49 protein-coding genes, 3 tRNA genes and 1 riboswitch (1 of these 53 running past the window's edge) are annotated in these 57,671 nt (G+C 65.4%); of the genes, 22 read left to right on the forward strand and 30 right to left on the reverse strand.

What is annotated here, in order from left to right; translation table 11 throughout:
* Positions 1-1,165: 1,165 nt before the first annotated feature.
* From NET02_RS12705 to NET02_RS12750, 10 genes are all read right to left on the reverse strand, one after another.
* Positions 1,166-1,249, reverse strand: a tRNA-Leu gene (locus tag NET02_RS12705).
* A gap of 189 nt (positions 1,250-1,438) precedes the next feature.
* Positions 1,439-1,512 (reverse strand) — tRNA-Gly (locus NET02_RS12710).
* Positions 1,513-1,884: 372 nt separating this feature from the next.
* Positions 1,885-2,358 carry a carboxymuconolactone decarboxylase family protein gene (locus NET02_RS12715; RefSeq protein ID WP_284057798.1) on the reverse strand — a complete coding sequence of 158 codons (474 nt, stop codon included), beginning with the start codon at positions 2,356-2,358 and terminating at the stop codon, positions 1,885-1,887.
* Between the two features lie 148 nt (positions 2,359-2,506).
* On the reverse strand, positions 2,507-3,520 hold the full coding sequence (locus tag NET02_RS12720; protein WP_284057799.1) for a TolB family protein: 1,014 nt from the start codon (positions 3,518-3,520) through the stop codon (positions 2,507-2,509).
* Positions 3,517-5,043, reverse strand: coding sequence for a UDP-N-acetylmuramoyl-L-alanyl-D-glutamate--2,6-diaminopimelate ligase (locus NET02_RS12725; RefSeq protein WP_284057800.1), 1,527 nt, complete (start codon positions 5,041-5,043; stop codon positions 3,517-3,519). The genes NET02_RS12720 and NET02_RS12725 overlap by 4 nt, the downstream gene beginning before the upstream one ends.
* A 3-nt stretch (positions 5,044-5,046) precedes the next feature.
* The gene (locus tag NET02_RS12730; RefSeq protein ID WP_284057801.1) at positions 5,047-6,081 is read right to left on the reverse strand and encodes a lipid II:glycine glycyltransferase FemX; all 1,035 of its coding nucleotides are present in this window, start codon (positions 6,079-6,081) and stop codon (positions 5,047-5,049) included.
* A gap of 2 nt (positions 6,082-6,083) precedes the next feature.
* The gene (locus NET02_RS12735) at positions 6,084-7,073 is read right to left on the reverse strand and encodes a HEAT repeat domain-containing protein (RefSeq protein ID WP_284057802.1); all 990 of its coding nucleotides are present in this window, start codon (positions 7,071-7,073) and stop codon (positions 6,084-6,086) included.
* Complete coding sequence (locus NET02_RS12740) at positions 7,057-8,703, reverse strand: hypothetical protein (RefSeq protein WP_284057803.1); 1,647 nt, start codon at positions 8,701-8,703, stop codon at positions 7,057-7,059. Before NET02_RS12740 ends, NET02_RS12735 begins: the two co-directional genes overlap by 17 nt.
* A 77-nt stretch (positions 8,704-8,780) precedes the next feature.
* Positions 8,781-8,915, reverse strand: coding sequence for a hypothetical protein (locus NET02_RS12745; RefSeq protein ID WP_284057804.1), 135 nt, complete (start codon positions 8,913-8,915; stop codon positions 8,781-8,783).
* A 160-nt stretch (positions 8,916-9,075) separates the two neighbouring features.
* Positions 9,076-10,086 (reverse strand): ROK family protein, encoded by a 1,011-nt coding sequence (locus tag NET02_RS12750; protein ID WP_284057805.1) that lies wholly within the window; start codon positions 10,084-10,086, stop codon positions 9,076-9,078.
* 113 nt (positions 10,087-10,199) lie between these two features.
* On the opposite strand from NET02_RS12750, the gene NET02_RS12755 reads away from it, so the two are divergent.
* Positions 10,200-11,171 carry a DMT family transporter gene (locus NET02_RS12755; protein ID WP_284057806.1) on the forward strand — a complete coding sequence of 324 codons (972 nt, stop codon included), beginning with the start codon at positions 10,200-10,202 and terminating at the stop codon, positions 11,169-11,171.
* A gap of 12 nt (positions 11,172-11,183) precedes the next feature.
* On the opposite strand, the gene NET02_RS12760 is transcribed toward NET02_RS12755, so the two are convergent.
* Together NET02_RS12760 and mdh are read right to left on the reverse strand one after the other, a co-directional pair.
* Positions 11,184-12,503, reverse strand: a complete 1,320-nt coding sequence (locus tag NET02_RS12760) for a molybdopterin molybdotransferase MoeA (RefSeq protein WP_284057807.1) — start codon at positions 12,501-12,503, stop codon at positions 11,184-11,186.
* Positions 12,504-12,515: 12 nt separating this feature from the next.
* Positions 12,516-13,442 carry a malate dehydrogenase gene (gene mdh, locus NET02_RS12765; RefSeq protein ID WP_284057808.1) on the reverse strand — a complete coding sequence of 309 codons (927 nt, stop codon included), beginning with the start codon at positions 13,440-13,442 and terminating at the stop codon, positions 12,516-12,518.
* Positions 13,443-13,605: 163 nt separating this feature from the next.
* Between mdh and aroB the strand changes: the two genes are divergently transcribed.
* From aroB to NET02_RS12790, 5 genes are all read left to right on the forward strand, one after another.
* Positions 13,606-15,270 carry a 3-dehydroquinate synthase gene (gene aroB / locus NET02_RS12770; protein WP_284057809.1) on the forward strand — a complete coding sequence of 555 codons (1,665 nt, stop codon included), beginning with the start codon at positions 13,606-13,608 and terminating at the stop codon, positions 15,268-15,270.
* A 51-nt stretch (positions 15,271-15,321) separates the two neighbouring features.
* Positions 15,322-15,417: riboswitch (SAM riboswitch) on the forward strand.
* 122 nt (positions 15,418-15,539) lie between these two features.
* Positions 15,540-16,637, forward strand: a complete 1,098-nt coding sequence (mtnA, locus tag NET02_RS12775) for an S-methyl-5-thioribose-1-phosphate isomerase (RefSeq protein ID WP_284057810.1) — start codon at positions 15,540-15,542, stop codon at positions 16,635-16,637.
* 38 nt (positions 16,638-16,675) lie between these two features.
* On the forward strand, positions 16,676-17,950 hold the full coding sequence (gene ahcY, locus NET02_RS12780; protein WP_284057811.1) for an adenosylhomocysteinase: 1,275 nt from the start codon (positions 16,676-16,678) through the stop codon (positions 17,948-17,950).
* 104 nt (positions 17,951-18,054) lie between these two features.
* On the forward strand, positions 18,055-19,263 hold the full coding sequence (gene metK / locus NET02_RS12785) for a methionine adenosyltransferase (protein WP_347711041.1): 1,209 nt from the start codon (positions 18,055-18,057) through the stop codon (positions 19,261-19,263).
* A gap of 35 nt (positions 19,264-19,298) precedes the next feature.
* A complete protein-coding gene (locus tag NET02_RS12790; protein ID WP_284057813.1) occupies positions 19,299-20,270 on the forward strand; it encodes a GDP-mannose 4,6-dehydratase in 972 nt (323 codons plus the stop codon).
* Positions 20,271-20,320: 50 nt separating this feature from the next.
* Here NET02_RS12790 and NET02_RS12795 read toward each other — a convergent pair whose 3' ends face one another.
* Positions 20,321-21,262: a methionyl-tRNA formyltransferase gene (locus tag NET02_RS12795; protein WP_284057814.1), complete on the reverse strand. Its 942-nt coding sequence runs from the start codon at positions 21,260-21,262 to the stop codon at positions 20,321-20,323.
* A 62-nt stretch (positions 21,263-21,324) separates the two neighbouring features.
* On the opposite strand from NET02_RS12795, the gene NET02_RS12800 reads away from it, so the two are divergent.
* Positions 21,325-21,639 (forward strand): oxidative damage protection protein, encoded by a 315-nt coding sequence (locus NET02_RS12800; protein WP_284057815.1) that lies wholly within the window; start codon positions 21,325-21,327, stop codon positions 21,637-21,639.
* Positions 21,640-21,653: 14 nt separating this feature from the next.
* Here NET02_RS12800 and NET02_RS12805 read toward each other — a convergent pair whose 3' ends face one another.
* Together NET02_RS12805 and NET02_RS12810 are read right to left on the reverse strand one after the other, a co-directional pair.
* Entirely contained in the window at positions 21,654-22,916 is a 1,263-nt protein-coding gene (locus NET02_RS12805) for an ATP-grasp domain-containing protein (protein ID WP_284057816.1), read from the reverse strand.
* 184 nt (positions 22,917-23,100) lie between these two features.
* Positions 23,101-23,964 (reverse strand): SMP-30/gluconolactonase/LRE family protein, encoded by an 864-nt coding sequence (locus tag NET02_RS12810; RefSeq protein ID WP_284057817.1) that lies wholly within the window; start codon positions 23,962-23,964, stop codon positions 23,101-23,103.
* A gap of 129 nt (positions 23,965-24,093) precedes the next feature.
* On the opposite strand from NET02_RS12810, the gene NET02_RS12815 reads away from it, so the two are divergent.
* Both NET02_RS12815 and NET02_RS12820 read left to right on the forward strand, forming a co-directional pair.
* Entirely contained in the window at positions 24,094-24,339 is a 246-nt protein-coding gene (locus tag NET02_RS12815) for a hypothetical protein (protein WP_284057818.1), read from the forward strand.
* Complete coding sequence (locus tag NET02_RS12820) at positions 24,318-25,070, forward strand: NAD-dependent epimerase/dehydratase family protein (protein WP_284057819.1); 753 nt, start codon at positions 24,318-24,320, stop codon at positions 25,068-25,070. Before NET02_RS12815 ends, NET02_RS12820 begins: the two co-directional genes overlap by 22 nt.
* Before the next feature lie 166 nt (positions 25,071-25,236).
* Here the strand turns inward: NET02_RS12820 and NET02_RS12825 are convergent, their stop codons facing one another.
* The 5 genes from NET02_RS12825 to NET02_RS12845 all read right to left on the reverse strand — a co-directional run bounded on the left by NET02_RS12825 (position 25,237) and on the right by NET02_RS12845 (position 31,439).
* Entirely contained in the window at positions 25,237-26,289 is a 1,053-nt protein-coding gene (locus tag NET02_RS12825) for a mannonate dehydratase (protein ID WP_284057820.1), read from the reverse strand.
* A 22-nt stretch (positions 26,290-26,311) separates the two neighbouring features.
* On the reverse strand, positions 26,312-27,487 hold the full coding sequence (locus NET02_RS12830) for a mandelate racemase/muconate lactonizing enzyme family protein (protein ID WP_284057821.1): 1,176 nt from the start codon (positions 27,485-27,487) through the stop codon (positions 26,312-26,314).
* Between the two features lie 226 nt (positions 27,488-27,713).
* A complete protein-coding gene (locus NET02_RS12835) occupies positions 27,714-28,553 on the reverse strand; it encodes an ABC transporter permease (protein WP_284057822.1) in 840 nt (279 codons plus the stop codon).
* Positions 28,554-28,568: 15 nt separating this feature from the next.
* On the reverse strand, positions 28,569-29,573 hold the full coding sequence (locus tag NET02_RS12840; protein WP_284057823.1) for an ABC transporter permease: 1,005 nt from the start codon (positions 29,571-29,573) through the stop codon (positions 28,569-28,571).
* A 162-nt stretch (positions 29,574-29,735) separates the two neighbouring features.
* The gene (locus tag NET02_RS12845) at positions 29,736-31,439 is read right to left on the reverse strand and encodes an ABC transporter substrate-binding protein (protein WP_284057824.1); all 1,704 of its coding nucleotides are present in this window, start codon (positions 31,437-31,439) and stop codon (positions 29,736-29,738) included.
* Positions 31,440-31,819: 380 nt separating this feature from the next.
* Here NET02_RS12845 and NET02_RS12850 point away from each other — a divergent pair, with 380 nt between their 5' ends.
* From NET02_RS12850 to NET02_RS12870, 5 genes are all read left to right on the forward strand, one after another.
* Complete coding sequence (locus tag NET02_RS12850) at positions 31,820-32,773, forward strand: ABC transporter ATP-binding protein (protein ID WP_284057825.1); 954 nt, start codon at positions 31,820-31,822, stop codon at positions 32,771-32,773.
* A 9-nt stretch (positions 32,774-32,782) separates the two neighbouring features.
* Complete coding sequence (locus tag NET02_RS12855; RefSeq protein WP_284057826.1) at positions 32,783-33,871, forward strand: ABC transporter ATP-binding protein; 1,089 nt, start codon at positions 32,783-32,785, stop codon at positions 33,869-33,871.
* A gap of 229 nt (positions 33,872-34,100) precedes the next feature.
* The gene (locus NET02_RS12860) at positions 34,101-35,303 is read left to right on the forward strand and encodes an enolase C-terminal domain-like protein (RefSeq protein ID WP_284057827.1); all 1,203 of its coding nucleotides are present in this window, start codon (positions 34,101-34,103) and stop codon (positions 35,301-35,303) included.
* A gap of 349 nt (positions 35,304-35,652) precedes the next feature.
* Positions 35,653-35,961 (forward strand): phenylacetate--CoA ligase family protein, encoded by a 309-nt coding sequence (locus NET02_RS12865; protein ID WP_284057828.1) that lies wholly within the window; start codon positions 35,653-35,655, stop codon positions 35,959-35,961.
* Between the two features lie 51 nt (positions 35,962-36,012).
* On the forward strand, positions 36,013-36,858 hold the full coding sequence (locus NET02_RS12870; protein ID WP_284057829.1) for an amidohydrolase family protein: 846 nt from the start codon (positions 36,013-36,015) through the stop codon (positions 36,856-36,858).
* A gap of 92 nt (positions 36,859-36,950) precedes the next feature.
* Here NET02_RS12870 and NET02_RS12875 read toward each other — a convergent pair whose 3' ends face one another.
* The 10 genes from NET02_RS12875 to glmS all read right to left on the reverse strand — a co-directional run bounded on the left by NET02_RS12875 (position 36,951) and on the right by glmS (position 47,680).
* Positions 36,951-38,111 carry a mandelate racemase/muconate lactonizing enzyme family protein gene (locus tag NET02_RS12875; RefSeq protein WP_284057830.1) on the reverse strand — a complete coding sequence of 387 codons (1,161 nt, stop codon included), beginning with the start codon at positions 38,109-38,111 and terminating at the stop codon, positions 36,951-36,953.
* Between the two features lie 326 nt (positions 38,112-38,437).
* Positions 38,438-38,875 (reverse strand): SRA domain-containing endonuclease, encoded by a 438-nt coding sequence (locus NET02_RS12880; protein WP_284057831.1) that lies wholly within the window; start codon positions 38,873-38,875, stop codon positions 38,438-38,440.
* 76 nt (positions 38,876-38,951) lie between these two features.
* On the reverse strand, positions 38,952-40,640 hold the full coding sequence (locus tag NET02_RS12885) for an NERD domain-containing protein (protein WP_284057832.1): 1,689 nt from the start codon (positions 40,638-40,640) through the stop codon (positions 38,952-38,954).
* A gap of 280 nt (positions 40,641-40,920) precedes the next feature.
* Positions 40,921-41,643 (reverse strand): hypothetical protein, encoded by a 723-nt coding sequence (locus tag NET02_RS12890; RefSeq protein ID WP_284057833.1) that lies wholly within the window; start codon positions 41,641-41,643, stop codon positions 40,921-40,923.
* 356 nt (positions 41,644-41,999) lie between these two features.
* Positions 42,000-42,073 (reverse strand) — tRNA-Asp (locus NET02_RS12895).
* Positions 42,074-42,347: 274 nt separating this feature from the next.
* Entirely contained in the window at positions 42,348-43,016 is a 669-nt protein-coding gene (locus tag NET02_RS12900; RefSeq protein ID WP_284057834.1) for a haloacid dehalogenase type II, read from the reverse strand.
* A 74-nt stretch (positions 43,017-43,090) separates the two neighbouring features.
* Positions 43,091-44,311, reverse strand: a complete 1,221-nt coding sequence (locus NET02_RS12905) for a glutamate ligase domain-containing protein (RefSeq protein WP_284057835.1) — start codon at positions 44,309-44,311, stop codon at positions 43,091-43,093.
* A gap of 78 nt (positions 44,312-44,389) precedes the next feature.
* Positions 44,390-45,061, reverse strand: coding sequence for an RdgB/HAM1 family non-canonical purine NTP pyrophosphatase (gene rdgB, locus NET02_RS12910; RefSeq protein ID WP_284057836.1), 672 nt, complete (start codon positions 45,059-45,061; stop codon positions 44,390-44,392).
* On the reverse strand, positions 45,058-45,897 hold the full coding sequence (locus tag NET02_RS12915; protein WP_284057837.1) for a TatD family hydrolase: 840 nt from the start codon (positions 45,895-45,897) through the stop codon (positions 45,058-45,060). The genes rdgB and NET02_RS12915 overlap by 4 nt, the downstream gene beginning before the upstream one ends.
* Before the next feature lies 1 nt (position 45,898).
* Positions 45,899-47,680 (reverse strand): glutamine--fructose-6-phosphate transaminase (isomerizing), encoded by a 1,782-nt coding sequence (gene glmS / locus NET02_RS12920; protein ID WP_284057838.1) that lies wholly within the window; start codon positions 47,678-47,680, stop codon positions 45,899-45,901.
* 692 nt (positions 47,681-48,372) lie between these two features.
* Between glmS and purB the strand changes: the two genes are divergently transcribed.
* From purB to gcvT, 8 genes are all read left to right on the forward strand, one after another.
* The gene (gene purB, locus NET02_RS12925; RefSeq protein ID WP_284057839.1) at positions 48,373-49,692 is read left to right on the forward strand and encodes an adenylosuccinate lyase; all 1,320 of its coding nucleotides are present in this window, start codon (positions 48,373-48,375) and stop codon (positions 49,690-49,692) included.
* Positions 49,689-50,597 carry a phosphoribosylaminoimidazolesuccinocarboxamide synthase gene (locus NET02_RS12930; RefSeq protein WP_284057840.1) on the forward strand — a complete coding sequence of 303 codons (909 nt, stop codon included), beginning with the start codon at positions 49,689-49,691 and terminating at the stop codon, positions 50,595-50,597. The genes purB and NET02_RS12930 overlap by 4 nt, the downstream gene beginning before the upstream one ends.
* Positions 50,598-50,606: 9 nt before the next feature.
* Positions 50,607-50,870 carry a phosphoribosylformylglycinamidine synthase subunit PurS gene (gene purS, locus NET02_RS12935; protein ID WP_284057841.1) on the forward strand — a complete coding sequence of 88 codons (264 nt, stop codon included), beginning with the start codon at positions 50,607-50,609 and terminating at the stop codon, positions 50,868-50,870.
* Positions 50,871-50,906: 36 nt separating this feature from the next.
* The gene (gene purQ / locus NET02_RS12940) at positions 50,907-51,614 is read left to right on the forward strand and encodes a phosphoribosylformylglycinamidine synthase subunit PurQ (protein WP_284057842.1); all 708 of its coding nucleotides are present in this window, start codon (positions 50,907-50,909) and stop codon (positions 51,612-51,614) included.
* Positions 51,615-51,689: 75 nt separating this feature from the next.
* Entirely contained in the window at positions 51,690-53,897 is a 2,208-nt protein-coding gene (purL, locus tag NET02_RS12945) for a phosphoribosylformylglycinamidine synthase subunit PurL (protein ID WP_284057843.1), read from the forward strand.
* An 85-nt stretch (positions 53,898-53,982) separates the two neighbouring features.
* Entirely contained in the window at positions 53,983-55,380 is a 1,398-nt protein-coding gene (gene purF, locus NET02_RS12950; RefSeq protein WP_284057844.1) for an amidophosphoribosyltransferase, read from the forward strand.
* A 109-nt stretch (positions 55,381-55,489) separates the two neighbouring features.
* Complete coding sequence (locus NET02_RS12955; RefSeq protein WP_284057845.1) at positions 55,490-56,932, forward strand: MptA/MptB family glycosyltransferase; 1,443 nt, start codon at positions 55,490-55,492, stop codon at positions 56,930-56,932.
* A gap of 117 nt (positions 56,933-57,049) precedes the next feature.
* Positions 57,050-57,671 carry the 5' portion of a glycine cleavage system aminomethyltransferase GcvT gene (gene gcvT, locus NET02_RS12960; RefSeq protein ID WP_284057846.1) on the forward strand. The gene runs 491 nt beyond the window's last position, so the window shows 622 of its 1,113 coding nt (coding positions 1-622); the start codon lies at positions 57,050-57,052; its stop codon lies beyond the right edge, outside the window.

Raw genomic sequence — 57,671 nt, forward strand, 5'->3', positions numbered from 1 at the left:
TCCACCAACATCATGGAAAAGCGGGAGCGCGCCGCTTGAGCCGGCGATATCACCCGGGTCTTACTCGCTTCTTGGCGACGCGAGAAGAATACTGCGCTGTATGGCCTGAAGTGTTGATAGGTTAGCGCCTTTGGGCAGCGCAGCCATAGAGGACTACGAGGGGAAGCAAACGAGCTGGCGACGTTTCCCCTGCCAGCCCGCCAAGCACGATTGCCCATGGTACCGCGGGGACCGCATTGCGGTGATCGAGGAGGTCCCGGGCGGTTCGTGGTACACGTTCTGGTATTCTTGCCTTTTGAGCAGTGAGCGACCCCAGGCTCGCTCGTATGGCTCGAGGGTTAGCGCAGCGGATTTGGCACGGTAATCGGCAGGGTGGTGTGGCCCAACTTCCGAGCGTAATACCTCACCCGTATTGTCGGACACTTTCCACGGCGGTCCGGGACGAGACTGAGACGGGGTGTCAAGTGGGCGGGTGGTAGTTCCGGATGGATCCTCAGCCACGGGCGACAAACTGATGCATTCGCAGTCTTTTCAGCCGCATCTCGTTCCAGTTCCCCAGGTGTGTGCCAGAAGTCCGGCGAGCGCCGGTATCGCTAGGCTGGCGCCCTGCGCGATTAGAAGGACGATCAATCCGCCGTGACACGCTGGTTCACTGGATGTAGATCCGGGAGTGTCCCTGCCGAGGTCCTTCGGCTGGATATTTAGTCCTCGCGACACTGGTGCTTTTATCTCGTCTGCGCATACTTATTCATCGACGAGCGGGGCAAGGTGTCCTCAACTCGCTGTCGAGCTCCACGCCGTGGGGAGCTTTACCGTGCTATGGCCGAAGTCGCCTCCTGCGCCTGTATTGCCGGAGTGCGCACTCGACTGGTGGAGCTCACGCCGCTTCATTTCCAGGAGTGGTGCGCGGAAATCCTTGGACGAAGCCGAGTCCGTGGACGGTGGAATTCTATTATGGCGTATTGCCACGAGCGCTTGACCAGGCGGTGAAATGGGGGCCAGCCGGGCTGTCAACCTGGGTTGGCGCCACCTAGAACCCGTCCTTGCGGCGGTAGATCGAGCCCACAAACCCCCTCCCAGCACTGTACCGGTCTTGTACCGGCGCTATTGAGGCGTCTCGGGGGCTCTTGAAGAGACCGAGGGGCAGGTTTTGGCTTTTCGACGGTGCGGAAAGTGGGACTCGAACCCACACGGGGGTTACCCCCAGCGGTTTTTAAGACCGCCGCGTCTGCCGTTCCGCCATTTCCGCTCAGAATCGCGCTCGCGCAACGTTGGCTGGCTCCTGCTTCGCCGGCCGTGTGAGCGACCATCTACCAGAGCGGGGTGCCAGCAGGGCGAAACGGTGCCAGCCTGGCTATCTCGCGTCTATTCTACCGCGGATGCGCACCAGAACAAAGAAAAACGGCCTCGGGTGAGGCCGCTCGTCAGACTCTCGCGGAGCGGAAGACGGGACTCGAACCCGCGACCTTCTCCTTGGCAAGGAGATGCTCTACCAATCTGAGCTACTTCCGCCTGCCCGGCGGTCTTCCTTCCGCCGCACAGAGAAGTGTACTCACCATCGCATCGGCTGTCAAGCATGTCTCGCCAGGTCACCCGCTCGGCTGGTCGTCTGCCTAGTCGCACCTGGCCCGCAGACAGGCCAGACTGGCCAGTACCTCTCCGGCTCTGTGGCATACCTCGAAGACTGACCGGTTCCACCTGTGGCCGATTGGAGGTACACGGTTCCGGCCATCGGAGCGGGCATGGCCGCGTTGAGATCTCAGCCCCACCTCGGTGTCCCGCCCCGGAAGCACTCCCACCTGACCAAACGCACCCCAAGCAAATACGGCAACAGGGCTCGTGGCGTTGCGACAGTAGGTCTAGATGGCCGTTCTTCCAGTGTAGTTATGGTCCGTGAGCTTCTGCTGTGCGTCGAAATAAACCGTCTGAGCCAATTCTCAGGGATCGAGCCTGCATGTTGAAATAGTTCTCTACGGCAACTAACCAGATAAGTTCCACAACCTCCTCGTCAGAGAAGTGCTGACGGCATAGTTCGAAGGTCGATTCGCTCAAATCATGATTTCTGGTAACCTCGTCCGCCAGCGCTAGCGCCGCTCGTTCTCGTTCGTTGAACGCTTCGCTCTCTGGCCAGCGATCGAGACCCAGGAACCGCGCATACCCAATCTGTTCCTGAACAGCTCGTGCCAGGTTCAGATCGTGGCAAAATGCGCAGCCGTTGAGCTGGCTCACCCTCGTGGTCACGAGCATGCGCACCGCAGGACCCACCGCGAGCTTCTTTTCTCGCATCCAATCAATGTAGGCCGTCAGTGGGATCAATTCTGTCTTTCTGGCATAGATAACCTTGAGGGGAGAAATCACGCGTCCGAAGCGCCTACGCGAGAGCCAGTAGGCCAACCGTAGCGCGAGGGATCGCGGCCTTTCGATGGGTGCCAGTCTCGCTACTTCCGTTAGAGGCCTCTGACCAGCTTGATCCATTGGTCCGCACTCTCTAGCCGAGCGCGGGGAGTTACGGCGCCCACGAGAGTCCCGACGGCGCGTCGATCGCCTCGGCTTCGAATAGCCGCTTGGGCTCCCCAGCGCGCGGCCTGCCGCCAGGCTCCACGGTGAACTCGACGTACTGAGCCTCGAACGTGCCTCCATCGAGCTGCAAGAAGGCTATCATCGTCCCATCCGGTGACCAGGTCGGCGAGGCTACGGCGCCGCTGGTGGTAAGCTGCACTGGCTCTCCGCCGCCGGCCGGCACCACGTAAAGGTTGTTCGCTTCACCCTGTCGTCCAACGTAGGCGATCCAGTTTCCATCGGGTGACCAGGCCGGCGCGTAGCTGCCATCTCCTCCCTGCACGAGCGGCACCACTTCGCCGGTTGTCAGGTTCAGTATCCACAGGTCCGTGCGGCGGCGCAGTCCGTCGTCAGACGTCGCGCGGTGCGCGAAGGCGATGCGCGTTCCATCCGGCGAGACGGTCGGTGATTCCACGTTGTCGCCCGGAACCGTTGAAGCCGGTATCTGTTGTGGCGCCCCACCAGTACTCGGAATGAGCCAGAGGTAGTTCTTGACCGAGTTAAGGTCGCTCGCGTAGACGATCCGCTGGCCGTCCGGCATCCATGCCGGATCGAGCGCCCAGACGCTGTTCGCGACGTACGCTTGCGTCCCCGGTTGCAGGGGCGGCTCGTTCTGGGTGAGCTGCTGCATGCCCTGGCCGTCGGCTCCGGCGACGTAGAGGTCCGAGAAGGCATCTCCGAAGCGCACGAACGCGAACCGGCTGCCATCGGGTGACCAGCTCGGCGAGGCTGCGTTCCCAAGCTCGAGTAGGCGCCGAATCTTGCCGTCTTGCCAGAGATAGATATCGCCATGCTGGACGAAGAGGATCCGACCCTTCGGCGCTGCACCAGCGACCCACTCCGGATTGGCGATCGGATCCGGCTCTCCGCAGGCGGCCGCCAGCAACGCGGTTGCCATCAAAACGCTCAGGAGTAGCCTGGCTACCGCCCCTCGTTGTCTACGGTTCGGCTCTCGCTTCATTCACCCTCGTTTCGGTAGCCGAGTTCAGCTAGCGCCGAGAGCGCCTCGGCCGACTCGTCCCAGGGACGACGCTCTGAGCCGTAGATAATACATCGCTCGTGGCCCTTGCCGAGTAGCAGGACGGCGTCGCCCGGCGTGGCCCGCCGCAGCGCCTCGCGGATCGCCTGCGAACGGTCTTCGATGCAGAGAAAGTCGCGGCCCTCTATGGCACCTGCGCCTCGCGCGCCCTCGGCGATCTCGTCGATGATCCGCTCCGGATCCTCGAAACGAGGATCCTCCGACGTGAAGACGGAGAAGTCTGCGAGGCGGGCCGCGATAGCGCCTTGCAGAGGCCGCTTGGCACGGTCACGCTCGCCCGCGCTGCCGAACACGGTGATCAGGCGGCCCGGAACTAGTTCCCGGACAAGCTCGAGGACACGTTGCAGCGCCTCAGGCGTGTGCGCGTAGTCGACGATCACCGTGAAGGGCTGGCCGGCATCGATCCGGCGCAGACGACCGGGTACATGGTCCAAGCTTTCCAGGCCGCCCGCGATCTGCTCCGCCGTCAGGCCGAGCAGATACCCGGCGGCTGCCGCCGCCAACGCGTTCTCCACGTTGAACCGTCCGAGCAACTTCAGCCTGACCAGTGCCGAACCGGTTGGGGTGACTAGCTCGAAGTCGGTCCCAGCGTTATGAGGGTGGATGTTCCGCGCCGTGATCTCGGCCTCGGTCGCGTCCACCCCGAACCAGATCACCGGCGCTGATCCGGCATAGGCAGCGATCGAGCGCGCGCCCTCGTCGCCGGCATTGAGGACGACACCGCGGGGATAGGGCCGAAGGTCATCGCGCTGGGCGACGAACTCGAGCAAGCGCGCCTTCGCTCTCCGGTAGGCTTCGATCGTGCCGTGGAAATCGAGGTGCTCGTGCGTGATGTTGGTCACCACGGCGAGGTCGAACGCGCAACAGTCTAGCCGGTGCATCGCGAGCCCGTGAGAGGTCGCCTCGAGTACGGCCCACTGCACACCCTCGCGTCGCATGTTCGCCAGCAGCCGCTGAAGATCCAGGGATTCAGGGGTGGTCTGGCGCGTATCGTGCTCGACCACGCGATCACCGACCCTGACAGCTACGGTGCCCACTAGCCCGGTGTGATAGCCCGCCGCGCGCAGCAGGGCGTCGATCAGGAACGTTGTGGTGCTCTTGCCATCGGTTCCGGTCACACCGATCACGCCGAGGTCGTTCGATGGATTTTGGAAGAACGCGGCAGCGACACGAGCGAGGGCCGCGCGGGTATCGACCACCTGGACCGCCGCCGGGTAGTCATCGAGCGCGTTGCTCCACTCTTCAACCAGGGCGGCGACCGCGCCCCGGCGACGGGCATCCTCGAGGTAGCGATGACCATCGGTATAGCTTCCGCGCAGGGCAACGAACAGCGCTCCCGGCAGTGCCTGGCGTGAGTCGTAGCACACCTCGGTGATCGGTATATCGAGGTCGCCGGCCGCGCGTTCGATCGCCAGTGCATGCAGGAGCGACCTCAGGGGGAGCATCAGTCAGCCCTCCATCGGACGCAGCCGGCGCCAGAGCCACACCAGTGGCCGGGAATAGACGCGCTCGTAGACACCGGGGTACGAGTACACCTCACCGCCGAAACCAGCTTTGAAGCGGTAGACACCCCACAGGCCCTGGCGTACGTTGAGCTGATCATCGGGAACATCGTCGGGCGGCTCATCGGTTGGCGGAATCCCCCACAGGTCATAGAACCGGCAGCCACGGTCCCTAGCCCAGCGCATGGCTGCGAACTGCACCAGATAGGATGCCATGTGACGCTGGTGACGTGCCGCAGAGGCGCCGTACAGGTACACAGCCTCGGCACCGAAGCGAACGACCAGAGCTCCGGCTGCCGGCTCTCTGTCCTTCTCGGCCAGGATCAGCGCTGCATCTTCTCCGAAGGTATCCAGAATATCGCGGAAGTATTCTATCCGGTGAATCCCGAACCCATCTCGCTCACTGGTCTCGCGCAGCAGGTCGTAGAACACCGCCAGGTCAGCGCGGCTGCCCAAGCGAACTTCAACTCCCCTCCGCTCTGCGAGCCGAATGTTGTACCGGGTCTTCGGCTTCATCCGCGCGAGAAGCGTCTCGTCGTCGACATCGATCGCCACGCGGACTGTGCGCTGGGGCTGGATCACCGTGTGGCTGCGCCGCCAGCCGCTCGCGCGCGTAAGTACCACGCACGCGCCTTCGTTCTCGGGCTCGGCGAGGACGCAGATCGCCCGCTCACGACGGGCAACCCAATCGATGACGTGAGTGTAGGCCCGGTCGTCGGCACTGGACGCGGTTCCCACGGCGACGAGTGGGCCCCGGGGAACGTACCCCAGGCTCAGAGGGCCGACCCGGCGAAAGAGAAGCTGCGCGGCGATGACCGGATGCCCTTCCGGGTCGAACCAGGCGATCCGGACCGGCTTCCACCCGTGCCGACTCTTCAGTTCTCCCCAGCGCCAGCCCTGCAGCAGCCGTCCGCCTAGCTGCTCGATCAACGCGTCCCAAACGCGCGCGTCGTCGATACGGTGACAAGTGGGTGAGCTCACGTCTACGGCCAGAGTCCGGAATGAAGCGGGTCCTCCTCGTAAACCGCCTGCGTTAATGCCTCCTCAGCGGCCTCGCGCACAACCGGGTCAGCCGACCGAGCGAGCCGCCGCAGGACGTTGATCGCGACCGGGCCACCGATCTGACCCAGCGCGCCGATTGCCGCGGCCTGCACCTCTCGATCAGGGTCGTCAACCAGTGCGATCAGGGGGTCGACCGCTTCCGGCACGCCGAACTCGCCGCATGCCCGCGCGGCCTCGTAGCGGAGCTCCGGCTCTTCGCTCTCGAGTTCAGCCAGCACGTGCGGTAGCCAGCGACGGTCTAGGCTCTTCCCCATCGCGTAGATGGCGCTGACCCTCAGCTCGTGCTCCGGAGCGTCGTACGCCTCTGTGATCAGCTCGACGATGTCTGGGTCGTCTCCGAAATAGCCGATGGCTTCAAGAGCGCGGCGGCGCACCGCGATTGCCGCGTCGTCGCGCGCCAGCGCGAGGAGGGCCTGGCGCAGGCGACGCGTGCGAGGCTCGTCGAGCTGTCCGACCGAGGCGAGATAGCTGAAGCGGCCGAGCAGAACGGCGATCGCCTCGCGGACGGGTTCTTCCTCCTCAGCGGGCAGGAGGTCGAGCAGCCGATCGAGAAGCTGCGGATCGTCTTCCTCCCAGAGACCAGACACCGCCCGGGCCCGGACTTCGGGATCGGGGTCGCGGAGTGCGATCTCGAGCACGCGGCGGAAGTTCAACTCGACATTGGTCTCCGCCATCTCCTCCATCAGTGTCACCAGATACCGCCGGGTCGAGACCGGGGAAGAGGCCCAGAGATCTTGAAGCGCTGGCACCAGCGCGCGGCTGAGGTCAGAGAGCTGCGCCACGTCGCTCGCCGCGGGCCGCGGCGAGCTGTTGAAGCGCTGGAAGAGCTCGCCGAGCGCTCGCTGCTCTTCCGGTGAAGCCGGCCTGTCTAGGCTGGTGTTGAGCCAGTTGTGCTCACGGCGATGGGGCATAGTACAGCACATCCTCGGCGTCTGGGTCGATGCTGAACTGCGGGTAGTCGGGCGATTCGGCGATCTGCCGGATCAGCTCTGGCGTCATCGGTCGCTCGACGTTCGCTGCAGCGACCAGATCGTCGAGGAGCGCCATGTATCGCGGCGCGTCCGATGTGCCGATCTGCTCGCCGACGCGCTCGAACGTGGCGGCGAGGACCAGGTCCGGGTAGCGACGGGTCCGGTCGTCGAGCGGCTCCTGCCCGGCGAAGCGGGGGAAGCGATTCTCAGTGAGGAGCATATTCTCCTGTACCGCGCAGTAGTAGGTCGTCGGGCGGAAGATGTACCGGCGGTTCTTCTCGTCCAGATCGAGCAGCCGGCGCTCCTGGCCCGACACGCGCAGATAGTCGATAGTGTAGTGACCAGGCGTGTCTGTCCGCTCGATCGTAATTAGCGCGCCCGGCACCAGGCTATCGCGGAAGAAGGCGTCGAAACCGGCGAGATAGCCGCCCCGGTTGCCGGACGGGTAGCGCAGCTCGACGAGGAACGTCTCGTACGTTTGTGGCGACTCGAACGTCAGCACCGCGACACGCTGATCGGCCAGCACCTGAGGCGGAAGCACGCTCGCCAGAATCGCGTTGTACGGCAAGACGCCGAGGTAGTGCTCGTAGAAGGTCAAGACGTGATCTGCGACCTGCTCGCTCAAGGGGATCGCCGCCAGGGCTTCCTCGATGAGGAAGCGGTAGTCCTGGCCGATATCGGCCGCACGGCGCTTCGTGGTACCGATCGCTGGCAGTCCCTTGGTGGACCAGAGATAGTTGCCTGGAACGCCGACGAATTCGAAGTCCTCCTCCTGTGAGAGGCGGACATTGAGCGCGAATCGCTGGACCTCGTAGTCAGGAGCCGAGCGTCGGACTCCGAGCACGACCTCGACCAGCTCCGTGTCCGGCAAAGGTTGCCCGCGCTCCAGGATGTACTCGCGCAGACGCCGGAGGTTTCCTCGGCTCAGCCGCGGGACGTCTTCATCCAGCATCCAGCGGTCGGCGAAGCCGGCAACCTCCGGCATGGTCGCGAGTTCAGCAGCGACCAGTGCCTGCAGCACGTCGTCACCGATCTGGGACAGATCGACGACCTGGATCTCCGACGGAGCTGGGATGATCTCAACTGGTGCTGCGGCAGCTTCCGCTGGCTCAGGCGCTGCCGAGGCAACCGCCTCGGCAGCGAGTTCCTCATCGGCAGCGGGACGAGCGACTGCTACCGGCCGCCGGCGCGCAACAGGCGGTGCGACAGTCGGTGGCTCCTGGAAACGCCGGGGCAACATGTGCGCCGCGTCGACCTCTTCGACTGGCCGCGGTGGCCTCCCCTCGCGGGTGGTGGCGACATACAGGACCCCATCGCGCTCTTCCAGGCTGAAGACCGCGTCGTTCGCCTCGACAGCCAGCTTCAGCGCGGCGGCCCAGCCTTCTGCATCCCGCTGCTGGTCGAGTCGGGCCAGGTGTTCGGCCAGAGCCTGTAGCGGCATGCGGATCGGAGCCGTCAGCGCGAAGAAGCGTCCGGCCGTCCGCATGATCGCGAAGACCCGGGCCGCGAGCTCGCGCTCTTCTGGGCTGCCGTTGAATTCGATCTCCAGCCTGGGCTCGATGGTCTGCATGCTCTCTCGTCTCCTTCGCGATCTTCACGGCGCGTATCGTCATCGCGACACCGCGCGTGCTGGTACTGGAGAGCCGTCTATCCGGCTCGCTGCTGAGCTGCCTCCCTCAGGGCCGCCGCCAGTTCCTCTGTCGTCAGCGGACGCTTCGCTTCACGCAGCAGAGCAAGGAGCACGGCACGGTGTTGCTCGCTCAAACGCAGTTCGGTGCTCATCCAGACCCTCCTCCCGCAATGCCGGGGAGTAAGTCTACCGTTTTTGCCATCCCGACGGCAATCGAAACGATCACGCTCTGTTCTCGTCCGCCTCACGTGGGGAGAGATCGCAGGCTGCACGTGAAGTGACGGTGGGCTGGGACGAACCGCAACGCCGCGCTCAGACGCGACCGCTGTAGGCGAGCGCTAGCGCGACCGCTCCCAGGATGATGGCATCGCCGCCGAGCTCCGCTGTGGTGAGCCGGACGCTTCGGAGCGAGGCCGGGTAGGCATATTGCCGCACGCGAGCCTGCAACGGCTCCATGAGCAGTGGGCCGACCTCGGCTACCGGGCCGCCTAAAATGACCGCCTCGGGGTTCAGCACGGTGATCAGGTTCGCGATCGCCAGGCCGAGTGTCTGCACTGTCTCCCGAACGATCTGGTCAGCGACTGAGCTGAACGCGGCCGCCTGGAAGATCTGTCTCAGGGTCGGCTGTCGGCGGCCGAGCGGCACCCGAGCCGGATCATCGGGGGACTCGGCGAGCCGCTCACGCAGGCGGGCCTGAATTGCCGGAGCGGCGGCGAAGGCCTCGAGGTGCCCGGGCTTGCCACAGGAACAAAGCGGGCCGCCGGTCGAGACGACCATGTGCCCGATCTCTCCCGCGGTGCTACTGGCGCCGTAGAGGAGCCGGCCGTCGACGATGATGCCCCCGCCCACCCCCGTAGCGAGATGCACATACACCAGGTTCTGGCAGCCGCGGCCGGCCCCGAACGCCGCTTCGCCGAGCGCCGCTGTCCTTGCATCGTTATCGAGCACCGCAGACAGCCCGAGCCGCTCTTCGATGAGGGCGACGAGCGGGAACTGTTCAAAGCCAGGTGCCCGGTGAGAGAGCAGCGTCAAACCACGATGGGGATCGACCGGTCCACCGAAGGCGATCCCCGCTGTTTCGATTCGACCGAGCGGCACGCCGGCCTGTTCACATGCCTGTTCGGCGAGGTGGTGCACCGTGAGGACGACGGTGAGCGCATCGGCCTTGCCGTCGAACGCCTGGGCCTGCCCGCGGATGCGCCCGCTGCCATCGGCCACGACGACACGCTGGCCATGCCCGCCGATCTCGATGCCGATCACGAGATGATCGACCGCTGGCGGCCGTCGCCAGAAGCTGCTGACGTTGACATCTACCACAGCCACCCCATCCAGCGATCCATGCCACGGCCCGCTACCAGGTCAGACCCGAACGAGCTACGCATTGTAGCACGACGTCTCGGGCGCCTCGCCTGTTTGCGGTACGGAGACGCGATGGGATGGTAGTCTACGTGATGGAGTCGAGCGCGAGGGGGACAGGCGCCACGATGACGGATGGCGGGACCGCATCGGTGATCCGGCCAGTTGCGCCAGAGCGCATCAGCCTGGCCGGAGTGGTGCTCGCGCTGGTGGCCGTACTGAGCGTGTCGACCAGCGCGGTCTTCATTCGATTGGCTGGACAGGTCAGCCCCTACGAGATCGCGTTCTGGCGACTGGTCGTGGCGTCGGCGGTGCTGGCTCCAGCCGTGTGGCTGACGGGAGCCTGGCCGGCTGTCCGCGCTGTCGGCCTGCGGCGCTTCGCGCTCTACGGAGCTATCCTCTCGGCCCACTTCATCACCTATAACCTGGGACTCCGCTACGCGCCGGTCGCCCACGTTCTGCCGCTGATCTACATGTCGACCATCTTCATCGCGATTCTCTCGGCCGTCGTCCTTCGAGAGCCGTTACGCCGGGCACAGCTCGCCGGGATCGGAGTCGTGATCGCTGGCGCGGGGATCCTGGCCGGGTTCGAGCCGCGGTTCGACCCGCGGGTTCTGCTCGGCGATGGGTTTGCCGTGCTCTCGGCCATCACGTTCGCGCTGTATTCGATGGTGGGCCGGCAACAGCGGCAGCGCGTGCCGCTCTTCGGTTATGCCGTGGGCGTCTACGCGATGGCCGCGCTGTGGACGGCGCCACTCGCGGCTCTGGCGGCCTGGTCTGCCAGCGACGCGGGAGCCGCGAGCTCTCGCTACTCCCTGCAGGTCGTGCTCTCCCTGCTGGCGCTCGGCCTGGTCCCGAACGCGATCGGCCACACGCTGTACAACGCTAGCGTGCGCCGGTTGAACGCGGCGGTCGCCAACGTCCTGTTCACCCAGGAGGTCACCGGTGCCATCGTGCTCGCCTGGCTCATCCTCGGTGAGACACCGACGACCAACGCGCTCGTGGGTGCGGCAGTGATGCTCGCCGGCATCCTGGTGGTGCTGTTGCGCTGAGGGGCAGTGTCTTCACGGTACGCACCAGGGATCGAGAAGCTGGACGTCGACGATGGCGCCTGCTGGTGCCTCGTTCCACTGCTCCGGGATAACGGCTAGCCCGTTGGCCTGGGCTACGGAGCTGAGGATGCCGGAGCCCTGCTCGCCGACCGGCCGCGCAACGTACTCGTCCCCTTGGCGCTCCAAGCGTACCCGGACAAAGTGGCGTCGTTGCCCGCGGTTCTCGCACGGTGCCAGTAGCCTCGCGCGCACGGTGGGGAGCGCCCAGTCCTCGTAGCCGAGCATTTTCAGGATCGCTGGCCGGCCGAACTGCAGGAAGGCCACGTAGGCCGCTACCGGGTTCCCCGGTAGTCCGAGCATCGGGACTCCGCCGATCCACCCGAAGGCCATAGGTTTGCCTGGCTTGATGCGAACCTGCCACAGCTCGACCCGTCCCTCGGCCTGCAGGACATGCTTGACGAGGTCATAGTCCCCGATCGAGACCCCGCCTGACGTCAGGATCAGATCGGCGCCGCGCGCGCTCCGGAGCCTCGATCGGATCTCATCCGGGTCGTCGCGCACGACGCCGAGCAAGATCGGCTCGCCGCCGCACTGTTTCACCAGGGCCGCCAGCGTGTAGTTGTTACTGTTGCGGATCTGGCCGGGCAGGAGCTCCGGTCCCAGGTCGATGACCTCGTTGCCAGTGGCAAGAATGGCAACCCGCGGTCTCCGGTGAACCGTCACCCACCGCTGGTTGAGCGATGCGAGCACGCCGATGCAGGCCGGTCGCAGCACGGTTCCGGCCGGCAGGACCTCCTGCCCGGCTGCGACGTCCTCACCGGCGAGCCGAACGTTCTCCCCGGGCTTGGCTGGGCGGAAGACCCGGATCTCAGCCCGCCCGCGTCTGTGCCCGGAAACGGTGCCAGGTTCCCACTCATCCGTCTCTTCGAAACGGACGACCGCGTCTGCGCCCTCGGGCAGCACAGCCCCGGTCATGATGCGCGCCGCCTGCCGAGGGCCGATTGAGACGGCACAGCGCGAGCCTGCGGGTACCTCGCACACGACCGTTAGGGCCACTGGGTGATCGTAGCTCGCGCCGGCCGTGTCGGACGCTCGCACCGCATAGCCGTCCATGGCGGAGTTGGTGAAGGGTGGGACATCATGCCCCGCGACGACCGGCTGTGCCAGCACCAGTCCCAGCGCATCGAGTAACGGCACGCGGACTGCCGGCAACGGGCCCACTGCCGCTAGGACTCGCTCGCGTGCCTCGTCGACGCTCAAGAGCGACTCGACGTCTTCCCAGAGGCGATCGGTTCGAACTCGCGCGGATGACGGGCCTCGGGAGGTCGTCATGTCGATCTCCGGCTAAAGCTGTCTCATCGCCTCCACGAGCTCGCGCACCGCGCCCGCCGAGCGGTGCAAGGCGGCTCGCTCCTCGTCGGTGAGCTCGATCTCGATGACCTGCTTAATGCCACCGGCACCGAGCTTGACCGGCACTCCGACATACAGGCCGTCGATGCCGTACTGGCCTTGCAGGTAGGCGCTGCAGGGCAAGATCCGGTTCTGGTCGAGCAAAATCGCCTCGACCATCTCCGCAACCGAGGCGGCCGGCGCGTAGTAAGCGCTCGTCCCCAGCAGGCGCACGATCTCCCCGCCCCCGTCACGTGTCCGCTCGACGATTGCGTCGATGCGCTCCTTGGACAGGAGGTGCGTGATCGGGATGCCGGCCATGGTCGAGTAGCGCGGCAGCGGCACCATCGTGTCGCCGTGCCCACCGAGCACGAACGCGGTGACGTCGCGAGGGGAGACGTCGAGTTCCATGGCGATGAACGTCCGGAACCGGGCCGAATCGAGCACGCCGGCCTGGCCGACGACGCGCGATGCGGGGAAGCCGGAGGTCTCGAGGGCGACATGGCACATGGCGTCGAGCGGGTTCGTCACCACGACGATGACCGCGTCGGGCGAGCGAGGGGCTGCCTGCTCGGTGACGCTCTTCACGATGTTCATGTTCACGCGGAGGAGATCGTCGCGGCTCATCCCTGGCTTGCGCGGTGAGCCGGAGGTAATGACGATCACGTCCGAGTTCGCGGTGGCGTCGTAGTCGTTCGCGCCCACGACCGCGCAGTCGTATCCGAGGACGGGCCCCGCCTCCAGCAGATCGAGAGCCTTCCCTTGCGGCAAGTTCTCGACGATATCGACCAGGACGATGTCGGCGATGTTGCGCTGGGCCAGATACTGCGCCGTCGTCGAGCCGACCATCCCGGCACCGATGATGGTGACTTTGGGCCGCATTCGCTCCCCTCCGCTCGTCAATCGGTCTCCCCACTGTACCCAGCGCATCATAGCACATGCCAGCCGAGAACGATCCGGTGTTCACAGCGTGGATCTGGCCAGTAGAATGCTGGTCGTAGCGTATGCGAGGGGTTACCCGCGCACGCGAAGCGAGAGACGACCAGTGATCGACACGGTACCACGTCGCGTTATCCTGATCGGGTTGAGCGGGACCGGCAAGACCAGCCTGGCTCCGCTGGTGGCGGAGCGACTGGGCTTCGATCCGGTCGACACCGACGCGCAGGTGGAAGCACGCTTCGGTTGCTCGATCCCGGAGATCTTCGAGCGTTACGGCGAGCCGGTGTTCCGTGCCGCCGAGCGACAGGCACTCCTCTCGGCATGCGCTCGGGAGCGCGTGGTCGTGGCCACCGGCGGCGGGGTGGTTCTTGACGAGGCGAACTGGGTCGCGATGCGCCCGGCCAGCGTCATCGTCCACTTCCAGGCCAGCCCGGACACGATCGTCGAGCGGTTGCGCCGGCAATGGGGGCACGATCCCCGTTCGGTGAGGCCACTGCTTCGCGGTGATGATCCGGAAAGACGCATCGAGACGCTCTGGTCGGAACGCGCCACGCTCTATGCCCGGGCGGACCTCACGGTGCAGACGGACGGGAAGTCGCTCGAGGAGATCGCCCGCGAGGTGGAGGCGGGCGTGCGGGCGCACGCGCAACGGGGGCTCGTACCGGTCGCTTCGATCGGTGGAGCGACGGGCCGGTCGGATGTGTTCGTCGCGCCGGGCCTCCTCGCCGAACTGGGACGTTTGGCCCGCTCGCGCTGGCCGATGGCGCGTACCGCCTTCGTCATCGGCGACGCAGCGGTGTGGCAACACTGGGGCAAGGAGGTGAGCCAGGCGCTGTCCGAGGCTGGCTTCCAGGTGCGGTCAGCGACCGTGCCTCCGGGCGAAGAGAGCAAGTCGCTCGCTGAGGTCGAGCGGCTACTGGGCTGGCTGCTCGAGCACCGGATCGATCGGGGGGATATTGTCGTCGCGGTCGGTGGCGGCGTGGTGGGTGACCTCGGTGGGCTGGTGGCCTCGCTGATCCTCCGGGGCGTCGGGCTGGTGCAGGTGCCGACCAGCCTGCTGGCCATGGTCGACGCGAGCGTCGGCGGGAAGACGGCCGTCAACCACCCGCGCGGGAAGAACTTGATCGGCACCTTCTACCAGCCCCACCTGGTCGTGGCCGACCCGCGGGTGCTCGACACCCTCCCCGCGGCCGAGCTGCGCTCCGGCTGGGCCGAGGTCGTGAAACACGCGATGATCGAGGTGACCGCGACCCGGCAGTATCCGGGCGTCTTGCTGCCCCTGCTCGAGGCGGCGCCGTTAGAGCGGGATACGCTGGATCCAGCCTGGCTCACGCAGGTGATCCGGCGGAACATCGAGATCAAGGCGGCGGTCGTGCAGGCCGACGAGCGGGAGGCTGGACTGCGGCGGATCCTGAACTATGGCCACACCCTCGGGCACGCCATTGAGGCCGCTGAATACCGTTACCGGCATGGCGAAGCGGTGGCGCTGGGCATGCGGGCAGTGGCCTGGATGGCAGTTGCGCTCGGCCTGGCAGAGCAGGAGCTGTCGGAGCGCCAAAACCAGCTGCTCGATCGGCTGTGCTTGCCCAGGCACTTCGAGGGGAACGCCGATCTGGTCTTCGAGCGCCTGGCCTACGATAAGAAGGCGGTGCGTGGAGAGCTCACTTGGATCCTACCAGTCAAGCCAGGCGAGGTCGTGGTCACGCGTGAGGTGCCGCGTGATCTAGTTCTGGCTGCGCTCCATGCTTTGCAGGCGGGAGCACCACGCTGATTGTCCCCGGCCAAACGGTATGGTATATTCGCGCAAAAGCGAATAGGGCTCCTCTTATCCAGAGTGGTGGAGGGAACGGCCCGAGGAAGCCCGGCAACCGGCAGCCAGCCTGCACGGTGCCAATTCCGCCGACGGCGCTCGTGAGACGCTTCGAGCGAGGCGTGGGTCTTGCCAGAGGAGCCGCGCCGCGACCCGTCGGGAGATGAGAGGGAGCCGCAGTATACGGCTTCTCTCGGGGGAGAAGCTATTTTTGCGTGAAGAGCGGGGGCATGACAGAGTGGTTCGAGTCGATTAAGTGGGATGGCGAGGCGCTGGTTCTTCTCGACCAGACACGGTTGCCCCACGAAGAGTGCTGGGTGCGTTGCGCCACCGTCGACGAAGTGGCTGGCGCGATCAGCGAGATGAAGGTTCGGGGGGCACCGGCCATCGGGCTGGCGGCCGCGGCCGGGATGGCACTGGCGGCGAAGGAAGCGGTGCGATCTGGTCGAGAGCTCGAAGCGGCGCTAGAGCAGGCCTGTGCCACGCTCGCCCGGACTCGACCCACAGCGGTCAATCTCTTCTGGGCACTCGATCGCGCGCGGGAGACCGCTCGCTCGGCCCCGAGTGCCGAGGAGGCTGTGGTTCGTTTGAGCCGGCTGGTCGACGTGCTCCTCGAGGAGCAGCGGGAAAGTGACCGAGCCATCGGGGACTACGGCGCCGCGCTCCTGCCTGACGGTGCGCGGGTGCTCACGCACTGCAATACCGGCGCGCTGGCAACCGGTGCCTACGGCACGGCGCTTGGCGTCGTCCGGAGGGCTCATGAGCTCGGTAAGCTCGCGCTGGTCTACGTCGACGAGAGCCGGCCACGTCTCCAGGGCGCTCGATTGACGGCGTGGGAACTGCTCCGCGCCGGTGTCCCGTTCCGGCTGGTCGTCGACGCGGCGGCCGCGAGCCTTATCGCCCGGGGGCTGGTCGACGCGGTGATCGTCGGAGCCGACCGGATCGCGGCCAATGGCGACGTGGCCAACAAGATCGGCACGCTGGGCCTGGCGGTGGCGGCACGGCACTTCGGCGTCCCCTTCTATGTGGCCGCGCCGCTCAGCACATTCGATCCCGGTACGCCCGACGGCGCGTCGATCCGCATCGAGGAGCGGAACGCTGAAGAGGTGCTGCTGGTTGGGCAGGAACGCGTCGCGCCGGAGGGTACGGTTGTGCTCAACCCGGCCTTCGATGTCACTCCGGCCGAACTCGTCACTGCGATCATTACCGACGTCGGAGTCGTCGCCTCACCGGTCAAGGAGCATATCGACGCGTTGCTCGGCGAGCTGGCGCGACGGGAGGGCGGCAGGCTGGGCGCTGTGCAGGGTGCCGGGATACTGCCGCGCTGAGCCGGGTGCGGCGAGTTCATGGCCGTGGAGGGAAGGTGATGACAGGGACGGCGGAGGCACGCTACGACATCCGTGACATCGGCCTGGCGGAGCTGGGACGTCAGCGCATCGCCTGGGCGGCGCGTGAGATGCCTGTCCTGCGGCTGATCCGGGAGCGCTTCCAGGGCGAGCGCCCCCTCGAGGGGGTGCGCATCGTGGCCTGCGTCCACGTGACGACCGAGACGGCGAATCTGGCCTATACCCTTCGCGCGGGAGGCGCTGAGACGGCCATCTGTGCTAGTAATCCGCTCTCGACGCAGGACGATGTGGCGGCCGCGCTGGTGGCAGACGGCTTCTCGGTATACGCAGTCAAGGGAGAAGACCACGACACGTACTACCGGCACATCCACCAGGCGCTCGATCACCGGCCGCACATCGTGATCGACGATGGCGCCGATGTGGTCAGCACCCTTCACCGCGACCGGCGGGAGTTACTCGAGCAGGTGCTGGGCTCGACAGAGGAGACCACCACCGGCGTGATCAGGCTCCGCGCGATGGCCCAGGACGACGTCCTCGCTTTTCCGGTGATCGCGGTCAACGACGCCGACACCAAGCATCTTTTCGACAACCGCTACGGGACGGGCCAGAGCACGATCGACGCAATCCTGCGGGCGACGAACATTCTGCTTGCGGGGAAGACGGTCGTCGTGGCCGGGTACGGCTGGTGCGGGCGCGGGATCGCGATGCGGGCGCGCGGGATGGGCGCACGCGTCATCGTCACTGAGGTGAACCCGATCCGCGCGCTGGAGGCGCTCATGGACGGGTACCTCGTGATGAGCATGCGCGAGGCTGCCCCGCTGGGCGATCTGTTCATCACGGCGACCGGCAACCTGCACGTCATCGATCGAGAGCATTTCCCGCTCATGAAGGACGGCGCCATCCTGTGCAATGCTGGCCACTTCAACGTCGAGATCAACCTCGAGGCGCTGGCCGAACTGGCGGCCGGTGGGCGCCGCCAGCTCCGGCCCCTGGTCGAGGAGTACCGGCTCGCTCCAGATCGCGCGATCGTGGTGCTGGCCGATGGGCGGCTGGTGAACCTCGCAGCGGCTGAGGGCCATCCGGCGAGCGTGATGGACATGAGCTTCGCGAACCAGGCGCTGGCATGCGCTTACCTCGTAGCGAACCACCGCAAGCTGGAGGCCACAGTCTATCCGGTGCCGGAAGAGATCGATCGGGAGGTCGCTCGACTGAAGCTGGCGAGCATGGGCATCGCGATCGATGAGTTGACCGAGGAGCAGGAGACCTACCTGCGGTCGTGGCAACATGGAACCTGAGTGGCGCGGGGCAGCGGAGCACTGGGGGCGAGTGATCCGCCCGCCGGCTAGGACCCGGTCGAGGCACGCGCCGGAGTGAGAGGACGACCGTGACGACGAGCATGATGCGCGCAGCGCAGACCTTCTTCACCTCCGAGTCGGTGACCGAAGGGCATCCGGACAAGCTGTGCGACCAGGTCTCGGATGCCGTGCTCGATGCCATCCTGGCTGAGGATCCGGACGGCCGCGTCGCATGTGAGACGGCGACGACGACCGGGCTCATGATCGTGATCGGCGAGATCACGACCTCGGCATGGGTCGACATCCCACAGATTGCCCGGCGCGTGGTGCTCGAGGCCGGCTACACCGATTCGGCGTACGGCCTGGACGGCCACACGATGGGGGTGATTACCTCCATTAAGGAGCAAGCGCACGAGATCGCGAGCGGGGTCGACCAAGCGCTCGAAGTGCGGAGCGGTCTCGCTACCGACGCATTCGACCGCATCGGCGCTGGCGACCAGGGCATGATGATCGGCTTTGCCTGCACCGAGACGCCGGAGCTGATGCCGATGCCGATCGCACTGGCGCACGGCTTGACGCGGCGACTGGCGCAGGCGCGCAAGGCTGGGATCCTTCCGTACCTCCGACCGGACGGTAAGAGCCAGGTCACGGTCGAATACCGGCGCGGCGTGCCGGCCCGTGTCGATACCGTCGTGCTCTCGGCCCAGCACGACCCTGACGTCGACCCGGATCGCCTGCGCGAGGACTTGCTGGAAGTCGTTGTCCGGGAGGTCATCCCTGGCGGGTTGCTCGATAGCAACACGCGTATCCTGATCAACCCGAGCGGAAGCTTCGCAGTCGGTGGTCCGATGGCCGACGCCGGCATGACCGGACGCAAGATCATGGTGGATACCTACGGGGGCATGGCTCGCCACGGCGGCGGGGCCTTCTCCGGCAAGGATCCGACCAAGGTCGACCGCTCCGGCGCCTATGCCGCGCGCTACGTCGCCAAGAACGTGGTGGCGGCCGGTCTTGCCGATCGCTTCGAGCTCCAGATCTCGTACGCCATCGGCGTGGCCCGTCCCCTAGCGATCCACATCGAGACCTTCGGTACGGCTCACGTCGAGGAGGAGCGCATCCTGGAGCTCGTGAATCGCCACTTCGACCTCCGCCCCGCGGCCATCATCCACGAACTCGACCTGCTACGCCCGATCTACCGCCAGGTGGCAGCCTATGGTCATTTCGGGCGACCCGATCTCGATCTCCCGTGGGAGCGGGTTGACAAAGCCGAGCTCCTGCGCTACGAAGCGGGGTTGGCGCAGACCCGGGCGTGAGAACGGGAGACTGGCGCTGACCGGAGGTCGATGGGGTGAAACGCGCTCTGATAACCGGGGCCTCTGGCTTCGCCGGCCGGCACCTGGCCCGAAGGTTGACGGAGTCCGGTACCTGGGAGGTCATCGGGCTCTCGGCGCGCCCACATACCCCAGGGTCCGAACTGCATCACCATCTGGTCTGTGACTTGCTCAATGCAGAGCTCACGCGCCGGACGCTGTCCCACTGGCGTCCCGACGTCATCTTTCACCTGGCTGCGGCGAGCTATGTGCCCCGATCTTTCGCCGACCCAGCAGGCACACTGGTGAACAACGCTGTGGGGCAGATCAACCTCTTGGAGGCTGCCAGGCTGCTCGACCCGATGCCGACAGTGTTGATCGTGAGCTCGTCGGACGTCTACGGCCTGGTTCACCCTGACGAGCTGCCGGTGACCGAAGCCCAGCCCTTCCGCCCCCTCAGCCCGTACGCCGTGAGCAAGGTCGCGCAGGACATGCTCGGGTTGCAGTATCACCTGAGCTACGGGATGCCGGTGGTTCGCGTGCGGCCGTTCAGCCATATCGGCCCGGAACAGAGCGACCGCTTCGCCATTGCGAGCTTCGCTCGCCAGATCGCCGAGGCGGAGGCTGGGCTTGCTCCACCGGTCCTCCTGGTGGGCAACCTCGACGTCGAGCGGGATTTGCTCGACGTGCGCGATGTGGTGCGGGCCTACGAAATGGTGGCCACGCCCGGACTTGCGGGCCAGGTCTTCAACATCGCTGGAGGTAGATCCTGGCGCCTCCGTGACGTCCTGGAGCGTCTCCTTTCGCTATCTTCGATCTCGATCGAGGTTCGCCAGGACCCATCCCGCCTGCGGCCAGCGGATATCCCCATGCTTCGCGGCGATGCGACCGCACTGCGGCAAGCCACAGGTTGGGTGCCGGAGATCCCCCTGGAACAGACGCTGGCTGATACGCTCGAGTACTGGCGGAGGTCCGTCCGCGGATGCCGCGGGGGCCGCTCCCGCCGCTGAGGCTCGACAGGCAGCCGGCCGGACCCTCCGGGGTTCCGGGTGAGATGGCCCTAGTTGGGTGGCAGCTCGACCTCTGCCACGAGCACGCCATCGCGCAATGGCAACAAGGATCCTCGCAGCACAAGCGCGTGCTCACCTGCTTCGCGAGCGGTGCGACACCAGCGGAGCAGCCGGCGCACGGCGACCAGGTCTCCGTCCGGAGAGCGGTAGACAGGCTGGTAGCCCAGCGGCAGGACCCCGTTCAGGAAGTGAACGGCGCGCCACGCCGGCCAGTCCGGTCCAATCTCCAGGTCTTCCGCACGCGGCCAGGAGAAGTAGCTCGCCTGCTTCTCTGGTTGAGAAAACGGCCTCGCCCGGCCCTCGGACAGGGCATGGATCGCAGTGACCAGCAGGCTGCCCCCGATCCGGGCAGCTTCGCGTTCGAGCCAGTCGCCTGGTAAACCGAGCGGCAGGTCGAAGACGGACTGCTCGACGATCGGTCCGGCGTCGAGCTCGGCTGTAAGCTGGTGAATTGTCACCCCAACGCGCAGTCGTCCATGGCGATAGATCCAGAACAGCGGGTCGGGGCCCCGGTATGCCGGCAGCGCCGACGGGTGCAGGTTGAGCCCGCCTAGGGGCGCGAGCGCGACGAGCTCGTCGGGGACACGCCAGGGAAAGCAGGAGACGACCAGCATGTCCGGCTCGAGCTGTCTCAACCTCTCCAGCACCTGGGTGTGCCGGAGCGTGCTGGCTTCGAGGATCGGAATCCGACGGTGACTGGCGATCTGCTCCAGCGCCGGCTCGCGGTCGGCCAGAACTACGGGGAGCGAGAGCGACCTGAGGCGGACAGCAGCCGCGCCGTCCCTGCGCCGCGCGGGGACGACGACCGCCACGACCGGAATGCCTGACTCGATCAATGCTTGGAGCGGGAGAGCGCTCAGCCGGCAGGGTCGCCCGAAGAAGAGCACTCTGGGTCGCTCTCTCGCCGTCGGGCATGAGATGCGGTTTGACACGTGATCGCCGCTCCTTTAGGCTTGCAACGGTTGCCGGAATGTGAGCTTGCGAGGTGACATCGATGCCCCGCATGGTTCAGTGTGCCAAGCTCGGTCGCCTGTTGCCCGGCCTGGAAAAGCCACCGTTCCCGGGCCCGCTCGGGGAGCGGATCTATAACGAGATCTCCCAGCAGGCCTGGGAGATGTGGCGCGAGTACCAGACAATCGTCATCAACCACTATGGCTTGAACCCGGCCGACCCCGACGACCGCAAGGTCCTCCGTGCCGAGATGGAGGAATTCTTCTTCGGAGAAGGGGCCGCGATGCCCGAGGGCTGGGTACCCGAAGGCACGCGGGGCGGCGCGCCAGCTAAGGGCGCTCCTGCCAGGAAGAAGTAGGCTGCCGGCGAACGTTACGGCCTCATCGCCGTTACCGGTTGCAGGCGGATCTCAGGCGTGATCCGGAACACGAGCTGGCGATGGGCAGCGCGTAGCGCCTCTTCCACCTCGGCAGGCGTCCGGGCACGGGCGAAAATGAATCCGAGATAGCTGGCTCCTTCCGGCAGCGGCACGAGCGGATGGTTCAACTTGGCGGTGATCTCGATTCCGAGAATACCGGGCACTGTTCGGGCCTCTTCGATCCCCTCGACCCGCCGAAGAATCCCAGAACGGGGTATCGGGATCATCATGACTCCCACGGCCTCGCCGCGCCGCTCGAAGGAGGTGATCGGCTCACCGATGGCGTGCGTCAGGATCAGCTCCTCGAGCGTCATGCCGGTACCGAACTCGAGGATGGTCGAGCAGAGCCCGCCGATCGAACGGCCGGCGACCTCGATCAGCCACGGCCCCTGATCGTTGACCCGCAGCTCAGCGTGGATGGGGCCGGTACGCAGCCCCAGCGCCGCGGCAGCGCGGCCAGCGCACTCCGCGACCGCCTTCTGTGTCGTCTCGGTGAGGCGAGACGGGGTAACGTAGATCGTCTCCTCGAAGAAGGGGCCATCCAGCGGGTCGGGCTTGTCGAAGAGCGCCAGCACCTGGAGCTGTCCCTCAGTCAGAAGCCCTTCGAGCGCCACCTCGAATCCGGGAACGAAGCGCTCGACCAGGATCACCGCCCTTTCCAGGTCGCCCCCGTCGCTCGCGATGATCCGCCGCACGCGCTCGAAAGCCGCGACGAACTCGCTCGGATGGTCGGCACGGATCACCCCGCGACTCCCGGACAGCAGCGTTGGCTTGACCACGCAGGGATACTCGATCTCCTGGGCGATCGAGCGCGGGTCGATCGCTGCCGGGTAGGGCCTGAACCTCGGGACTGGAACACCGTGCGCGTGAAGTCGCTCCCGCATGCGCAGCTTGTCGCGTGCGGCCAGGGCTGCATCCGGATCGTTATGCGGCAGCCCGAGCCGCGAGGCGACCAGCGCCGCCAGCAGCGTGGCGCTGTCGTCTACGGGCACGACCGCGTCTACCGGTCGCTCGCGTACCAGTTCGACGATGCGCGCAGCGGCTGCCTCAGACTGGCTGAAGTCGATCGCCTCGGGTCGGCGCCACTCGCGCGCAAGAGCCTCTGGCGTGTCCACGATGTGGATCACTTCGAGCTTCAGTCGCTCGGCAGCGGCGAGAAATGCCGGTGTCCGGTAGCTGGTAGGGGAGGAGAGCAGCGCGATGCGGCGGTGTCGCATTCCTTCGCTCCGTGATTCGATCATGCCTGGTATGTTGCTCCGTCCAGCCTGTTGCGATGCTCCAGGCGCGCCGCGCTAAGTCTATCGCGGAAGCGGGGCGCGGAGCCGCCCGCCTCTTGTTCGTGGTCCGCTGGACGTGGGCCTGCTGGACAGCCGGAGGCACGCCGGCTGCTCGGGATCGCGGCTATAGCCGGATCCGGGAGAGGAAAGGTGGTCGTCCCTGGATCCCGGGACGCAACCGGAAGAGAGCGCCGGCACCAGGCCCTTCGACCGGTTTGTTGTCTCCACCAGCGGTGGTGACGTAGACATCGCGGTAGTCCGGTCCCCCGAAGACCACGCTGGAGACTTTCCGCGCCGGGAACTCGATGCGCTGGTCGACCTCTCCGCTGGGAGTGTAGCGGTAGAGCGCGCCGTCGTCCCAGCGGGCCGACCACACGTACCCTTCGCTGTCCACGGTGAGCCCGTCGGGAACCCCTCGATCGCGCGGAGTCTCGATCCATACGCGCTGGTTCGAGAGCGCGCCGGTCGCCTGGTCGTAGTCGAAGAGATGGATCGCCCGGCTAGCCGAGTCGGTAAAGTACATCCGGGTCAGATCGAGCGTGAAATCCATACCGTTGGGGATGCCGACCGCGTCGAGCATCACGGTCAGCGAGCCGTCGAGGTCGACCCGGTAGAGGCGGCCCGGGCGATCGGCAGTGGCCATCGTCCCACCGTACACGCGGCCGGCCGGGTCGGCTACCACGTCGTTGAAGCGGGTGTGACGCTCTTCCGGAATCTCGTCGATGATCGTGGTCACCTGGCCGGCACGCCAAGTCTTGATCGCGCCGCGAGCCATGAACAGGAGGAGAGACCCGTCGGCCTGTACCGTGAACCCGCCGATTGCCTCGCCGGCCTCGTAGACGTGCTCGTGCTTGCCGGATGCGGGGTCGAAGCGAAAGAGCTTGCCCATCGGGATATCGAGCCAGTAAAGACACTGCTCGAGCGGATGCCACATCGGCCCCTCGCCGACCACGCAGCCGTAATCCGCAATGAGCTCGATCTCCGGCACGCTTCCAGTCCTTCCACTCTTCTCGCTCGGTCGTCCCACGCGACGCTCTCGGGAAGCTGTGCTATTATCGCGCGCTAGTATCGGCTTGCCTAGCATGCACGAGACGCGGACGCCCTTGCGGAGGTGGCGATGCACGAACCGGGGATCTATCACCTGGACGAGCAGTACGCGGCGGCCTTGCTGCGGCCCCTGCTCTCGACGCTGCGCGAGCTCGAACATCGAGTAGCGCATTACTGGGTTCACCTTCGGTTGCCGGCCGAAGATCGTGCAGCGATCGAGTCAGCGGGCCAGGTGCTCGCGACAGCTCGCAGCGAGCTGGAGCGACTCTGGCAGGAGCAGGTCGAGGCCGGTCGGTGGAAGCAGGCAGCGGGGTAACGGCCATGGCGGAGCGCAAGAAGCGTGTCCTGATCACCGGAGCGGCTGGCAGGATCGGCAGCGAGCTCGCTCAGCGGCTGCGCGACCGATACGAGCTGCGCCTGCACTTCCATCGCACGATCCCGGAGGCTCTGCGAGACTTTGACCACGTCGTCGCTGACATCGCAGATTTCGGCGCTATCGCGCCGGCGTTGAGAGATGTGGACGCGGTCGTGCACCTGGCGGCCGACCCGAGCCCGTATGCGACCTGGCAGAGCGTCCTGCACTCGAACATCATCGGGACATACAACGTCTTCGAGGCCGCGCGCCTGGGTGGCGCGCGGAAGATCGTCTTCGCGTCGACCAACCACGTCATGGGCATGTATGACCGCGACCAGCAGTGGCCGGTCTACTCCCACCAGCCGGTGCGGCCTGACTCGCTGTACGGCGTGTCCAAGGCGTTCGGGGAGACGCTGGGTCGATACTACGCTGACCGGTATGGAATCTCGGTCATCTGCCTGCGCATCGGCTGGTTCCTGCCCGAGCCGCGTGACGAGATCAGCCGGTGGATGTGGCTGAGCCCACGGGACTGTGCCCAGGTGGTGTGGCGCGCGATCGAGAGCGAGCTCGATTTCGGCATCTTCTATGCCATCTCGGCGAACTCGCGCCGTCACTGGGATATCACCGACACGATCGAGAAGCTCGGTTACCGGCCAGAGGACGACGCCGAGCGCTACTTCGGGCCGGAGTGACGTTGGCATCTGCGCCCGCTGGCGGGTGCATGGGCCGAGCGTCTCTGTGTCCAACAGCGGGCATGGAACGACGGCCAGCAGGGGCGACTACTGGTTCGTCCCTGCGCGCCGATGGATTCGCCCTTCGGCATCTCCGCCGATCAGCTCGAACAGGATCGCCAGCCGGCTAGGTCGTCGCTTCGCCGCGGGCGAGCGCCCGTACCCCCTCCTGCAAGCCGCGCATGTAGCCGATCGCGTAGAGCCGGCCTACCATCTGGTATCCGGGCTGGTCGTTCGGCTCCCCTTCCATGGTCGGCACGTGGTCGGGGCGCATCACGCCGGTGAAGCCCACCTCGTAGTAGGTGCGCATAGCTTCGAACATATCGGTCTGGCCATCGTCGTGGAAGGTTTCGACGAACTTCTCCGGCCGGCCACGGACATCGCGGAAGTGGACGAAGTGGATGGCTCCACGCCGGCCGAAGTGCCGGATCCAGGTGGGGATGTCGACGCCCATCGTCGAGAACGTGCCTTGACAGAAAGTTATCCCGTTGCACTGGCTGGGCACCAGGTCGATGGCGCGTTGCATCGCCTCCGGCGTGGTCAAGATCCGGGCGATGCCACGGAGCGAGGGGACTGGTGGGTCATCCGGGTGGAGCGCAAGCTTCACACCAGCCTCCTCGGCTACCGGCACCACCGCCTCGAGGAAATAGGCGAGCGTGTCCCAGAGCTGCTCAGCGCTCACCTCGCCAGCCTCGGTCAGCCCGGCGCGCTGCATCAATTCGTGGTCATAGCTGGTCACGAGCGCGCCGCCCCGGGTGGGTGTGGTCGTCGATGTGCGTGCCCAGTTGATGACGGCCATCCAGTTCCAGCAGAGGACCGGGATGCCGAGGCGGCCCATATTCCGGATCAGTGCCTGGAACCACTCGATCTCCTCGTCGCGGCCGGGCAGCCCGAGCCGGGCCCGGTGGAGAGGCGGCGACGACTCGATCACGCTGACCGTCAGACCTGCGTCGGCGAAGCGCTGCAGCATGTGCAGGAGCGGTAGATAGTCCCAGGGGCGCTGCTCGGGTGGCGGGACATCGCGCGGCACGATCGGCTGTGGCGCGCCGGGTTGCGACCAGGCCATGTGGGCACCGGTGACCGGGAACGGCAGCGTCGTGACGACGTGGGTGACCCCGAGCTGCAGCGCCAAGCGCCAGCGCTCGTTGGGATACGGCTGAAGGATCAACGCGAGCTCCATCGTGCAGTGCTCCAGTTCTCCCTCAGGACATGCTCTCCCCGAAGAACGTCGAGCCTGGCTTGAGGTGGGCGCGGGCCACATCCTCGTTCAGCTCCAGCCCGTGCCCGGGCTTATCGGTGAGATGGATGAATCCGTCCTTGATCACGGGCCCGCCGGTGACCAGATCGTCCCACCAGGGGACATCCATGGCGTGGAACTCGAGGACGAGGAAGTTCGGGATCGCCGCGCAGACGTGCGCTGCCGCGACTGTTCCGATCGGGCTGGAGACATTGTGCGGCGCGATCGGCATGTAGTAGGTGTCTGCATGGTCGGCGACCTTGCGGGCCTCGAGGAGCCCACCCATCTTCGGGATATCGGGCGAGACGATGTCGGCCGCCTGCTTCTCGATCAACTCACGGTAGCCGTGCTTGCGGTAGAGGTTCTCACCCGTGCAGATGGGAGTGCTGGTACTCGCGGCGACCTTGGCCAGCGCGTCGATATTCTCGGGCGGAACCGGGTCTTCGAGCCAGAGCAGGTCGTAGGGCTCGAGCGCGCGAGCGAGCTGGATGGCATCGCTGACGTTGTACTTCCAGTGACAGTCGACTGCCAGCATGATGTCGGGGCCGACCGCTTCCCGTATGGCAGCGACCCGTTCCTCCATGAACCGGCGTTCGGCCGTGGAGATCGTCCGGTTGTAGGGCTCGTACCACCAGCGCCGAGGATCAGGGTCGTCGGAGACATCGCGCGTAAAAGGATTGGGGATGTCGAGGTCGAACTTGAGCGCAGTGAAGCCAGCAGCGACCACGCGGCGCGCCTTCTCGGCGTCAGATTCAGGCGTGCCCTCGTCACCGCAGTGGCAGTCTGCATAGATGCGGATCTTGTCGCGAAACTGGCCGCCGAAGAGATTGTAGATGGGCGTCTCGAGCGCGCGGCTGACCAGATCCCAGAGCGCGATCTCGATCCCGCTGATCGCGGTGACAGTCGCGCCAGCCAGCGAGCCAGCGCCGGAGAGCCCGCGGATCATCTTCTCGTAGAGCCGCGCAATGTTGAAGGGGTTCTCGCCGACGATCAGGCGCTTGGCCGCATGGATCAGCTCCTCGACTCCGGCGCCCCAGTAGGCCTCTCCCAGTCCCGTGAGGCCCTCGTCGGTATAAACACGGACGAGGATCCAATCGAAATTGCCCTCGATCACGGCCGTCCTGACATCGGTAATCTTCAACGGTCACTCCCTTCCGCTCAGCACCCTTCGACATTCCTTGCCCTTACGATCGCGAGGCTCCGTCCCGCGCCCTCGGACAGGGACACCGGAGACGCTGTGGTCTTCCGAGCGCGGGTTCGGTCAGCTTCTGCTTGCCTCCCGAGCTGCGTCGGGCCGGTGTCTCTCCGGTCAGGGACGACGATGGTAGCAAGCCTGGCCTAGTTCCGCCGAGATGAGCTCTCATCACCTAGACCGTCCGGCGAGTCCTCGGGTTCGCCAGTTCATCCAGACCGGCCGATATCGAGAACAGGCCGACGAAGACCATGATGATGATCACGACAGGTGGCATGAACCACCACCACATGCCGTGGAGGAGTGCGGCATAGTAGGTCACCCAGTAGATCGTCATGCCGAGGGTATTGGCCTCGATCGGGCCGAGACCGATGACCTCCAGACCGATGGATGCCAGGATAGCCGCTCCAACTGCTCCAACGAAGGTAGCCGCCAGATACGGTAAGAGGTTCGGCATGATCTCGAAGAAGATGATCTGCCGGTTGCTCGCACCGGACAGCCTGGCCACCTGGATGTAGGCGCGCTCTTTGATCGACAGAACCTGTGACCTGATCGTGCGGGTGGGCCAGAGCCAGGACAGCGAGGCCACCACCAGCGCCATCTGGCTCACCGAGAGGCTGGAACGCACGGAGACTGCCAGTAGGATGAGGACGAGGAGCGTCGGGATCGTCAGACCGACGTCGACCACGCCTCGGATGAGACTATCGACGACTCCACCGTAGTAGGCACCAGTCAGGGCGAGCACTGTGCCGATCGCCACGCCGATGAAGCCGGCCAGGAGTCCGATGTACAGCGTAAGCGGCGTGCCGACGATCATCACGGCTAGCAGATCACGGCCCTGCCGGTCGGTACCCAGCGGATGCTCCCATGACGGCGGGCGATTCGGCGGTGCCGACAGCGGTGCTGCCAACGACGTGTCCCAGAGCAGCCGGCCGAGACCGGCGAAGAGCAAGATCAGCAGGATGAGGCACAGCCCGACGACGAGGCTCCGATTGCGGCGCATGTAGCTCAGCATCGCTCGGTCTCCGTCTCACGCGCGGTGATACGTAATGCGCGGATCGAGCAGTGGATAGATGAGATCCAGTATCAAAGTTGCGATGGTCACTCCGAGCACGATGGTAAAGACGATTCCCTGGATCAGGAAATAGTCGAATTGTCGGATCGCATGGTAGAGTGTCGTGCCGATCCCCGGGTAGGAGAAGATCACTTCGACCAGCAGTGCTCCGGAGAGGATATGGCCGAGCGCCAGACCGAGCGAGGTGGTCTGGGGTAGCAGCGCGTTCCGAATGGCGTAGGTGAAGAAGAGCGTGCTACTCTTCAAACCCGCCGCCTCGGCGAAAGTCATGTAGTCCTCTCCCTCGACGGTGACCATCATTCCCCGCATGCCCAGCGCCCAGAACCCCAGCGAAGCGAGCAGAATGGACAGGGCGGGAAGGAACGAGTGTTTGAGCACGTCCAGCGCGAAGCCCAGGTTCAGCGCTGGGAAGGTTCCCGGCGTGTAGCCTCCGAAGAGGGGGAACCACTTCAGCCGGAACGCGAACAGGTAGATCAGGCACAGACCGAGCAGGAAATAGGGAATCGCCGATAGGGTCAGCAGTGGTGGGAAAAGGTACTGGACGAAGCGCGGCGATTTGCGCCAGGCGAGGAGCGCGCCGAGGATCGAGCCGATAGCGAATGCCAGGAGGGTGGTTGTGAGCAGCAACCCGACGGTCCAAGGGAGCGAGTCGGCCATGATGCCCATGACTGTCCGTGGATAGTTGGCAATCGAGTATCCGAAGTCCAGCCGCGCGACATCGCCGAGATAGGTCAGGTATTGTTGCCAAAGCGGCTTATCGAGCCCGAATTTCCGCTCGTACTCCTCGACCATCTGCTGGATACCGGTGTGGACGTACCCACCGGCGGCGGCCTGCTGCAGCAGCTTGTCGCGGATCGGGTCTTTGCCCGAAAGCCTGGGTAGGAAGAAGTTGAGCGTCGCCGCGGCCCACACGACGATGACGAAGAGCACGAGACGCCTAACGATGTAGTCGAGCCGCATGGTTCCTGCCTGCCCCCGAAGCTGTCACGCTCACCGGATGCACAGCCTGTGGCCGCCCATCCGGATCGGGAGACGACGGCGGCGAGGGCCCGGGTCTTTGCTGGGCCCGCCGCCGAGCGTCGTCCTGCTTGCCCTGATCTGCTTCACCGCCGCGCTTGCGCCCTACTGAGTCGGCTCGAGCTCGTTGAGGATAAGCTGGAACGTCAGGTGCCAGAAGGCACCATTCACGTACGGGTTATCGCGGGTCGGCCAATTCTGCCAGTAGGTCGTGTTCATCGGGATACGGTGGAACCACTTCTGGATCGGGATATCCGGCAGCTCCGGCAGCCAGATCTCCATGGCGCGGCGCCACTGATCCATGATCCGATCGGTCTCCTCTGGTGGCGTCACGGCCATCTCGTCGACGATCTTGTCGAACTGATCATTGCGCCAGCGCGAGAAGTTGACCTGGTGGCCGCCGGGCACCGCTTCGGTCACCGACTGGTAGAGCCGCAAGGTGAAGTACGGGTCGACTCCGATACTGCCGCCGTGGCCGAAGAGCGATGCGTTGTAGTTTCCCTGGCCGAATCGGTCGAAGAAGTCCGGCGGCATCGCGTACGACGACTGGACACCCTGTCGCCGCAGCATCTCGGCGACCACCGGCCCGATATCGGCCATCACGGTGAAGCTCTCGATCGGGACGTCGAGTACCTGGCCGTCCTTCTCCCAGAAGCCGTTGGCGTTCTTCTGCCAGCCCTTGCTCTGGAGCAGCGCGGCTCCCTTCGCCGGGTTGAACTCGTTCGTCGGGTACTGTTGCAGGAGATCCTGCACCGCATCGAAGTACGGCAACAGACCGGGATAGGTTGGCATCGGCAAGACGGCCGGCTCGCCGGCGCCGCCGAGCGCCACCTCGATGAGCTGCTGGCGGTCGATAAAGTAGCTGAGGGCCCAGCGGACGTCCTTGTCGGTGTACGGCTCGCGCTCGCAGTTCACGTACAGGGACGTGGGCCACCAGTCCTCGTACCCGTACGGGGGATCCTTGAACGTGTGGGTGATGATAGCAGGGTTCTGAACGAGGATCGTCTCCATCGTCAGGGGACGCAGGTCGAGCGAACAGTCAATCTCGTTGGCGATCAACTGCTGCGCCACCTGGGTCTCCTGAGTGAACGGGAGATAGATGACGCGCTCGACGCGGGGCTTCTGCCGAACCAGCCCCTGCTTGACCGCCCACCATTCCTCCTCGCGGAGATCGATCACTTTCTGCTCGGGGGACGAAAAGACCACTCGCCAGGGTCCGGTCGTGACCGGCCAGCCCTTGTTCAGGTCATACGCGGTGAACGTCGTCCAGTCCTGGCCCTCGAAGATGTGCTTAGGGACGATATAGACGCCGATATCGTACTTGTATGTCATGAAGTAGAAGAAGCGTGGAGCCGGAACTTTGAATTTCACGCGCACCACGTTGTCGTTCTCGGCGACGGCCTCGTCGACGAACTGCTGCACGTCGACACCCCACCGCACTTCTGGGCCGAGGTCGCGCAGCGAATTGAGCGTGAACGCGACGTCTTCCGCCGAGAACGGAGTGCCATCGCTCCAGGTAATCCCCGAACGCGTCGTGATGGTTAGTTCGGTGTAGTCCTGGTTGTACTCCCAGCTCTCCGCCAGCCAGGGGTACCACTTGTCGGCGAAGGCGGAGTAATAGGCGAGCGGCTCGTAGAGGATACCCAGCCCGTTTTGGTGGTTGGCGCCGATGGCGTAACCGTTCCACAGCTCCCAGTCGATGTGCCGGCCTTCCTGGCCGCCCCAGCGCAGAATCAGCGTGCGGTTACGGGGTACTTCCCGGAGTTGCCCCGTTGGGGCCGGGGTCGTCACGACCGTTGGCGTGGCCACCGCTGCAGGAGTCCCTGCGCTGGGAGCCGGTGTCTGGCCGCTCGGAGCCGGCGTTGCCGCTTGGCGTCGGCAGGCTGCCAGCAGAGCTGAGGCTCCCGCGAACGAGATGCTCACTCGCAGGAAGTCACGCCGGGACAGTCTGCGCGAAGTGTTGTCAAGCACCGTGGCTCCTCCTCACCGTGTGATCCATCCGCACGATCCATCCTGATGCCCCAACCGCCCTCACTCCAGTTCCGGTCATGCGGCGGCACGCTACACCAGAAACTCATCGTGTTGTATGATGACCTTGTGACTTCGTAGCTTCAGTCTAACGTCTTGCTCGGCGACGTGTCAAGCAGGTGACGCCAGGCGAACCGCCTTCTACGGGGGAGAGCTACCTGATGGCCGAAGTGCTCCGTGTCGAGGACTTGCGGGTCTACTATCACACCGAAGCTGGTCCAGTGAAGGCCGTCAACGGTGTGTCCTTCGCTCTCAAGCCCGGTGAGCGCTTCGGCCTGGTCGGGGAATCCGGGAGCGGGAAGTCCACCATCGCGCTGGCTCTCCTCCGCTTGATTCGTCCACCAGGGCGGATCGAGGGGGGAGCGATTTATCTCGATGGGGTCAATCTGGTCACGCTCGACGAAGAGGAGATGCGCCGGCTACGCCTGGCCCGGATCTCACTGGTGGCCCAGGGGGCTATGAATTCCCTCAATCCTGTCAAGCGGATCGGTGAGCAGATCGAGCTCGCGCTGCGAGACCACGGCGTCCAGATGTCGCGCATCGAATTCGATCGCTACGTGGCGGAGCTGCTGCAGCGGGTCGGCCTGCGGCCCGAGGTTGCCAAGATGTTCCCCCACGAGTTGAGTGGCGGCATGAAGCAGCGGGTCTGTACTGCTATTGCGATTAGCCTGGAGCCGCAGGTCATCGTGGCGGACGAGCCGACCAGCGCGCTCGATGTCGTAGTCCAATGGCAGGTCATCGATACCTTGCGACGGGTGCAGGAGGAACTGGGAGCTGCCGTCATCCTGATCGGGCACGACATGGGCCTGATGGCGCAGACGGTGGATCGGATCGGCGTGATGTATGCTGGGAAGCTCGTGGAGATCGCTCCGACCAGAGAGCTCTTTCGAGAGCCTTTGCACCCATACACCCAGCTTCTCATCGCCAGTTTGCCCTCGCTCGACGGAAAGGGGGAGCTGCGCGGCATCCCGGGTCTCCCACCGTCTCTCTTGAATCCGCCGCCAGGGTGCCCGTTCCACCCGCGCTGCCCGTTCGTGATGGAGCGTTGCCGCGTCGAGGAGCCGGTACTACGCGAGGTCCTGCCCGGACATTGGGTGGCCTGTCACTTGCACTAGGATGGTGCTATGACTGCATTGCTCGAGGCCAGGCACGTCACGAAGGTCTTCGGTGGTGGGCTGCTGCGCAAGACACAGACGGTGGCGCTGGAGGATTTCTCCTTCCAAGTGAGTGGAGACACTCCGCGCATTACGGCCATCGTAGGCGAAAGCGGCAGCGGCAAGACGACGCTGGCTCGCCTGCTGCTCGGCCTGGTCAGCCCGACCAGAGGACAGATCCTCTATCGGGGGAAAGATCTCCAAAAGCTCTCGGGCGAAGATAGGAGGGCCTTCCTGCACGATGTGCAAGCCGTTTTTCAGGATCCCTTCGAGGTCTACAACCCCTTCTACAAGGTCGATCATGTCCTTCGATTGCCGATCAAGAACTTCGGGCTCGCGCGCAGCCGGCAAGAGGCGCGGGCGATGATGGAGGAGGCGCTACACGCAGTCGGGCTGCGCCCGGAGGAGACGCTCGGCCGCTATCCGCATCAGCTCAGCGGTGGGCAACGCCAGCGAATCATGGTTGCCCGGGCTCTGTTGCTTCGCCCACGCCTGATCATCGCTGACGAGCCGGTCTCGATGGTCGATGCCTCTCTGCGCGCGACCATTCTGGGGAGCTTGCTCAAGCTCAACCAGGAGTTCGGGATCTCCCTGATCTATATCACGCATGATCTCACCACAGCGTACCAGGTGAGCCAGGACATCATCGTTCTCTACCGGGGCTCGGTCGTCGAAGCTGGTGACGTCGAGCAGGTAGTGCGTGATCCGCAGCACCCATACACCAGACTGCTCGTTGGATCGATCCCGTTGCCGAACCCGGACCGCGTTTGGCAGGGCGAACGGGTGCTCGGCCGGCCGGCTGGAGATCTGAACCCGGTCGGATCCTCGTACTGCAAGTTCCACGAGCGTTGTCCCTTCGCGATGCCGATGTGTGTCGAGCAGGCACCACCACTGTTCCAGACTGATCCGCGCCGGGTGACGGCGTGCTACCTGTACCGGGACGCGCCCGCTATCGGACCGGAGGAGCTCGTCCACGTCTTCGCGAACGGTTACCAACCGCAAGCGGCGAGGCAGCCAGAGGTTCACCGGGAAAGCGGAGCCGGCGAGTCCGGTTCGTGAGGGCTCTCCCGGGTCGACTGGCCAGCCGCTCGACCCCGCTTCATCGTCGCCGCTTGAGCGAAGACGGCAGCACTGGTCTCGCCCATGGCGCCGGAAGCCCTCGTGGAGTGGTGCGGAGGCGGTGATCAATGAAGGCACTGAGGCCATGAAGGGAGGAGGTATGTCGTTGGCAGCACCCGGACCGACACCGTTGTCGCCGACAGCACCGCCGTGGGAGCCAACCGGCGGAATGCCTCGCATCGTCATTACCGATGTGCGCGCGATCTGCACTGCGCCTGACGGCATCCGGCTGGTAGTCGTCAAAGTGGAGACGAGCGAGCCAGGACTCTACGGACTCGGCTGCGCTACCTTCACCCAGCGGCCGCTGGCCGTCGTCGCCGCGATCGAGCAGTACCTCAAGCCGTTCGTGGTCGGCCGCGATCCCAACGACATCGAGGACATTTGGCAGGCAGCCTATGTCAGCTCCTACTGGCGCAACGGGCCGGTGCTCCACAACGCGCTCTCCGGCATCGACATGGCGCTCTGGGACATCAAGGGGAAACTGGCCAATATGCCGCTCTACCAGCTCTTCGGTGGGAAGTGCAGGCAGGCGGCGGCGCTCTATGCCCACGCGAGCGGGAGAGACTTTCAAGAAGTCGAAGAGGATGCTCGTCGGTACATGGAGATGGGATACCGCTACGTTAGGTGCCAGGTAGCCGTGCCGGGCCAGTCGACCTACGGCGCGCGCGGCGACGACACGGGGCGCGAGATCTGGGAGCCGAGCGTCTACTGCCGGCTCGTCCCTCGCCTGTTCGATTACCTGCGTAGCCGTCTCGGTGAGGAGGTGGAGCTCTTGCACGACGTGCACGAGCGCGTCCCACCGATTCAGGCGGTCCAGCTCGCGAAAGACCTCGAGCCGTACCGCCTCTTTTTCCTCGAAGACCCGTTTGCGCCCGAGGACATCGAATACTTCCGGATCCTGCGGCAGCAGGCAGCCACACCGATCGCGATGGGCGAGCTCTTCGTGAACCCGTCGGAGTACGTGCCCTTGATCCGCGACCGGTTGATCGACTTCATCCGGGTTCACATCTCGGCGATCGGCGGCCTGAGCATGGCTCGGAAGTTGGCGGCATTCTGCGAGTTCTTCGGGGTGCGGACGGCATGGCACGGCCCGGGTGACGTTTCGCCAGTCGGACACGCGGCCAACCTGCACCTCGATCTGGCCTGCTACAACTTCGGCATTCAGGAGCAGCACGTGTTCGGGGAACGAACGCGCGAGGTCTTCCCCGGTTGCCCCGAAATCCGCGATGGGATGCTCTGGCCGAACGACAAGCCCGGCTTGGGAGTCGACATCGACGAGAAGCTCGCGGCGAGATACCCGTTTCCTGAGCACCCCTTGAACGGCGGCTGGGCTCCTGTTCGGCGCCTGGACGGTACCGTCATCCGGCCGTGATTCGGCCGGCGATGCGGCGTCCTGAAGCGCACGAGGTGCGCCTGGCCGGCCACCGGTAGACGCGCACGGGTTTTTTATACCTCGGGAAGGCGCCTGGTCCACTCGCTCGTCGCGGATTTCACCACCCTCGGTCAATCGAAACTCGCCAGCTAGCGACGCTGTTCGACTATTCTGAATCTCGCTCTTGCGGGAACCCGGCACTTGTCGCGATAATGCTCTTCAAGTTTCGGCCACGCGTATTCGGCACAGTATTGCGGTAGTCGAGATGTCTTCGCGGGGCAGCTCGCCTACGGGGGAAGTGCGCGGCGGAAAAAGTATTCATGCCTCTTGCGTGGGGCGCGTCGACGACATGTTCATCGTCCAGGGCGTGAACGTCTTCCCGAGCGCGGTCGCCGACGTCATCGCATCGTTCAAGCCCCGCACGACGGGTGAGTTCCAGATTCGCTTACCGGCCAGCGGCACGCGAGTCGATCCGCCGGTGCCGATCCTCGTGGAGTGTGGCCCACAGGCTGGGGATCTCGACGAGCTGAAGCGGGCGCTTCAAGAGGCCATCCGGATGAAACTCATCTTCCGAGCCGATGTGGCCCTCGTGCCACAAGGGGAACTCGCCCCTACGGGAGCAATGAAGCGCAAGGTAGTGGTGCGTGCGGATGGTTAAGCCTTGCCGGGTCGAAAGGCTTCATACTGCTGAAATAGGGAGGGAGACAAAGTGATCGAATTTATCGACGCGCACGTGCATATCCGCACGGGCGACAAGGCTCGGCTGAGTTCGGATCCGTACGTGATCGCGAACCCTGAGGGCATGAGCGACCATCCAGATGCCATGGCCGAGATGTACCGCGAGCTCAAAGGCATGGCGGTGGTGTTCGACATCGACGACGAAACGCGCACCGGCCTCAAGGCGTCGAACGAGGAGCTCGCTGGATGGGTGCGCAAGCATCCGGACGTCTTCATCGGCTTCGGCACGGTGGACCCGTGGAAAGGACGAGCGGCCATCCGGGAGGTCGAGCTGTGTCATGATCTCGGATTGCGCGGGGTCAAGTTTCATCCTGCAGTGCAGGATTTCGCCCCGAATGACCCGCGCTTCTTCCCGCTCTGGGAAACCTGCGCTCGCCTCGGGCTGGCTGTCCTGTTTCACACGGGCACAACGATGGCTGCCGCTGGCCAGCCGGGCGGGGGAGGCATCCGGCTAGAATACGGGCGGCCGATCCCCTACATTGACGACATTGCCGCGCGGTTCCCCGACCTGCGCATCATCATGGCCCATCCGGCGTGGCCCTGGCACGAGGAGCAGCTCGCCGTATTGCGCCACAAGCCCAATGTGGCGATGGATCTGTCCGGCTGGGCTCCGAAATATATCCCGCAGAGCGTCATCCACTACGCGAACACGCTCGTGCAAGACAAAGTCTTCTTCGGCTCGGACTTCCCGATGCTCACACCACAGCGCTGGCTCCGCGAGTTCGCCGAGTTGCCGATCAAAGATGCTGTTCGGCCGAAGATCCTGCGCGACAACGTCGTGCGCTTCCTGGGCCTCAGCGATCTGGTCAGGGGGTGAGGGCTCCGCGCGGCTCCGCGGCGCGAGCATAGCGAGGTAGCTCTCACCGAACCGAGATCGAGCGGCGCAACGAAAGGGGAACTCAGGGCGGTTCACCAGTTGGTAACGGAGCCGTCGCGCCGGAACCAGTGCGGGGCCTCCCAGAACTCGAAGGCATGGGCCGTCGCTGCCTCCTCATCGAAGCTCACTCCGAGGCCGGGAGCATCCGGCAAGGGGAAACTGTCTCCCGAAATGGTCGGGAAGGACGGGAACAGGTCGCGCGGGTACTGCTCCGCTACCTGGCTCAGGTATTCGAGCTGGGCGAAGTTGCTGATCGACGCGCAGAGGTGCAGGCATGCCGCGGTGGAGACTGGGCCGAGCGGGTTGTGGGGCATCACATCGATGTAGTGCGCCTCGCACCAGCCAGCGATCTTCTTGGCCTCGGTCAGGCCGCCGACGTTGCAGACGTCGATGCGCGCGAAGTTGAGGAGCCCCTCCTCGATGAAGGGGAGAAACTCCCATTTGTTCGAGAACTCCTCGCCGATCGCGAAGGGGATGCGGGTCATCTCGCGGAGCTGCCGGTACGCCTTGGGGTTCTGCGCGCGGATCGGCTCTTCGAGGAACATCAGGCCCACATCCTCGATTTTCTGGCAGAAGAGGGCGGCTTCGGCGACCGAGAGGCGGTGATGGAAGTCGATTCCCAGCGCGATCCCTGGCCCAACGGCCTTGCGCACCTCCCGGATCCAGTGGGCCGCCAGCTCGATCGACTCCATCGGCTCGTACACCGAACCGTGCCCGCCGGTCCAGCCAGGCTCGGCCATACCGGTGGTGAACCGGAGCGAGCGCCAGCCCTGGGCAACGGCCGCTTTCGCTCGTTCGAGACAGTCGGGGCCGGTGAGCGCGGCGGGAGTCGCGAAGCACTGGATGCGTTCGCGACAGGCGCCGCCCAGGAGCTGGTAGACGGGCACGCCGAGTGACTGGCCGAGGATATCCCACAGTGCGATGTCGATGGCGGAGATCACGGCGCCGAAGATCTTGCCACCCTCGAAATACTGGCTGCGATACAACCGCTGCCAGATGTGTTCGATGCGGCGAGGATCCATTCCGACCAGCACGCGGGCGTAGTGTTCGAGCGCGCCCTGCATAGCGAGCTCGCGGCCAGACATGCCCCCTTCGCCGAGGCCAGCGATGCCGGCGTCAGTTTCGACCTTGACGATGAAGACGTTCCGGTGCCCGCAGCGCACAGGGAATCCCTTGACTGCCGTGATCTTCACGCTGCCACCTCCCTCGCCGTCGTGGGACAGCGACTACTTGGCTGGTCGGCGTGAGCTCGCTGTGATGTCAACCGTACTCCGGTCGCGCTGTTCGTGGCGCGTTATTGCCCGGTCGACGGAGACAGCCCCATGACAGAAGAGCAAGGCGCCGTCGAATAGCGCACCGGGATGCGTCACTCGGCTCTCACCCAGCTTAGCCAACTTAGGCGAAATCTGGAAGTGAGAGTTGTCGCTTGCCAGAGTAAGCGCTGATCAGCCGGGATGAGATCGTTCGGTTTTACACCACGGTTCCTTCTACAGCGCTGCACCCTGCCGGCGTTCGGCTCTCATCTCATGCCATCAGCGGCGGTCGTCTTGCCTCCGGCGGGAACCAGGCGAAAGATGATCGCGCGTCGTAGACGTCCCTCACGATCGGGAACATTCTCCTGCATCTCAAAACCGTCGAGCGTCATCTCCCCGACATACCGGTACCAGCCGGGACGTACCCACTCGAAGAGATGGAGGGCTTTCCCCGTACGCTGGTGATCACGAATTGCCTTGTTGCCACGCACGAACTCCATGTTGCCCGTCTGTCCCTCGCCCGTGAAGAGGTAGTGGGACCGATCCGAAGACCAGCCGTCGCGATACCCATAGAGCGAGCCATTTGGTGATGAGAACAGCAAGATGAAGCTCTGACCGTGCGGAGTGCTGATCCCGCCCTGTGGCTGCCCGCCGTATTTGAGATGAATCTCGGCGCGCCGGTACTCTGTGCCGGGACTGAACATCTGCACCTCCCCGTGAGAGCATAAGCTTCCGATATGGTCGCGGTCGATCCTCCCCAGTCGAGTCTCCTTGCTCGCCCTAGACGACAGGCAGTTCGCCGAGCACGATCAGATGCGAGCGCGCTCGCGACAGGCCGACGTAGAGAAGTTGCTCAGCGCTCGCTGGATGGACTCTGTCCAGTTCGGTGAGGATGACGACAGGCTTCTCCAGTCCCTTGAACGCGTGGATGGTGGAGACCTGCACGCGATCCGGTTGACTGCCCATCCGATCCCACGAGAGTCGCCACTTTCCGACCTGTCGGAGCGCGTTGAGCCCGCTCTCCCTCCGCACTGGCGTCAACACCACGACGTCGGTGATGGGAATCCTCTCTTCGTCGAAGAGATAGTCGAGCTTCAGGCGTAGCGCGGTGGGCAGGTCGGTGTCGCCGAGCGGGACATGCTCGACCTCCGGCCCGTCTGGCCCGAGACAAACCGGGGGTTCCGATCCGTGGTAGTACGGGCGGAAACGCTCGAAGATCTGGCGGGTGTTGCGGATATTCTCGTTGAGGACGTAGGGCTCGCCTTCGATCGGAATACGGACTTCCTGCTGGTAGATGCGCTGGTTGTCGTCGTAGAAGGCATAGAGGATACCCTGGTCGGGGTCGGCCAGCATGGCGTGGAGGCTTACCCACCATTCCTCACAGAAGTCCTGCGCCTCGTCTACGATAACCGCGTCGAAACGGTCGGGGACGCGATCCAGCGCCTGCAGCATGAGTTCGGGCGCCTCTTCGCGGTAGAAGCGGGTTGTCTCGGCCGGCGACTCGGAGTCATCAGGTTCGTGAAATGGGATTCCCCCTCTCGCGCAGAGTTGCCGAGCCAGCTCGTGATAGTGCAGCACCACCAAGTGGTAATCGCTGTCGTCAGAAGGCCACCCGTACCCTTCGCGGGGCGAGAAGTTCTGCTGCATCCAGCTCGCTAGGCTGGCATTGAAGCAGGTCAACAGTACCCGCAGGCCCTGTTCGGTCAGCCGCCGCGCTTTCTCCATCGCAAGCATCGTCTTACCGGAGCCAGCGCAACCGGCGATCTTAGCCCGGCGCTGGCGCCCGAGGAACTTCAGGATCCGGTACTGGGCCTCGGTCAACTGCAGGATTGAGCTCTCGGTCTGGCGCAGGGCGAAGCCGAGGCTGGGGCGTCGGATCTCTATGCCGGGACTCAGTGCGTGGACGAGGGCCTCGAGGGCCAGCGGCCCGATGCGCGAGTCATGGGCAGGCGGGCCCAGGGCGCGTTCGATCGCTCTGGGCAAGTTCTGCATGGCGGGGCCGTCGATCACGAGGTCAGGGTCGCACCCTGGTCCAAGATACTGCTTGCCTACTGTACAATCGGGAAAGGCCACCGCGTGCCGGACCTGGTAGTGGAAGGCTCTGGTGCGCGGCGTCTCGTTCAGCTTCTCCACCAGTGCAAAACGGTTCCGTTGGGCCTGGCGTAGCGGATCGTCGATCTCGTGCTTCTGCTCGTCGGCATCGATCGAGTACCACCTGCCACTGCGCGAGTCCCGCAACACGCCACCACCCTTGACCTCGAGGACGAGCACGCCTCGATCCGGATCGATGACGATGAAGTCGATCTCGCAGTTGATCTCCTTCCGTTCGCCCGGGCGCAGCAGGATCGGGACGCTGTGCATCACGACCACGCTATCGGGCAGTTGGCGCTTCAGCTCATGGTAGAGCGTTCGCTCTGCGTCGCTCTCGAAACTGCAATAGGCAGGGTGCTCCGGATACATCTTTGCCATCGTCGACCTCCAAGCGTGGGGTCAACTGTGACGTAGTTCGCGACCGTACTCGAGCTGCCGGCGACCGTATGTCATACAGGACGTTGCCCTCCGGCGCAACTGGCGCATGCCTGCTGGCGAAGCCGTCGACGCGCGCGGATCAGAGACGTAGCTGGCTCCGGAGGAGTATCCTCGCAGACGTCGCTTTCCGTCCGCCGGCTAGGCCTGCCGACCGCACGGCATGCTGACCCGGGTTCCTCTCCCGTGGCTCAAGCTCATCGGGTGTATCCCGGAGCGTCGATCAGCCTGTGTCAGGCAGACCGTAGTGGCAGCGAAGGCGGTCGACCCAGCCGCGGACGGTGGTCTCTGGCTGCCGACCGAGCCAGTCGATGGTCTCCTGGGGCATCGATAGCCACCCGGCCACCTCGACGACCGTCGAGGCTGGCACGACGAGCGAGTCCGCCACGCCCGCGCGCAGCGCCGCGCCGACGAGTGCGGGCGCGAACATCGCCAGATCCATCTCCACGAGCAGGGCTGCAGGCTCGACCCGCTCCATGAGTCGCCGTACCCGCTCGACCCACCCGAGCAGGGTAGTGGCTTTCTGCCTGTGAAGATGTTCGCGGATCTCCTCCGGGAGTCGAGCCAGCCGCGCAGCTCGGGTCGCGACTTCCGTAGACACCTGCACCGACGTCGCTTGTTGCTGCACGACCACCGCGGCGAGGCCGAGCCAGAAGTTGTGGAGTTGTGCGCGGTAGAGGCCGTGGCGAATCTGCTCTTCGTCGAGTTTGGGAAATCGAAACAGCCCGGCTGACGCTTCGTGCAGTAACTCGTCGAGCGTGAGGGGCTGAGGGTCGTTTAGCGACGAAGCTTGCGAAGTCCGATCGCTGGGCGCGGTAGTAGATTGTGTGCGGTTCCCGCTCTGCTCCTGAGGTGGATCGTCCATAAGCGCGCGTTGGACGACCACGTCGAACGGTGAGATGAACCAGGGAAGTGGCCACTTGTCCTGTGAAGAACCGTGAGACATGCGGAGCTCCTTTCGTAACCGATCGCCCGAACCAGAGGTCGACCACGTAGGGAGCGGCAACGTGGACAGCGTACGACCTCGCGGGGAACCATGGGGTTCCCGGCCTCGCGGGCGTTCGGGAGACGAGCGAATAGGGGAGATTCCGGATCGATCTCGTTGGCAAGAGGAGTGGTGGGGCGTCGAGCCGGCGGGAGGATCGGATGCGAGCGCTCGAGCGGGCGCGCAATGCGGCAGAGCGAGGCAGCGGATGTGCCCACTCTGCAGCACCGCTGGGCGGGGAACAGGGCGGGTCGCGACTGGCGAGGGCGAGAAACGAACCAGCGCTCCATGCGGAGCGCTGGTAGACCATCTTTAGGCGGAAGCGACGGGATTCGAACCCGCGATCTCGGCCTTGACAGGGCCGCGTGTTAGGCCTCTACACCACGCCTCCATTGTCACGAGCCATAGGATGCCACAGAATTGCCCGCTGTGTCAAGAATCCCAGAACAGCGCCCAACGCCCGAGCAAGATCGATGGTTAACGTACATATCCGGGCGGACCGTGCTGTCGCCCGCGATCACAACGCTCTTGCCAGAGCGCGATCTCGCCGTTTGCGCATCTCGAAATCCAGTCACCCGATGTGCTAGGCCTGGTCCCGAGCCAGGACGGCGAACTGCGGTAGAGCTGGGCAGGCCCGGGCATTGCCGCGTTGCGGGCGGCGAGCCTCAGTCGATCCCGAGGAGGCTGGGTAGGCCTGTTAGATCGGAAATTTCGTCATACGGTCCGAAAGCGGGATCGCCGGCTCTCCCCTGGCGATTGACCCACACCCGTGCCCATCCCAGATAGTGCGCAGGCCAGATGTCGTACTCGAACCCCTGAGCCACGTGAAGCACGTCGTCCGCCTGGCAGCCCAGATCCCGGAGCGTATGCTGAAAGATCGCGATATTGGGCTTGTACGAGCGTGCCTGCTGGGCCGTGACGACGCGGTCGAACGGCACGCCGATGCGCTCCAGGTTGCCGGCGATGAGGTCATCGTCGGTGTTGGAGATGATGGCGATCTTGCAGTGCTTTCGCACACGTTCGAGCACGGCGGGAACCTCTGGGAACGGGCCGAAGGTCGGCACCGCGTCGACGATGGCGTCACCGTCCTCGTCTCTACAGGCCAGTCCGAACTGCTGCATGACTCGAGCGAGGCTGCGGCGTAGCAATTCGCGGTAGGGCCGGTATTCGCCGAGCACCGCCTCCTGATATCTGATCTTGGTCGCAGTCTGCAAGAAGCGATCGAGGTCGACCTGCTCGGCTCGTGTCCCGAGTGTTCGAACGATCACGGAGTCGATATCGAAGTCGACAAGCGTGCCGTAGCAGTCAAAAGTGATCCACTGCGGACGGTTCATGGACCGTACTCCTCAGGATCGTCTCGATGGCCCGCAGCTCGCCGTGGGGCACTTCCGCCCTGTCGCCGAGCGGGTTATGCGCGACCCGATCTTAGGGTCTCGATCGCCTGGTCGACCGTACGGGTGATCACCAGGCAGAGATCACCCTCCCGGAGGAGCTGGAGCGCGTGCTGGATCGCCGTCGACTCGTCCGGCTGGGTCACGATCAACGGCGGCATGACGTTTCGAATCAACCCAGCCTTCAAGAGATCGAGGTGCCCGTCGGCGACGACACCGTGGATGATGACCACGCCTCCCAGCCGGCCGAGCAGCTTCCCCACCTCCACGGTCTGATCGGGGCTCAGATCCTCGAAGCCATGGGAGACAATGATCGTGCGCCGGTGCGGCTGCTGGCGTATGCCGCGGATGAGCTGGCGGAGTGTCCACGGGTGGTGCGACGTGTCGAGAATGATAGTCGCACCGCGTCGATCGATAAGGTTGCACGCGCCAGGGAGCAGGTGCGGGTCGGGCAAAAAGCGCCGCACCGCTCGCTGGATAATTCCGTGCGGTACGCCCAGGCAGAGCGCCAGGGCAGTCGCGCACAGCACATTCTGTACCTGGAAGGTGAGCGAGCCGCCGAGCGTAAAGGCGATATCCTGCACGCGCAGGATCGGTACGGCCGAGTCCGCGTTCCCGCCTACGACCACGCCGTCGTCCAGCCAAACGCCCCGACCGCCGGTAGAGAGATGCCGGCGCAGCGCCGGGTTCTCCGGGTGCAGCGCGAACAGCACGACCTCGGCTGTCGTCTCTTCAGCGACACCGAGGACCTCGAGATCGTCGGCGTTGAGCACGAGCTGCCCCGTTGGGTGGACGGCCCGAGCGACGATCCTCTGCGCCCGGGCAGCGTGTTGCGCCTCCGGGCTAATCAGGCAGGCTTCGTTGTTGCCGCAGATCGTGGTCACGGCCGCCAGGCGATATGCCTGCGGCGGTAGCCCGACGCTGGCAACCACCGGTGCCTCCAATTCTTGGATCGCGATCGCGAGCTCGCCTCCCTGTAGCGCGTGTAGCACTTCAGTCCACGGTTGGAGCTCACCGGGCTGCCGCCGGCCGTTGACGAAGACCCCGGCCGAGCACCATAAGCCGAGCGGCCAGCCGAGATCGCTCAGAATATCGTGGAGCAACCACGAGGTCGTCGACTTGCCGCGTGTCCCAGTGATCGCGACAACCGGTACCGGATCAGCGAGCGGCTCGGGTGAGCCTACTGCGTCATACAATCGGGCCATCGAAGGAACGGCGTCTGTCTCGCTCGCGCTCATCTTCCTTTTCCTCAATCATTTCGATCACAGCTCCACGGCCCCACGAAGGAGGCAATCGGTGCCGCTCGGCATGGCCGGCTACGGGATGCCACCATCGTCTTTGTCACGTCCATCGGGCTCTCCAGCCGAAGCTGCCCGTTCACTCGACTCCTCCCGGTCCAGCCACGCGTGCAGTGCTTCGATCACCTGTCGCAGCGCCTGCGCGCGATGGCTCACGCGGTTCTTCTCCTCGAGAGTCATTTCGGCAACCGTGCGATTCTCGCCTAGGGGCTGAAAGACCGGATCGTAGCCGAACCCTCCTTGCCCGCGCGGCGCGTGCACGATCTGTCCCTCGAGGACTCCCTCTCCCAGAAACTCGCTACCGTCAGGGACCACCAGCGCTACCACCGCTCGGAAGCGCGCGGTACGGCGTCCCTCCGGCACCCCGTCGAGCCGATTCAATAGCAGCGCGATGTTGGCGGCATCGCTGGCACGCGGGCCAGCGTAGCGTGCCGAGCGCACGCCCGGCTCGCCGCCGAGCGCGTCGACCTCGAGCCCGGAGTCGTCCGCGATGGCGATCAACCCCGATTGCTGGGCAGCGGCCCGCGCCTTCAGCAGGGCATTCTCGGCGAAAGTCGAGCCCGTCTCGGGAGGCAGCGTCACGCCCGCCTCCGCGGCTGATACGACCTCGACCTCCGGTGGTAGGAGGCTCTGGAGCTCGCGGAGCTTCCCGGGGTTGGAGCTCGCCAGCACGATGCGACGCTTCGTCATAGCTCGCCGACCTCTATCGACCGGGCCGTTATCTCTACGCCAGTTCCCTCGCCGAGATCGAAGGGGAGGCCGAATAGCCTCACGGCGTTCTCCGTGGTGACGCGAGCGACCTCCTCGCGGGAAACGCCGCGGAGCATGGCCAATTTGTCCGCGACAATCGGCAGGTAAGCCGGCTCGTTGCGCTGCCCACGATACGGCACGGGCGGCAGATATGGCGAGTCGGTCTCGAGCACCAGGCGGTCGAGCGGAGCCCAGCGCAGGGCCTCCCGCACGTCGTCGGCCCGCTTGTACGTCACCACCCCACCGACACCGAGGTACATGCCCAGGTCCAGGCAGGCGCGAGCATACGCCAGGTCGCCGGTGAAGCAGTGCATGACACCGCGATGCGGCGGCCCCGCCTCGCGCAGTACGGCGATCACGTCCCCGGCAGCGTCGCGCTGGTGGACGATGAACGGAAAGCCCAGTCGCTTCGCGAGCAGAACCTGCCGCAGGAAGACCTCGCGCTGAACTTCTCGCGGGGCTGTATCCCAGTAATAGTCGAGGCCGATCTCTCCGATCGCGCGTACCCGAGGGTTCCCGGCTGCCTGGAGCAGCGCGCGCTCGAGCTCGTCGTCGTAGCGGGCAGCCTCGGTTGGGTGCAATCCGACGGTGGCGAAGACGCCAGGCGTCGACTCCGCGAGTGCCGTGGCCGTGCGCCAGCGCTCGGGCGCGAAGCCGATCACGAGGAAGGCACCAACGCCGGCTGATCGCGCACGGGCGATGACCGCCTGCCGGTCTGCGTCGAAGACCTCCAGGTCGAGGTGGCAATGCGTATCGATCAGGATCGGCTCGTCCACGCTACTTCACCGTCACGCTCTTGGCCAGATTTCTCGGCTTGTCCGGGTCCAGCCCCTTGCGCACCGCCAGGTAATAGCCGAGGAGCTGCGCCGGGATCACGTTGACCAGCGGCGACGCATCCCCGACTTCGGCTACTGGCAGGTGCACATCGAACACTGCCTCGTCCTCTGGCGAAACGCCGATGATCCAGCCACCCCGGCTCTGCAGCTCCATGGCGCCAGACAGGATATCCGCGCGCGTCTCGTCGAGCGGGGAGAAAACAAAACACGGTACGCCAGGCTCTACGAGCGCGATCACACCGTGCTTCAGCTCACCGCCGGGGAAGCCTTCGGCGTGCAGGTAGCTCACCTCTTTGATCTTCAATGCCGCCTCTAGCGCCGTCGGGTAGGAGAGGCCACGACCGATGACGAAACAGTGCTGGTGGTCGGCGAGGCGATCGGCCACAGCCTTGACGCGATCCTGAAAGTCCGGCGTCAGTGCCCTCACCATCCCGTCCACCGCGCGCCAGAGCAGATCGAGGCCGACGTGCTCGCTGCCGTTGAGGATGTGTGCCGTCAACAGCAGCAGAGCGAGCTTGGCGGTGTACGCCTTGGTCGAGAGCACGCTCTGCTCGGGCCCCGCGAGCAGCGGCAGGGTGAAGTCGGCCAGCCGGTCGAGCGTGGAGCCGGTCACGTTCACCAGCGCGGCGACTCGCGCGCCCCGGCGCTTGGCCGCCAGCACGGCCTCGATGACGTCCACGGTCTCGCCGCTCTGCGAGAGCGCGATGACTAGGCTGCGCTCGGTGAGGAAATGCTCCTGGTACTTGAACTCGGAAGCGACCACCGAGTTCACGTGGCGCCGCGCGATGCGCGAGAAGAGGTACGATCCGGCCAGCGCCGCGTAGCCAGCGGTGCCGCAGCCGACCAGGAAGGTGCCGTAGGAGCGGCTGATCAACTCGGCGAGTTCGCGGGCCTGCGCCGGGTGCTCGCGGATGATGCGCTCGAGAACCCGCGGCTGCTCGTGGATCTCCTTGATTAGATAATGTGGGAATCCGTCCAACGACGTGTCGGCTGACTTGAGTGCTAGCGCTTGCCAGCGTGGTTCGCGCGCCGCTCGGCGCGATCGGTCATAGAGGTGCAGCCCGTCGGCGCGGATAGCGGCGACCTCGTCGTCCCCGAGGTAGTGCACCTGTTCGGCCAGGCCGACAAGGGCTACGGCATCCGAAGCGACGTATGTTCCCGTCGAGCCGATCCCGATCACCAGGGGAGAGATCGACTTGACCGCGATCAACTGCTGTGTCGGGTAGTGCAGTACGATGAAGGCGTTGAGCCCCTCGATCCGCTCGAAGGCTGCCTGCACGGCGCGTACGACCGTTTCAGGATCCTGGGCCTCCGACGCAGCGAGGATCTGCTCGACGAGGTGGGCGAAGACCTCACTATCGGTGTCACTGCGGAAGCGGTGACCGTCGGCCTCCAGCTCGCAGCGCAGCTTGCGGAAATTCTCGATGATGCCGTTGTGGATGACGGCAAGCTGGCCAGTACAGTCGAGGTGCGGATGGGCATTGACATCGGTCACGCCCCCGTGCGTGGCCCAGCGGGTGTGGCCGAAAGCAATCGAGCTGGCAGGGAGGTCGGGCGTCGTCGCGGGGATGCGCCCCGCCCGCTTGACGACGCTGATGTGACCGTTGATGCCGATGCCGACGCCCCAGGAGTCATACCCACGGTACTCGAGCTTGCGCAGCGCGTCCACTACAGTCCCGGCGCACACCGCGCGTGTCGTCACGTACCCGAAGATGCCGCACATTGCACAGCGTCCCCCTATGCGACCGCCTGGCCCTTCGAGGCCATGCCGGCCGCTCCCTTCGTGCACTCGCCTCTACCTGTGGCCTGTGCCGAGCTGAACGCTGGAGTGCTTAACGCTCTCCGTCCGGGGGAGCTGTCCTCGCACGCCGGCCAGCCTTTGTCTCGCCGATCGCTCGACGCCTTTGCTCTGGCCGTCACGACCGTGCCAGCCGGGAGGCCATCCGCCGAATCTTTCGACCAGCCTCCACCTCGTCGGCTTGCCGCCTCCCTCGACAAGCCCAGGCGCTACTCAGCTCGCTCCTCTTTTCGCCCCCTTCTCAGCTACGAGCACCGGCCAGGCACACTATACCCTGCTGGCTCACTTACTGACAACTCGGTGCAGGCCAGCGTGTCGTTAAAACCGGTAATTTCAAGGATCGCTGGGGAATCGACCCGCCTGGCATCGATAGGCGTGCTGCGCCTCTCCGCGCGATCGCGAATGCGTATATAATCACCAGGGAGACACCGGGTGGGCGCGGGCGAGCAGACAGCAAAACGCATCGACCTTGCACGCGGGCTGCGGGAGCAGGGCAGTGCCTTGCCCCTCGTTATGCCAATGCCCCAGCGGTTCAGCCTCCCTGCGTGTGACTCGTTCCTCTGCCGGCTTCCTATCGTAGCTTCTGGGGCCTGCCCCGCCTCAGGAGGAGGGGAGCGGTGATCCCTCGCTATACCAGGCCCGAGATGGGACGCATCTGGAGTGAAGAGCACAAGATCTCGCTCTGGCTTCGTGTCGAAATCGCGGTCGCCGAAGCCTGGGCGACGCGCGGCGTCATCCCGCCCGGCGCGATGGAGCGCATCCGCGGCGCGAAGTGTGACCTCGAGCGGATGCGCCAGATCGAAAAAGAAGTCGACCACGATGTTATCGCTTTCCTCCGGGCGACGGGTGAGTCGGTCGGGGAAGCGGCCCGCTTCATCCACCTGGGGCTGACCAGCTCCGACGTCATCGACACCGCGCTGGCGCTCCAGCTCGTCGAAGCAGCCGACCTTCTGGTGGCTGATTTGGACCGGCTGATCGAGGTGGTAGGCCGGCGGGCGATCGAGCATCGACGCACGGTGATGATCGGCCGGACGCACGGGGTGCACGCCGAGCCGATCACCTTCGGCTTCAAGCTCGCTGGATGGTACGCCGAATTGAAGCGGGCGCGCGAGCGGCTGCTAGCGGCACGCGAGGAAGTCCGCGTCGGCAAGATATCCGGGGCCGTCGGTACCCATGCGAATGTGCCTCCAGATCTCGAGGAAGAGGTCTGTCAGCGGTTGGGCCTGCGCGCCGACCCGGCTTCGACCCAGGTTGTCTCGCGTGACCGCCACGCTTTCTTCGTCGCCGCACTGGCGATCCTCGGCTCGACGCTCGACCGGTTCGCGACAGAGATCCGTCACCTCCAGCGAACCGAGGTGCGCGAGCTCGAGGAGCCGTTCGACCCGAGCAACATGGGCTCTTCCGCCATGCCGCACAAGCGTAACCCGCACGAGAGCGAACGGATCAGCGGGCTCGCCAGGCTGCTCAGGAGCTACGTGGGGCCGGCGCTCGAGGACATCGCCCTCTGGCACGAGCGGGACATCAGCCACAGCTCGGTCGAGCGGGTCGTGCTGCCGGATGCGTGCATCCTGGCAGACTACCTGCTGGCACTCATGACCGAGATCGTCGAAGGCTGGGTCGTGTACCCCGAGCGGATGCGGCAGAACCTGGATGCGACGGCCGGAGCGATTTTCTCGCAGCAGGCTATGTTGCGGCTCGTCGAAGCAGGCCTGGATCGGCAGGACGCCTACCGCATCGTCCAGCGCCTCGCTCGCCAGGCCTGGGAGACCGGTACTCACCTGCGCGAGCTCCTGCTCGCGGACCAGCGGGTCCGCGCGCATCTTTCCCCTGAACAGATCGACGCGATCTTCGACCTCGAGCCGCACCTGCGCTACGTCGACGAGACGTTCCGCCGGGTGGGACTGCCGGTTAGCGCGCCGGAGGCTCTGAGCGCATGACCGCGAGAGCCGTGCTCGAGGTGGAGATCCCGGAGCTGCCGCGCTTCCGGCGAGGCAAAGTGAGGGAAACGTTCGACCTGGGCGATCGCTTGCTGATGGTGGCGACCGATCGCCTCTCGGCGTTCGACGTGGTACTTCCGACCGGTATCCCTGGCAAAGGGGTGGTATTGACCCAGCTCTCGCGCTTCTGGTTCGAGTGGTTCGGTCACCGCATTCGCTCGCATTACGTGACCACCGATCTGAGCAACCTGCCGCCAGCAGTGCAGCGTCACCGCGTGGTGCTGGAGGGACGATCGATGATCGTTCGCCGCGCTGAGCGGATCGACGTCGAGTGCGTGGCGCGCGGCTACCTGAGCGGCTCGGCCTGGGCCGAGTACCGCGAGAGCGGCACGGTTGCGGGCCAGCGGCTGCCGGCGGGGCTGGTCGAGAGCGACCGGCTTCCCGAGCCGCTCTTCACGCCAGCGGTCAAGGCTGAGAGCGGCCACGACCGCAACATCAGCTTCCCTGAGCTGGTCGATCTGGTGGGCGAGGAACTAGCCACCAGATTGCGAGAAGAGACGCTGGCAATCTACCGGGCGGCCGAGCGCTACGCGCTCGACCGGGGCGTCATCATCGCGGATACGAAGCTGGAGTTCGGCTGGATCGACGGGAAGCTGGCGGTGATCGACGAGCTGTTGACGCCAGACAGCTCACGGTTCTGGGACGCGGAGCGCTACAGCCCGGGTAGAGCACAGCCCTCGTTCGACAAGCAGTTCGTGCGAGACTGGCTGCTCTCCTCGAGCTGGAACCGAGAACCACCGGGGCCGGCCCTCCCCGACGACGTCGTAGAGGCTACCCGGCGTCGCTACTTCGAGGCGTACGAGCGGCTGACCGGACAGGTGCTCCGGTTGCCCGACGATGAGTAGGCGGGCGAGATGACCAGCGAAAAAGCGTGGCGAGCCGACGTGTACGTGGCGCTCAAGGCGGGCGTGAACGACCCCCAGGGCTTGGCTGTGCGGGATGGCCTGCACCGGTTGGGTTACGATGAGGTGTCACAGGTGCGGGTGGGGCGGTACATCCAGGTCTGGTTGGAGGCGCCGGACGAGGAAGCGGCAGCGGCGCGCGTTCGCGAGATGTGCGAGCGGTTGCTGGCGAACCCAGTGATCGAGGAATACCGGTTTCATGTGGTTCGAGCGTGACGCCCAGCGCTGGGCGGGGTGTGGACGGAACCAGGCATGCGTTTCGCAGTGATCACGTTTCCTGGCAGCAACGGTGACCACGACGCGCTGATGGCGATCCAGATGGGACTGGGGCAGCCCGTGGAGCTCGTCTGGCATACGGAGACCGATCTCTCCCGCTTTGACTGCCTGATCATCCCGGGTGGGTTCTCCTACGGCGACTATCTTCGCGCGGGCGCCATCGCGCGCTTCGCGCCGGTCATGGAGTCCGTTCGGGCGTTCGCTGAGGCAGGTGGCCCGGTACTCGGCATCTGCAACGGGTTCCAGATCCTTACCGAAGCTGGCCTGCTGCCGGGCGCGCTGCTGCGCAACGCCTCGCTCTCGTTCGAGTGCGCCTGGGTACACGTACGGGTGGACAACGACCGGACGCCCTGGACACGCGCGCTCGCCCCGGGGACGATCCTGCGGCTGCCGATCGCCCACGGCGAGGGGCGCTACTACGCGGACGACGCGACGCTCGAGCGGCTCGAGCGCGAAGGCCGGGTCGTGTTCCGCTACGTCGACGCCGACGGCCGGGTCACCCCGGAGGCGAACCCGAATGGCTCGCTGAACAACATCGCTGGGGTGTGCAACGAGCGCGGCAACGTGGTGGGCCTAATGCCGCACCCCGAGCGAGCCTACGACCGGCTCATCGGTGGAGATGACGGTCTGCGCGTGCTGTCCGCCGTGCTGCGGGCTGGGGTCGCGGCTGCGAGCCGCTCATAGGGAACCCCAGCCGGAGATGAAGATCGGATTCTGGTAGGAAACGGGCGGTGGGAAACGCCGAAGAGGCAGGGGCGCATGCAGGTTACGCCTGAGATCCTGGCTGAAGTCGCCCTGACCGAGGACGAGTACCGGCTGATCGTGGAGCGGCTGGGCCGCGAGCCCAACCCGGTCGAGCTGGGTATGTTCGGGGCGATGTGGAGCGAGCACTGCGGCTACAAGAACTCGCGGCCGCTCCTCAAGCGGCTGCCGACGAGCGGCCCGCGGGTCGTGCAGGGGCCCGGCGAGAACGCCGGCGCGGTGGACATCGGTGAAGGGCTGGTCGCGGTGCTCAAGATCGAGTCCCACAACCATCCCAGCGCGGTCGAGCCCTTCCAGGGCGCCGCTACCGGCGTCGGAGGCATCGTGCGCGACATCTTCACCATGGGCGCGCGGCCGGTGGCCATCCTCGATTCGCTCCGCTTCGGGCCCCTAGAGGAGCCGCGCAACCGCTACTTGTTCCACGGTGTCGTTGGTGGGATCGGCTGGTACGGTAACTGCCTAGGTATCCCCACGGTGGCGGGGGACGTCTTCTTCGACCCTGGCTACAGCGCGAACCCGCTAGTCAACGCGATGTGCGTCGGCGTGGCCCGCCGGGACGCGCTGGTGCGCGCGAGGGCGACCGGGCCGGGGAATCTCGTGCTCCTGGTGGGCGCCGACACGGGACGGGACGGGATCCACGGCGCGACGTTCGCTTCCGTCGAGGATCCGGAGAAGTCTCATCGCGGCGTGGTGCAGGTGGGGAACCCGTTCTTGGAGAAGCTGCTGCTGGAAGCCTGTCTCGAAGCGCTCGAGAGCGGTTGCGTCGTGGCGATGCAGGATCTCGGCGCAGCCGGGCTGACCAGCTCGACGGCGGAGACCGCGGCCCGCGGCGGGGTCGGCATCGAGATCGACGTCGCCAAGGTACCACGCCGCGAGGCAGGCATGACGCCGTACGAGGTGATGCTCTCGGAGAGCCAGGAGCGCATGCTGGTGATCGTCGAGCCATCGAAGCTGGAGGTGGTCGAGGCGATCTTCCGGCGCTGGGAGCTGCACGCGGCGGTCATCGGCCGGGTGACCGGCGATGGGATGCTCCGGGTGCTCGAGGACGGCCGGCCGGTGGCCGAGGTGCCGGTACGCCTGCTGACCGATGCACCCACCTACGTGCGCCAGGGCCGTGAAGACCCCGAGATCGCCGCGCTGCGGAATCGCGACCTCTCGGCAGTGCCTGACCTGGGCCGCTCGCCGGAGGAAGGATTGACCGCGGGGCAGGCCCTGCTCGCGCTGCTCCGCTCGCCGAACATCGCCAGCCGGCGTCCGGTGTACAGGACGTACGACCACACGATCCTGACCAACACCGTCCTGCCGCCGGGCGAAGGGGATGCCGCGGTGTTGCGCATCAAAGGCACCCGGCTCGGACTGGCAGTGAAGACCGACTGCAACCCGCGCTATTGCCTGCTCGATCCGTATCTGGGTGCCCAGCACGCGGTGGCGGAGGCGGCGCGCAACGTCTCCTGCGTCGGCGCCGAGCCCGCCGCGATCACCGATTGTCTCAACTTCGGCAACCCGGAGCGTCCCGGGGTCTATTACCAGCTCTCGCAAGCCATCGAAGGGATGGCAGTGGCCTGCGAGGCGCTCGGCATCCCGATCGTGAGCGGCAACGCCAGCCTGTACAACGAATCCGGCGGCCGGGCCATCCCGCCGACCCCGACGATCGGTATCGTCGGGGTCTTGGACGACGTTACCCGCCATGCCGGGCTGGCCTTCGCCAGCCAAGGAGTGGTCTATCTCATCGGGCCGGCACAGGCCACGCTGGGGGCCAGCGAGTACTTGGCGCTGCTCCACGGGCTGACTGCTGGCTCGCCGCCGTCGTTGGATCTGGAATTAGAGCTGCAGGTGCAGCGGGCCGTACGAGAGGGCATCGCCCGGGGCGTGGTGCGCGCGGCGCACGACTGCAGCGAAGGCGGCCTCGCTGTGGCGCTGGCCGAGAGCTGCATCGCTGGCCAGGTCGGTGGCCGCTTCGAGATCGAGCCGCTCATCGAGGCCAACGCCGGACGACTCGACCGGGCGCTGTTCGGAGAAGCGGGCTCCCGCGTTCTGGTTCAGGTCGCTCCCGGTGACGAGGCCAACCTTATCGCCCTGCTCAATGGCTATCGGCTCCCGTACCTGCGGCTGGGAGAGACCGGCGGGGACTCGCTCGTCCTCGGGGATGCGCTCGCGATTTCGCTCGGCGAGCTGCGAGCAGCCTGGTCCAGCGGGCTGGGCTAGATGCTCTCCGTTTTTTGAAGCGCGTGTACGTTCGGCCCTGTGTGTTACACTCGGGCTGAGTATGGGCACCGGTCAGGAGCGGGCCGTGCAGTGGGAGAGTCCGCGTGAGGAGTGCGGCGTCTTCGGGATCTATGCTCCCGGCGAGGACGTCGCCAGGCTGACCTTCTTCGGCCTCTACGCGTTGCAGCACCGGGGACAGGAGAGCGCTGGCATCGCGACCAGCGACGGGCAACGGCTCTATCTGCATACGCGGATGGGTCTGGTCAACACAGCCTTCACCGAGGAGGACCTACGGCGTCTCCCCGGTCACATCGCAATCGGCCATACCCGGTATTCGACCACCGGGAGTAGCGTGGTAGTGAATGCAGGGCCGTTCCTGGTACAGGAGGGGATCGAGCCGGTTGCGGTGGCCCACAACGGCAACCTCGTCAACTCTGAGCAACTCCGCCAGGAGTTGCTCGCTCAGGGGATTCGGCTGGCCGGTACCACGGATACCGAAGCGCTCACCTGGGTGCTGGCGCTCACCCCTGGCTCCGACCTCGCCACTCGGATTCGTCGAGCGATGGCTCGCTTTCTCGGCGCGTACAGCCTCGCGATCTTGACGCCAGGGGCGCTAGCAGCGGTGCGTGACCCGCTCGGCATCAGGCCGCTGTGCCTGGGGCGACTGGGAGCGGGCTGGGTGGTCGCGTCGGAGACCTGCGCGCTGGCGACCATCGGGGCCACCTTCGAGCGCGAAGTCGAACCCGGAGAGATCGTGGTGATCGATTCGGAGGGTCTCCGCAGCTATCCTGCTCCTGAACTGGCCGAGCGACAGGCGACCTGCATCTTCGAGTTCATCTACTTCGCCCGGCCGGACAGCCAGATGATGGGGCGCCGGCTGCACATCGTTCGCCAGCGCATGGGCATGGAGCTCTGGCGAGAGCACCCGGCCGACGCCGACGTCGTCGTCCCGTTGCCCGATTCGGCAGTGCCGGCCGCGATCGGCTACTCGAGGGCCTCAGGTATCCCCTACGCCGAGGCGCTCATCAAGAATCGCTATATCGGTCGCACCTTCATCCAGCCCGACCAGCGGCTGCGAGAGCAAGGAGTCAAGCTCAAGTTCAACGCGCTCCCGGAAGTATTGGAAGGCAAGCGCGTGGTGCTGGTCGACGACACGATCGTCCGGGGCACGACGAGCCGGCCGATCGTCGAGTTACTACGCCAGAACGGCGCCAGAGAAGTGCACATGCGGGTGCACGCGCCGCCGATCATGTGGCCGTGCTACCTGGGCGTCGACATGGCTACGCGCGAGGAGCTGATCGCGGCGCGCCTCTCGGTCGAGGAGATCGGCCGGGCTATCGGCGCCGACTCCATTGGCTATCTGAGCCTCGAAGGGTTGCTCCGCGCCATCGGATTGCCACACGATCGGTTTTGTACCGCATGCCTGACCGGGCAGTACCCAGTACCCGTGCCGACAGTCGCGGCGGTCGTGGCGAACCGGTAGGCAATGCCCCGTGCCCGAAGGAGCCGAGGTCGCGTCCGATGCCAGCAGAACGTCCGGCTGCTCCGCCGGGCATCAGCCGCACGTCTGGGATCTCGCTGACAGAGTAGCGATGTCGATCAGGTCTCCTGGATTCGATCCAAGCGGGCGATATCGCTTCAGCACGTCGCCGTCGGTCAGGCGGCGGGCGTGGTTCGGCGCGTATCCCGAGTCACAGGTGGCACTCGTCGGCGCTGCCTGCACGCTGTGCATCCTGCTCGTGCTCCTGCTCACGACGGCACGCGCTGATGCCGCGATGTACACATTCAAGTCCCTGCGAGAGATGGTCCGCAATTCTCGCCTCTTCCACGAGGTGATCCCGACCGCCGTCGTGCTCCCTTCGATCGCCTATGCCGTGCTGGCGTGGGGCTGTGTCGCGCTGCTCTGGATGGTCTACGTCCCGCTCAACCTCCGCTTGGTAGGGCATCGGCTCGACTTTCGACTGATCGCTCGGTGGACGATGGCCCTCGCGCTCGTCGCACTGGCCATCCCGCCGATCTTCTCGACGGATGTATTCTCGTACTCGCTGTTCGGTCGCCTCGGTGCGGTCTACGGTTTGAACCCGTACATGGCCACCGGCCGCGACCTTTCCGGGAACGATCCGCTGCTGCCGTATCTCTACTGGCGCGACATTCCTTCTCCGTACGGTCCCGTGTGGACGATCATCTCGATCATCGTCGCGGCCGGGCCGGACGCGTCACCGCTCGAGCTGGCGCTTCGTTTCAAGCTGCTGTGCCTGGGCGCGTTCGTGATCAGCGGGTGGCTGATCTACCGGTTCGTGCAGGAGCGCTGGCCCGAGCACGCCGCCTGGGCCTATCTCGCGTTCACATGGAATCCGCTGGTGATCGTGGAGGGCCTCATCGCCGGGCATAACGACACGGTGGTGCTGGCCCTGCTGCTCACCGGCGCCTGGCTGCTGCTGAGCGGGCAGCCGGCGCTCGGCGCTCTCGGCTTGACCGCCTCCGCGCTCATCAAGTACTCGACGCTGCCAATCCTCGGGCTGGCCGGTTTGGCTGCGCTCGCAAAGGCTCCTCCGTCCCAGCGTACTGGCACGGCAGTGCGCCTAGGTGGCGCGATCCTCGGGTCGATCGTGGTCGCCTTTGCGCCGTTCTGGGTCGGCATCGAGGTGCTCACCAGCACGCTCAACGAGCCCGGGCGAGGGATAAACAATCTCCTGATTCGCGGATTGGGCTGGCTCGTCACCGAGGCGACGGGAGGGCGGGTCGACGCGCTGGCGCCGGCCGGAGCCGTGGGGCTAGCGGTGGTGCTTTTCCTGCTGTGGCTGCTCGTCGGTTTCCGACGCCGATTGAGCGCCCTACCGGACTGGACGGTCCATGATCAGCTTGCGGCGTGGAGCCAGATTCTCCTCGCGTTTCTGGTGGTCTGGCCGCGGATCCATACCTGGTACTTCCTCTTGCCGCTCGGGCTCGCGCTCGCTGCCGGACCCGATCACCGCCGCTCGTTCTGGGCAGCGCTGATCGCAGCCATGGCCTCCTATACGTCGTACCTGCTTTGAACCTGCCTTTGCGAAGGCTGACCGCTCCAAGGGATTGCCCGTTCAGGAATGTTGACCGCTTCCGATCGGCATGGCTAGAATCGGCTGATCGAGCAATGGTGGCGGAAGGGGGCTCGATTGACGGAACTGAAGCGGACCCCGCTTGCGGAGCGGCACCAGCAGCTCGGTGCCCGCATGATCGAATTCGCCGGCTGGTACATGCCCGTCCAGTACAAGGGCATCATCGTCGAGCACCAGACCGTCCGCACGATCGCCGGGCTGTTCGATCTAGGTCACATGGGTCAGGTTGAGGTGGGCGGGCCCGACGCGCTGGAGTTCCTGCAGTACGTCTCCCCGAACGATGTGGCCCGGTTACGGCCGGGAGAGGCGCAGTACTCGATGCTCCTCTACCCGAACGGAGGCGTGGTCGACGATATCTTAATCTACAATCGCCCGGCGGGCGATGGCTACTTCGTGGTCGTCAACGCCGCCAACACCGAGAAGGACGTCGCCTGGCTCAACGAGCAGCGGACGCAACGCTCAGACCTCAAGGTTGACGTGATCGATGTCTCCGACCGGACCGGGATGCTCGCGATCCAAGGCCCGCAGGCGGAGGCGATCCTGCAACGCCTCACGCGCGCCGATCTCTCGGAGGTGGAGTACTTTCACGCCATCGAGACCGACGTGGCCGGGGTGCCGGCAATGGTGGCCCGGACGGGATATACCGGGGAGGACGGCTTCGAGCTGTACTTTCCGATCG

It is taken from the genome of Thermalbibacter longus, from assembly GCF_023806485.1.
Lineage (GTDB): Bacteria > Chloroflexota > Chloroflexia > Thermomicrobiales > Thermomicrobiaceae > Thermalbibacter > Thermalbibacter longus.

What these genes read in the sequence shown, in the direction of transcription:
- NET02_RS12880 (WP_284057831.1), bottom strand. Translation starts at nt 38,875, where the DNA reads ATGTTCAGTCCCGGCACAGAGTACCGGCGCGCCGAGATTCATCTCAAA.
- glmS (WP_284057838.1), bottom strand. Translation starts at nt 47,680, where the DNA reads ATGTGCGGCATCTTCGGGTACGTGACGACACGCGCGGTGTGCGCCGGG.
- NET02_RS12740 (WP_284057803.1), bottom strand. Translation starts at nt 8,703, where the DNA reads ATGCAGACCATCGAGCCCAGGCTGGAGATCGAATTCAACGGCAGCCCA.
- metK (WP_347711041.1), top strand. Translation starts at nt 18,055, where the DNA reads ATGCGCGCAGCGCAGACCTTCTTCACCTCCGAGTCGGTGACCGAAGGG.
- NET02_RS12725 (WP_284057800.1), bottom strand. Translation starts at nt 5,043, where the DNA reads ATGCTCCCCCTGAGGTCGCTCCTGCATGCACTGGCGATCGAACGCGCG.
- NET02_RS12860 (WP_284057827.1), top strand. Translation starts at nt 34,101, where the DNA reads ATGCCTCGCATCGTCATTACCGATGTGCGCGCGATCTGCACTGCGCCT.
- purQ (WP_284057842.1), top strand. Translation starts at nt 50,907, where the DNA reads ATGCGTTTCGCAGTGATCACGTTTCCTGGCAGCAACGGTGACCACGAC.
- NET02_RS12905 (WP_284057835.1), bottom strand. Translation starts at nt 44,311, where the DNA reads ATGAGCGCGAGCGAGACAGACGCCGTTCCTTCGATGGCCCGATTGTAT.
- NET02_RS12885 (WP_284057832.1), bottom strand. Translation starts at nt 40,640, where the DNA reads ATGGCAAAGATGTATCCGGAGCACCCTGCCTATTGCAGTTTCGAGAGC.
- NET02_RS12930 (WP_284057840.1), top strand. Translation starts at nt 49,689, where the DNA reads ATGACCGCGAGAGCCGTGCTCGAGGTGGAGATCCCGGAGCTGCCGCGC.
- mtnA (WP_284057810.1), top strand. Translation starts at nt 15,540, where the DNA reads ATGACAGAGTGGTTCGAGTCGATTAAGTGGGATGGCGAGGCGCTGGTT.
- NET02_RS12835 (WP_284057822.1), bottom strand. Translation starts at nt 28,553, where the DNA reads ATGCTGAGCTACATGCGCCGCAATCGGAGCCTCGTCGTCGGGCTGTGC.
- NET02_RS12840 (WP_284057823.1), bottom strand. Translation starts at nt 29,573, where the DNA reads ATGCGGCTCGACTACATCGTTAGGCGTCTCGTGCTCTTCGTCATCGTC.
- NET02_RS12955 (WP_284057845.1), top strand. Translation starts at nt 55,490, where the DNA reads ATGTCGATCAGGTCTCCTGGATTCGATCCAAGCGGGCGATATCGCTTC.
- NET02_RS12720 (WP_284057799.1), bottom strand. Translation starts at nt 3,520, where the DNA reads ATGAAGCGAGAGCCGAACCGTAGACAACGAGGGGCGGTAGCCAGGCTA.
- mdh (WP_284057808.1), bottom strand. Translation starts at nt 13,442, where the DNA reads ATGCGGCCCAAAGTCACCATCATCGGTGCCGGGATGGTCGGCTCGACG.
- NET02_RS12850 (WP_284057825.1), top strand. Translation starts at nt 31,820, where the DNA reads ATGGCCGAAGTGCTCCGTGTCGAGGACTTGCGGGTCTACTATCACACC.
- NET02_RS12855 (WP_284057826.1), top strand. Translation starts at nt 32,783, where the DNA reads ATGACTGCATTGCTCGAGGCCAGGCACGTCACGAAGGTCTTCGGTGGT.
- NET02_RS12865 (WP_284057828.1), top strand. Translation starts at nt 35,653, where the DNA reads ATGTTCATCGTCCAGGGCGTGAACGTCTTCCCGAGCGCGGTCGCCGAC.
- NET02_RS12800 (WP_284057815.1), top strand. Translation starts at nt 21,325, where the DNA reads ATGCCCCGCATGGTTCAGTGTGCCAAGCTCGGTCGCCTGTTGCCCGGC.
- NET02_RS12825 (WP_284057820.1), bottom strand. Translation starts at nt 26,289, where the DNA reads ATGGAGCTCGCGTTGATCCTTCAGCCGTATCCCAACGAGCGCTGGCGC.
- ahcY (WP_284057811.1), top strand. Translation starts at nt 16,676, where the DNA reads ATGACAGGGACGGCGGAGGCACGCTACGACATCCGTGACATCGGCCTG.
- NET02_RS12745 (WP_284057804.1), bottom strand. Translation starts at nt 8,915, where the DNA reads ATGAGCACCGAACTGCGTTTGAGCGAGCAACACCGTGCCGTGCTCCTT.
- purS (WP_284057841.1), top strand. Translation starts at nt 50,607, where the DNA reads ATGACCAGCGAAAAAGCGTGGCGAGCCGACGTGTACGTGGCGCTCAAG.
- NET02_RS12755 (WP_284057806.1), top strand. Translation starts at nt 10,200, where the DNA reads ATGGTAGTCTACGTGATGGAGTCGAGCGCGAGGGGGACAGGCGCCACG.
- NET02_RS12760 (WP_284057807.1), bottom strand. Translation starts at nt 12,503, where the DNA reads ATGACGACCTCCCGAGGCCCGTCATCCGCGCGAGTTCGAACCGATCGC.
- NET02_RS12890 (WP_284057833.1), bottom strand. Translation starts at nt 41,643, where the DNA reads ATGTCTCACGGTTCTTCACAGGACAAGTGGCCACTTCCCTGGTTCATC.
- NET02_RS12805 (WP_284057816.1), bottom strand. Translation starts at nt 22,916, where the DNA reads ATGCGACACCGCCGCATCGCGCTGCTCTCCTCCCCTACCAGCTACCGG.
- NET02_RS12735 (WP_284057802.1), bottom strand. Translation starts at nt 7,073, where the DNA reads ATGCCCCATCGCCGTGAGCACAACTGGCTCAACACCAGCCTAGACAGG.
- NET02_RS12900 (WP_284057834.1), bottom strand. Translation starts at nt 43,016, where the DNA reads ATGAACCGTCCGCAGTGGATCACTTTTGACTGCTACGGCACGCTTGTC.
- rdgB (WP_284057836.1), bottom strand. Translation starts at nt 45,061, where the DNA reads ATGACGAAGCGTCGCATCGTGCTGGCGAGCTCCAACCCCGGGAAGCTC.
- NET02_RS12815 (WP_284057818.1), top strand. Translation starts at nt 24,094, where the DNA reads ATGCACGAACCGGGGATCTATCACCTGGACGAGCAGTACGCGGCGGCC.
- purL (WP_284057843.1), top strand. Translation starts at nt 51,690, where the DNA reads ATGCAGGTTACGCCTGAGATCCTGGCTGAAGTCGCCCTGACCGAGGAC.